At 45.5% G+C, this 57671-nt stretch carries 47 protein-coding genes, 3 rRNA genes, 1 pseudogene and 1 riboswitch (2 of these 52 only partly in view); of the genes and pseudogenes, 36 read left to right on the plus strand and 15 right to left on the minus strand.

Annotated elements, in window-relative coordinates:
• From JSY38_RS11600 to JSY38_RS11640, 9 genes are all read left to right on the plus strand, one after another.
• Window positions 1–2047, plus strand: partial view of a PAS-domain containing protein gene (locus JSY38_RS11600; RefSeq protein WP_205113353.1) — the 3' portion only. The gene continues 482 nt to the left of window position 1, outside the view; the window shows 2047 of its 2529 coding nt (coding positions 483–2529); the start codon falls outside the window, past its left edge; the stop codon is at window positions 2045–2047.
• A gap of 154 nt (window positions 2048–2201) precedes the next feature.
• On the plus strand, window positions 2202–3233 hold the full coding sequence (locus JSY38_RS11605; RefSeq protein ID WP_205113354.1) for a sugar ABC transporter substrate-binding protein: 1032 nt from the start codon (window positions 2202–2204) through the stop codon (window positions 3231–3233).
• Window positions 3234–3365: 132 nt separating this feature from the next.
• Window positions 3366–4448 carry an ABC transporter permease gene (locus JSY38_RS11610; protein ID WP_205113355.1) on the plus strand — a complete coding sequence of 361 codons (1083 nt, stop codon included), beginning with the start codon at window positions 3366–3368 and terminating at the stop codon, window positions 4446–4448.
• Entirely contained in the window at window positions 4448–5245 is a 798-nt protein-coding gene (locus JSY38_RS11615) for an ATP-binding cassette domain-containing protein (RefSeq protein WP_114412942.1), read from the plus strand. Before JSY38_RS11610 ends, JSY38_RS11615 begins: the two co-directional genes overlap by 1 nt.
• A gap of 67 nt (window positions 5246–5312) precedes the next feature.
• Window positions 5313–6305 carry a substrate-binding domain-containing protein gene (locus JSY38_RS11620; RefSeq protein ID WP_205113356.1) on the plus strand — a complete coding sequence of 331 codons (993 nt, stop codon included), beginning with the start codon at window positions 5313–5315 and terminating at the stop codon, window positions 6303–6305.
• Window positions 6306–6384: 79 nt separating this feature from the next.
• Window positions 6385–7272, plus strand: a complete 888-nt coding sequence (locus tag JSY38_RS11625; RefSeq protein WP_114412940.1) for an AEC family transporter — start codon at window positions 6385–6387, stop codon at window positions 7270–7272.
• Window positions 7273–7293: 21 nt separating this feature from the next.
• Window positions 7294–7860: a mechanosensitive ion channel family protein gene (locus tag JSY38_RS11630; protein ID WP_205113357.1), complete on the plus strand. Its 567-nt coding sequence runs from the start codon at window positions 7294–7296 to the stop codon at window positions 7858–7860.
• An 88-nt stretch (window positions 7861–7948) separates the two neighbouring features.
• On the plus strand, window positions 7949–8224 hold the full coding sequence (locus tag JSY38_RS11635) for a hypothetical protein (RefSeq protein ID WP_205113358.1): 276 nt from the start codon (window positions 7949–7951) through the stop codon (window positions 8222–8224).
• Window positions 8225–8341: 117 nt separating this feature from the next.
• Window positions 8342–9172 carry an ion transporter gene (locus JSY38_RS11640; RefSeq protein ID WP_205113359.1) on the plus strand — a complete coding sequence of 277 codons (831 nt, stop codon included), beginning with the start codon at window positions 8342–8344 and terminating at the stop codon, window positions 9170–9172.
• 24 nt (window positions 9173–9196) lie between these two features.
• On the opposite strand, the gene JSY38_RS11645 is transcribed toward JSY38_RS11640, so the two are convergent.
• The 4 genes from JSY38_RS11645 to JSY38_RS11660 form a co-directional block, all read right to left on the minus strand.
• The gene (locus JSY38_RS11645; protein ID WP_205113360.1) at window positions 9197–10093 is read right to left on the minus strand and encodes an EamA family transporter; all 897 of its coding nucleotides are present in this window, start codon (window positions 10091–10093) and stop codon (window positions 9197–9199) included.
• 173 nt (window positions 10094–10266) lie between these two features.
• Window positions 10267–10404: a hypothetical protein gene (locus JSY38_RS11650; protein WP_181858564.1), complete on the minus strand. Its 138-nt coding sequence runs from the start codon at window positions 10402–10404 to the stop codon at window positions 10267–10269.
• Window positions 10404–11417: a cytochrome d ubiquinol oxidase subunit II gene (cydB, locus tag JSY38_RS11655; protein WP_239543957.1), complete on the minus strand. Its 1014-nt coding sequence runs from the start codon at window positions 11415–11417 to the stop codon at window positions 10404–10406. Before cydB ends, JSY38_RS11650 begins: the two co-directional genes overlap by 1 nt.
• On the minus strand, window positions 11414–12853 hold the full coding sequence (locus JSY38_RS11660) for a cytochrome ubiquinol oxidase subunit I (RefSeq protein ID WP_114412929.1): 1440 nt from the start codon (window positions 12851–12853) through the stop codon (window positions 11414–11416). Before JSY38_RS11660 ends, cydB begins: the two co-directional genes overlap by 4 nt.
• Before the next feature lie 351 nt (window positions 12854–13204).
• Here JSY38_RS11660 and JSY38_RS11665 point away from each other — a divergent pair, with 351 nt between their 5' ends.
• The gene (locus tag JSY38_RS11665; protein WP_239543958.1) at window positions 13205–15121 is read left to right on the plus strand and encodes a sensor histidine kinase; all 1917 of its coding nucleotides are present in this window, start codon (window positions 13205–13207) and stop codon (window positions 15119–15121) included.
• Window positions 15108–16472, plus strand: coding sequence for a sigma-54-dependent transcriptional regulator (locus tag JSY38_RS11670; protein WP_205113361.1), 1365 nt, complete (start codon window positions 15108–15110; stop codon window positions 16470–16472). Before JSY38_RS11665 ends, JSY38_RS11670 begins: the two co-directional genes overlap by 14 nt.
• 24 nt (window positions 16473–16496) lie before the next feature.
• Here the strand turns inward: JSY38_RS11670 and JSY38_RS11675 are convergent, their stop codons facing one another.
• Window positions 16497–17396, minus strand: a complete 900-nt coding sequence (locus JSY38_RS11675; RefSeq protein WP_114412926.1) for a LysR family transcriptional regulator — start codon at window positions 17394–17396, stop codon at window positions 16497–16499.
• Between the two features lie 107 nt (window positions 17397–17503).
• Between JSY38_RS11675 and JSY38_RS11680 the strand changes: the two genes are divergently transcribed.
• Window positions 17504–18907, plus strand: a complete 1404-nt coding sequence (locus tag JSY38_RS11680) for a M20 family metallopeptidase (protein ID WP_205113362.1) — start codon at window positions 17504–17506, stop codon at window positions 18905–18907.
• Between the two features lie 121 nt (window positions 18908–19028).
• Here the strand turns inward: JSY38_RS11680 and JSY38_RS11685 are convergent, their stop codons facing one another.
• Both JSY38_RS11685 and xseA read right to left on the minus strand, forming a co-directional pair.
• Complete coding sequence (locus JSY38_RS11685) at window positions 19029–20324, minus strand: MFS transporter (RefSeq protein WP_114412924.1); 1296 nt, start codon at window positions 20322–20324, stop codon at window positions 19029–19031.
• 265 nt (window positions 20325–20589) lie between these two features.
• The gene (gene xseA, locus JSY38_RS11690) at window positions 20590–21930 is read right to left on the minus strand and encodes an exodeoxyribonuclease VII large subunit (RefSeq protein ID WP_205113363.1); all 1341 of its coding nucleotides are present in this window, start codon (window positions 21928–21930) and stop codon (window positions 20590–20592) included.
• Between the two features lie 93 nt (window positions 21931–22023).
• Here xseA and guaB point away from each other — a divergent pair, with 93 nt between their 5' ends.
• From guaB to thiE, 13 genes and pseudogenes are all read left to right on the plus strand, one after another.
• Window positions 22024–23490, plus strand: coding sequence for an IMP dehydrogenase (gene guaB, locus JSY38_RS11695; protein ID WP_114412922.1), 1467 nt, complete (start codon window positions 22024–22026; stop codon window positions 23488–23490).
• A 129-nt stretch (window positions 23491–23619) separates the two neighbouring features.
• A complete protein-coding gene (gene guaA / locus JSY38_RS11700) occupies window positions 23620–25197 on the plus strand; it encodes a glutamine-hydrolyzing GMP synthase (protein WP_205113364.1) in 1578 nt (525 codons plus the stop codon).
• Window positions 25198–25824: 627 nt separating this feature from the next.
• The gene (locus JSY38_RS18655) at window positions 25825–26379 is read left to right on the plus strand and encodes a class I SAM-dependent methyltransferase (protein ID WP_420844531.1); all 555 of its coding nucleotides are present in this window, start codon (window positions 25825–25827) and stop codon (window positions 26377–26379) included.
• Window positions 26380–26399: 20 nt separating this feature from the next.
• A complete protein-coding gene (locus JSY38_RS11710; protein WP_205113366.1) occupies window positions 26400–26750 on the plus strand; it encodes an MFS transporter in 351 nt (116 codons plus the stop codon).
• A 24-nt stretch (window positions 26751–26774) separates the two neighbouring features.
• A complete protein-coding gene (locus JSY38_RS11715; protein ID WP_205113367.1) occupies window positions 26775–27866 on the plus strand; it encodes an NADH:flavin oxidoreductase in 1092 nt (363 codons plus the stop codon).
• A gap of 43 nt (window positions 27867–27909) precedes the next feature.
• Window positions 27910–28227 (plus strand): annotated as a pseudogene (locus tag JSY38_RS11720) (GMP synthase (glutamine-hydrolyzing)); the annotation flags it as partial.
• 118 nt (window positions 28228–28345) lie between these two features.
• Window positions 28346–28444, plus strand: a riboswitch (TPP riboswitch).
• 97 nt (window positions 28445–28541) lie between these two features.
• Entirely contained in the window at window positions 28542–29414 is an 873-nt protein-coding gene (thiD, locus tag JSY38_RS11725; RefSeq protein WP_205113368.1) for a bifunctional hydroxymethylpyrimidine kinase/phosphomethylpyrimidine kinase, read from the plus strand.
• Entirely contained in the window at window positions 29368–30183 is an 816-nt protein-coding gene (locus JSY38_RS11730) for an ABC transporter ATP-binding protein (RefSeq protein WP_239543959.1), read from the plus strand. Before thiD ends, JSY38_RS11730 begins: the two co-directional genes overlap by 47 nt.
• Complete coding sequence (locus JSY38_RS11735; RefSeq protein ID WP_338041430.1) at window positions 30176–30976, plus strand: ABC transporter permease; 801 nt, start codon at window positions 30176–30178, stop codon at window positions 30974–30976. The genes JSY38_RS11730 and JSY38_RS11735 overlap by 8 nt, the downstream gene beginning before the upstream one ends.
• A gap of 21 nt (window positions 30977–30997) precedes the next feature.
• Window positions 30998–31948 carry an ABC transporter substrate-binding protein gene (locus tag JSY38_RS11740; RefSeq protein ID WP_205113369.1) on the plus strand — a complete coding sequence of 317 codons (951 nt, stop codon included), beginning with the start codon at window positions 30998–31000 and terminating at the stop codon, window positions 31946–31948.
• 34 nt (window positions 31949–31982) lie between these two features.
• Window positions 31983–32645, plus strand: coding sequence for a thiaminase II (gene tenA, locus JSY38_RS11745; protein ID WP_205113370.1), 663 nt, complete (start codon window positions 31983–31985; stop codon window positions 32643–32645).
• A gap of 19 nt (window positions 32646–32664) precedes the next feature.
• Complete coding sequence (thiM, locus tag JSY38_RS11750; protein ID WP_205113371.1) at window positions 32665–33462, plus strand: hydroxyethylthiazole kinase; 798 nt, start codon at window positions 32665–32667, stop codon at window positions 33460–33462.
• A 19-nt stretch (window positions 33463–33481) separates the two neighbouring features.
• Complete coding sequence (thiE, locus tag JSY38_RS11755) at window positions 33482–34096, plus strand: thiamine phosphate synthase (protein ID WP_205113372.1); 615 nt, start codon at window positions 33482–33484, stop codon at window positions 34094–34096.
• A 135-nt stretch (window positions 34097–34231) separates the two neighbouring features.
• On the opposite strand, the gene JSY38_RS11760 is transcribed toward thiE, so the two are convergent.
• Complete coding sequence (locus tag JSY38_RS11760) at window positions 34232–35137, minus strand: LysR family transcriptional regulator (RefSeq protein ID WP_114412913.1); 906 nt, start codon at window positions 35135–35137, stop codon at window positions 34232–34234.
• A 119-nt stretch (window positions 35138–35256) separates the two neighbouring features.
• Between JSY38_RS11760 and JSY38_RS11765 the strand changes: the two genes are divergently transcribed.
• The 7 genes from JSY38_RS11765 (at window position 35257) to rrf (ending at window position 43743) form a co-directional block, all read left to right on the plus strand.
• Window positions 35257–36309, plus strand: coding sequence for an aldo/keto reductase (locus JSY38_RS11765; protein WP_205113373.1), 1053 nt, complete (start codon window positions 35257–35259; stop codon window positions 36307–36309).
• Window positions 36310–36325: 16 nt separating this feature from the next.
• A complete protein-coding gene (locus JSY38_RS11770; protein ID WP_114413803.1) occupies window positions 36326–36682 on the plus strand; it encodes a DoxX family protein in 357 nt (118 codons plus the stop codon).
• A gap of 67 nt (window positions 36683–36749) precedes the next feature.
• A complete protein-coding gene (locus JSY38_RS11775; protein ID WP_114413804.1) occupies window positions 36750–37352 on the plus strand; it encodes a flavodoxin family protein in 603 nt (200 codons plus the stop codon).
• Window positions 37353–37479: 127 nt separating this feature from the next.
• Window positions 37480–38199 carry a DNA/RNA nuclease SfsA gene (gene sfsA, locus JSY38_RS11780; protein WP_205113374.1) on the plus strand — a complete coding sequence of 240 codons (720 nt, stop codon included), beginning with the start codon at window positions 37480–37482 and terminating at the stop codon, window positions 38197–38199.
• Window positions 38200–38653: 454 nt separating this feature from the next.
• Window positions 38654–40193 (plus strand): 16S ribosomal RNA (locus JSY38_RS11785).
• A gap of 318 nt (window positions 40194–40511) precedes the next feature.
• Window positions 40512–43401 (plus strand): 23S ribosomal RNA (locus JSY38_RS11790).
• Between the two features lie 227 nt (window positions 43402–43628).
• Window positions 43629–43743 (plus strand): 5S ribosomal RNA (gene rrf, locus JSY38_RS11795).
• Together the 16S, 23S and 5S rRNA genes form the textbook arrangement of a ribosomal RNA operon.
• A gap of 625 nt (window positions 43744–44368) precedes the next feature.
• Here the strand turns inward: rrf and JSY38_RS11800 are convergent.
• The 4 genes from JSY38_RS11800 to JSY38_RS11815 all read right to left on the minus strand — a co-directional run bounded on the left by JSY38_RS11800 (window position 44369) and on the right by JSY38_RS11815 (window position 50795).
• Window positions 44369–45106 (minus strand): substrate-binding periplasmic protein, encoded by a 738-nt coding sequence (locus tag JSY38_RS11800; protein ID WP_114413498.1) that lies wholly within the window; start codon window positions 45104–45106, stop codon window positions 44369–44371.
• A 255-nt stretch (window positions 45107–45361) separates the two neighbouring features.
• On the minus strand, window positions 45362–47581 hold the full coding sequence (gene ppk1 / locus JSY38_RS11805) for a polyphosphate kinase 1 (protein WP_114413497.1): 2220 nt from the start codon (window positions 47579–47581) through the stop codon (window positions 45362–45364).
• Between the two features lie 150 nt (window positions 47582–47731).
• The gene (gene hemB / locus JSY38_RS11810; RefSeq protein ID WP_114413496.1) at window positions 47732–48721 is read right to left on the minus strand and encodes a porphobilinogen synthase; all 990 of its coding nucleotides are present in this window, start codon (window positions 48719–48721) and stop codon (window positions 47732–47734) included.
• A 148-nt stretch (window positions 48722–48869) separates the two neighbouring features.
• Window positions 48870–50795 (minus strand): ABC-F family ATP-binding cassette domain-containing protein, encoded by a 1926-nt coding sequence (locus tag JSY38_RS11815; RefSeq protein WP_205113375.1) that lies wholly within the window; start codon window positions 50793–50795, stop codon window positions 48870–48872.
• A 246-nt stretch (window positions 50796–51041) separates the two neighbouring features.
• Here JSY38_RS11815 and hslO point away from each other — a divergent pair, with 246 nt between their 5' ends.
• Entirely contained in the window at window positions 51042–51917 is an 876-nt protein-coding gene (hslO, locus tag JSY38_RS11820) for an Hsp33 family molecular chaperone HslO (RefSeq protein WP_205113376.1), read from the plus strand.
• Here hslO and JSY38_RS11825 read toward each other — a convergent pair.
• Complete coding sequence (locus tag JSY38_RS11825; RefSeq protein WP_205113377.1) at window positions 51914–52321, minus strand: CBS domain-containing protein; 408 nt, start codon at window positions 52319–52321, stop codon at window positions 51914–51916. The genes hslO and JSY38_RS11825 overlap by 4 nt on opposite strands.
• Before the next feature lie 389 nt (window positions 52322–52710).
• Between JSY38_RS11825 and mqo the strand changes: the two genes are divergently transcribed.
• Window positions 52711–54213, plus strand: coding sequence for a malate dehydrogenase (quinone) (gene mqo / locus JSY38_RS11830; protein ID WP_275586980.1), 1503 nt, complete (start codon window positions 52711–52713; stop codon window positions 54211–54213).
• A 131-nt stretch (window positions 54214–54344) separates the two neighbouring features.
• Window positions 54345–54617: a YfcL family protein gene (locus tag JSY38_RS11835; RefSeq protein WP_114413499.1), complete on the plus strand. Its 273-nt coding sequence runs from the start codon at window positions 54345–54347 to the stop codon at window positions 54615–54617.
• A gap of 94 nt (window positions 54618–54711) precedes the next feature.
• On the opposite strand, the gene JSY38_RS11840 is transcribed toward JSY38_RS11835, so the two are convergent.
• Both JSY38_RS11840 and rho read right to left on the minus strand, forming a co-directional pair.
• Window positions 54712–55440 (minus strand): NAD(P)H-flavin reductase, encoded by a 729-nt coding sequence (locus JSY38_RS11840; RefSeq protein ID WP_205113379.1) that lies wholly within the window; start codon window positions 55438–55440, stop codon window positions 54712–54714.
• Window positions 55441–55589: 149 nt separating this feature from the next.
• Window positions 55590–56855, minus strand: a complete 1266-nt coding sequence (gene rho, locus JSY38_RS11845; RefSeq protein ID WP_114413491.1) for a transcription termination factor Rho — start codon at window positions 56853–56855, stop codon at window positions 55590–55592.
• 535 nt (window positions 56856–57390) lie between these two features.
• Here rho and JSY38_RS11850 point away from each other — a divergent pair.
• A protein-coding gene (locus tag JSY38_RS11850; protein WP_114413490.1) for a Ppx/GppA phosphatase family protein crosses the window boundary here: on the plus strand, window positions 57391–57671 show its beginning. It continues 1237 nt past the right edge of the window; only the first 281 of its 1518 coding nucleotides appear in the window; the start codon lies at window positions 57391–57393; its stop codon lies off the right edge, out of view.

A 57671-nucleotide genomic window follows, 5' to 3' on the forward strand; every position in this document is an offset into this window, starting at 1 on the left:
TTTGGTATGGCTACTGCAATTACTAGAATCGCCGAGTTTGGTGCCAGAAAGCATCTTGGAAAGCTTAAAACTTTCAGAACAAAACGAGCAAGTGGCGAGTATTGCTGATGATTTGCTAATGGCGCATCGACGTTTGAATCAAATACAAGAGCGCAAAAATTATTTGCTGATTGCAATTCGAGCTAAGTCGGAACAATTGAGTAAGCATGTCAGTGATTTCGTTGGTGGTTTGCAAAAGAAAGTGAGCCGTCAACGTCAGGAGGTATCGACCTTTGTAGCCCGTGGTCAGAACTGGATTATCGGTATATCGGTATTTCTTTTGTTGGGTTTGACGCGTCTGTATTGGTACAGCCAGCGGATGACCAAAGATTTAGGCGTTGTTACCAACGACATGGAGCAACTGTCTTTGGGGCGTGTAGATTCAAAGCATACAGGCATTCGTCGTAACGATGAAATTGGTACCTTGGCCGATACCTTTGAGGTATTTCGCCGTGATGCTTTAAGGCGTTTGGAAGTCACAGCCGAATTGTCGGAACAAAAACGCTTGCTCGAAACCATTTTCGATAATATGAACGATGGCCTGAGTGTGTTTTCCTCAAAAGGTACCTTGATTGCTTGGAACTCGGGTTATCAGAAATTGTTTGATTTATCGGACGATGACTTGAGTGTCGGCATGTCAATTGATGAAGTGCAAAGCTTGATTAATCAAGGGCAACATAAAAATCTTAATTTAGAAAACCAGCAAGTTCACATGGAAGAAGTGAACGTTTCTCGTCATTTACGTTTTCAAAGCTTCGAACGCCATTTTGACTCAGGAAAAATCATCGAATTTCGTTCTAAGCCAATGCCTGAAGGTGGTTTTGTTACCTTATATACGGATTTAACTGAGCGAAAAAGCGTTGAAAGTCAGTTACGTCAGGCACAAAAAATGGAGATGCTAGGGCAGCTTACAGGTGGCGTTGCCCATGATTTTAATAATCTCTTAGCGGCGATTATGGGCAATTTACAAATGCTGTCTGACTCTCGCCCACAAACCGAAGATCAAGCAAGATACATAGAACGTGCTTTGGTCGTTTCTGAGAAAAGCAGCAACTTGGTACAGCGCTTATTGGCCTTTAGTCGTCGTCAGCAGCTTTTCCCTGTGTCGATTGGGATTGATGATTTAATTGAAGGCATGCTCGATCTAGTTGAGTACAGTGTTGGTTCACATATTGTTGTTGAAAGCGACCTGCAATGTCCTGATGTGGTGAGTTTGATTGATCCCTCTCAGCTAGAAAATGCCTTGTTGAATTTGTCCTTAAATAGCGCCAGCGCTATGCCGGGTGGTGGGCGTTTGGCCTTTTCAACCAAGCTGTGCACTTTACCTGACAGCGACGTGCCAGCCATTCGTATTCGAGTAGAAGACTCGGGTGACGGTATTGATGATGAAGTAATTGGTCGAATATTTGAACCTTTCTTCACGACTAAGCCTGTCGGCAAAGGCAGTGGTTTGGGGTTGAGCATGATCTATGGCTTTGTTAAACAAAGTGGTGGTGAAATCAAAGTCACCTCCGAAAAAGGTAAATGGACCCGAGTTTGTCTTTTTTTGCCCCAACAAATTACATCGCCCGATTTGATCTTAGATAGTGGCAAAGCGTCTGAAGAAAAAGATATCAATCGAGACGTGATAGTCTTGCCCGAATTGAGTTTGGTGTGGCTGGTAGAAGACGACGAAGAAGTATGTCGAGTCATGCGTGAACAATTAGCAAAAATGGGCTTTATGGTGCAAACCTTTGAATGCGCCGAAGCGGTGGTGAATGCCTTGAATAAAGCCATTGTGCCAGATGCTATAGTGTCGGATGTTAACTTAGCTGGAACCATGAGCGGTGTTGAGCTTGCACACAGTCTGAATTCTGATTTGTCTGGTTTTACCGGGCCAATATTGCTGATGTCTGGCTTGCCAAAAGACGAATTAAAACAAAAATATCAATTAAAAGACGATGATTTATTTATTTCAAAACCTTTTACTATCAAAGAGTTGAGCCAAATATTTCAAATTGAGCGTTGAAATATTACAAATATTACAAAAAAAGATTAAATGATGAAATTATTCATTAGTTTTTTATCTTCATAGTGTTTTACCAAAGCAGAGTCGGGGCTGGATCTGTTTTTGAATGGCATCGCTGCCAATAATAAAAACAAAAATTGGAGTTATAAAAATAATGAAATTCATGCATCGTATTCCGTACAAGAAACTGGCTTGTCTAGTGGCTGCAGGCACACTGTCCACTGTTGCTATGGCAGAAACCCCAATCATAGGTTTGATAACCAAAACCAACACCAACCCATTCTTCGTGAAAATGAAAGAAGGCGCACAGCAAAAAGCCGAAGAGCTTGGTGTTGAATTGCGTACTTTTGCAGGTCGCTACGATGGCGATAATGAAACTCAAGTTCAAGCAGTAGAAAACCTAATCGCCGCTGGCGCGAAAGGCATTCTTATTACACCAAGCGACACCGCAGGTATTGTTCCGACGATTCAAAAAGCACGTGATGCAGGTTTGCTTGTTATCGCGTTAGATACGCCTTTAAGCCCTGCTAGTGCAGCAGACATGACCTTTGCAACGGATAACTTCAAAGCCGGTGAAATGATTGGTATGTGGGCAAAAGCGAAAATGGGTGATAAGGCCAAAGATGCAAAAATTGGTTTGCTAGATTTGAGCACCAGCCAAATTACCGTAGACGTTGCACGTGACCAAGGTTTCTTACAAGGTTTCGGTATCGACCTTAAAGACCCGAAACGCATGGGCGATGAAACAGATACTCGCATTGTTGGTAATGATGTGACTCAAGGTTCTGAAGAAGGCGGCCGTCGTGCGATGGAAAATCTACTTCAACAAGATCCAGAAATTAACTTGGTTTACACCATTAATGAACCCGCAGCTGCGGGTGCGTATGAAGCATTAAAATCATTCGGACTTGAAAAAGACGTGTTGATTGTTTCTGTTGATGGTGGTTGTCCAGGTGTTCGAAATATCAAAGATGGCGTGATCGGCGCTACCTCTATGCAATTCCCTCTTAAAATGGCCTCAGAAGGCGTCACTGCAATTGTTGAGTTTGCAAAATCTGGCTCACGTCCTTCGGCGTCAAATGGTCTGGATTTCTTTGATACAGGCGTTCAGTTAGTGACAGATGAACCTGTGAAAGGGGTTAATTCTATTAGCTCTAAAACAGGTTTGAGTATGTGCTGGGGCTAATCAATCTCTTGTGATAGATGGGTGTTAAGTTACCCTCATTTGCCGTTAGTCGATCTTCTGGCTAACGGCGTTTTTTCTATCTTAAGTGGTCTTTCTTTTCTGCCTAGTAATGTTTCCTGTCTGGAGTAGTCTATGAGTTCTACCAACACAAAACCGTCCACCGCGACACTTGATCATGATAAGGTCGCGGATCAGGCCAGTACCTATGTTGCTAAATTTGAGCGACATGAAACCCCTTTGCAGCGTTTCAAGAAGTTTCTTCATCATTATCCAATAGCTGCGCCTCTGATAGTGTTGCTGTTGGCTGTTATCAGTTTTAGTGTCATTGTCGGTGACCGTTTTTTGCACCCATTCAATTTGTCATTAGTGCTACAACAAGTGACTATAATTGGCGTCATCGGTGTTGCGCAGACATTGATAATCTTAACGGCAGGCATTGATCTGTCTGTTGGTGCCATCATGGTTCTGACCTCGGTTGTTATGGGGCGGATGGCGGTAAATCATGGTATTGATCCAAGTTTGTCTATTTTGATCGGTATCGGTGTTGGTGCCTTAGCGGGTTTTATTAATGGTTTATTGATAACGCGCCTAAAAATACCGCCTTTTATTGCGACTTTGGGCTCTTGGAATGTGTTCTTTGCACTGAACCTTTGGTATTCAAAAAGTGAAACCATTCGCTCGCAGGACATCAGTAATATTGCGCCATTGTTGCAATGGACAGGCCAAACAATTGATTTTTTTGGCGCAAGATTAACTTACGGCTCCCTGTTGATGTTGGGGATTTTCTTTCTCATTTGGTATGCCCTAAATTGGACTGCATGGGGCCGTCATGTTTACGCCACAGGCGATGATCCAGAAGCCGCGAAGTTAGCAGGCATTCGTACTACACGTATTTTGATGTCTGTCTATGTCTTGGCTGGCGTGGTATGTGCTATTGGTGCCTGGGTACTTATCGGTCGTATTGGTTCGGTCAGTCCACAAGCTGGCACTATGACAAACCTCGACAGTATTACTGCGGTGGTTATTGGTGGCTGTAGTCTATTTGGTGGACGAGGCTCTATATACGGGACGCTTATTGGCGCTCTGGTTGTTGGTGTCTTCCGAAATGGTTTAGCGCTTGCTGGTGTTGATGTGCTATGGCAAGAGTTTACTGTCGGTATTTTGATTATTTCGGCTGTGGGCATTGATCAGTGGATTCGAAGAGGGACAGCATAATGACTGCACAATACGATAAAACTCCAGTGTTACAAACAAAGAATTTGGTCAAACGCTATGGCAGTGTGACAGCCATTGATCATGCTGACTTTGAACTCTACCCAGGTGAAATATTAGCGGTGATTGGTGATAACGGTGCAGGTAAATCCTCATTGATTAAAGCCTTGTCTGGCGCTTTGATTCCAGACGAAGGCGAAATTTTATTAGATGGCAAGCCTGTGAATTTTTCTTCACCAATGGAAGCTCGCGCGTTAGGCATCGAAACCGTTTATCAAAATTTAGCGGTATCACCAGCATTAAACATTGCGGACAATTTATTCTTGGGAAGAGAGCTGCGTAAGCCAGGTATTTTGGGTTCGGTGTTCCGCATGCTTGATAAGAAAGAAATGGAGCGCCGCGCTAAGGATAAAATGACCGAGCTGGGCTTAATGACTATTCAAAATATCAGCCAAGCCGTTGAGTCGCTTTCTGGTGGTCAGCGCCAAGGTGTGGCGGTTGCTCGCTCTGCTTTGTTTGGCAGCAAGGTGGTGATCATGGATGAGCCAACAGCAGCACTTGGGGTCAAAGAGTCTCGCCGAGTATTGAACTTGATCAAAGAGGTTCGTGATCGCGGATTACCAATTATCTTGATTAGCCATAACATGCCGCATGTGTTTGAAGTCGCAGATCGTATTCACATCCATCGTTTGGGTAAGCGCGCAGCGATTGTGACACCTCAGTCTCATACTATGTCTGACGCTGTTGCCATTATGACAGGTGCAATGGAGGTTGGAGAGTCAGAGGAAGAAGCGGCTTAAGTCAAACCGCTATTTTTATCTGCCGTTAGGTAGGGCAAAATAGCGGCCTTTCATCAGGGGAAATATTATGGGCCTATTTAAACAGTCAATGTCGCGTTTCATAAAAGCTCGACAGCTTTGGAAAGGCTATCGCCTAATGCCAAGCCTATTGGCGGTTTCGATTGTCGCCGTTTTGCTTTCTCCATTGGCCTCTCAATCCTCAGAGCCACAATCTTCAGAGCTTCAATCCCTTAAATCGATTGGTATTAGCGTAGCTGATTTGGGGAACCCTTATTTCGTTCAGCTGGTGGAGACTGTATCAGCAAAAGCGGAAGAGTTAGCGGGTGAGCCTGTTAAGATGCTAATTCGTTCAGATGCTTACGATTGGCAGCGACAAATTGGTCAAATCAATGATTTTATCGAGCAGAAAGTCGATTTGATCGTCTTAACCGCCGCGGATGAATACAAGGTTGCCGCCGTTGTCGCTAAAGCACAACGAGCCGGTATTAAAGTGATTGCAGTAGACGTAAATGCTCAAGGCGCAGATGCCACTATTACCACTGACAATGTCCAAGCTGGTGTCATTGCCTGTGAAAAACTGGCGGAGAAAATAGGTTATCAAGGTAACTTTGTCATTATTAATGGCGTCTTGGTATCGTCCGTTATTGAGCGGGTTGCAGGCTGTAAATCAGCCTTAAATAAGTACCCAAATATAACGCTGTTGAGTGACAGAATGAATGGCACTGGCAGTGTCGAGGGCGGAATGGAGGCCATGACCTATCTAATGGAAGAGTATGATCATATCGATGCGGTATTTACCATTAACGATCCAACAGCATTTGGTGCTTTACGGGCATCGCAACAGGCCAAACGCAGTGAGTTTGTGTTAGCGTCGATTGACGGTGCGCCTTTTGCTACTGATATTATTAAACAACAGGATAACCCTTGGGTTGCGACCGCTGTTCAGCGCCCCATACCTATGGCGGAAAAAGCCATCGAGATCGGCATGGATTTGTTAAAAGGCAAAGACGTGGCTCAGCGTTTTATTTTGATCCCTTCTGTACTGGTTGAGAAACCTTGATCCTTATTGAGACTGAATTGCCACTTGGTCTTTTTTGGCAAGAGCGTTAAGCTAACGGCCTTCGTTATAGAGGCTATTAATGGACACTTCTACGCTATTTACTCAAATATTTAACACTGTTTTTCCCCTAGCAAGTATTGTACTCGTTGGTTTTTTTTATGCGCGAGTTCGTCCTACTGATATGACGGTGGCGAATCGTTTAAACATCAGCATTTTTTGCCCTGCTCTTATTTTTTCCGTGATGGCCTCAAAAGAGTTCCATATCGCTTTATACGTAGACTTAATTATTGCGGCTACAGTGGTTGTATTGGGCTCAGGCTTACTGGTTTGGCCGTTGTGCAAGTGGTTAAAAATTTCGCCTAAAACTTTAGTTCCTCCTATGATGTTTAATAATAGTGGAAATTTAGGTATTCCACTGATCGTATTGGCGTTTGGTGAGTCCGCGTTACCTATTGCTGTGGTGTTATTTCTTACTGAAAACTTGCTGCATTTTACGGTGGGTATGTATTTGTTAAACCCAAAGTCCAATCTTCTTAATGTAGTAAAAATGCCAATGATTATCGCCACAATACTGGGATTAATTTGGAGTTTACAAGGCTGGACTGTGATGCCAGCAGTGAAAGTGTCTGTGGATATGATGGGGCAAATTGCAATTCCACTGATGCTATTTGCGCTTGGTGTGCGTATGACCAATGTGGACTTTAGTGAGTGGAAACTGGGCGTGATAAGTGGTTTCTTATGTCCATTAAGTGGTCTGATTATTGCTGTTATTTGGTATTACGTCGTTGGTATGTCACCGGAGAATTTTGCTTATTTGTTGATCTTCGCCTGTTTACCGCCAGCCGTGTTGAATTACATGGTGGCAGAGCTATATCAACAAGAGCCTCATAAAGTGGCGTCGATTGTGTTAATCAGTAATTTGATGAGTGTTGGGATTGTCCCTTGTGTGTTGTTTTATGTTTTATAAATCAGTACTAGGAGAAAAGGCATGTTAGTACAAATAGGCTTAATCACTTTATTAGTGGTGGCGTATATCATTGTTTCTCGCATCTTGAAGTCCAGTGTGACGCTTCTTGGCCAGAAGAAATACGCCAATGAAGTCCGCATTACTTATGTATCGAAAATGCTTAATCTGGGCTTTACGGCTATTTTCGTTCTACTGGTTTGTATCGTGCTCGGCATTGGCTACGGTCAACTGGCTATATTTTTCTCCTCTGTGTTTGCTGTTGTGGGTGTGGCGTTATTTGCTCAGTGGTCTATTTTGAGTAACATCACCGCGAGTCTGATTATCTTTTTTGGCTTTCCTTATCGAGTAGGAGATTGGGTAAAGGTGGTCGATAAAGACGATGAGATTTTAGGGCAGATTCTAGAGATATCGACCTTTCATGTGATTATCCAGCGTTTATCCAATGATGTAGTGACTTATCCTAATAGTTTGATTCTACAAAAAGCGGTTGTGCGCTTTGAAAGTCGAGAAGTCGCACAGGCAATGAGCCAATTCAAAGAGTCAGGAGATTCAGAAAATAAAGAGGAGCATAAAAACACGACCCCTTAAAGTTGAGTGAAATTTAAACAATTTTTTTAAGATAGCAGTTCTTTGTGTCATACTAAGAGGCTTTGATCTTTAAGAAAGGAAATCTCTCGTGAAATCCGATCCTGAGTCTTTGTTAAAAAACAATGATGCGCTGATTCATTCCGATGGGCTGAAAGTGAAATCTCATGCTCAACGTCCCCAAGAGGATTGGGTTTTGCACACCTTGATGATCGAAGGATACGACGTACCTTTTCGTTTCAAACGCCAGGGTAAATATCGAACCCTGCGCGGTGCTCGCGTGAACCTCACTTATTATCCTACTCAAGAAATGGTCGCAGGTATTCCTGTTGAAATCATGAAAGTTGTGCGGGTAAAACGTACATAATTAACAAGTCTGGCCACTAAACCTGCTTCTGCTTTTCTTCTGCCTGATATGAACTTAATATGGCGTGGCCTGTCTTTGATTCGGGCTATTATGATTGCATATTAGGTGTAGGTAAAAATGGAAATAGGTCATTCTGGAAGTTTGTTTGCCATGATGAAGCGCATTGAACGCAGTGCGTGGTTTCAGGGTTTTATCATTAGTATTATTGTGGTTGCTGCGCTCACAGTTGGCGCTAAAACCTATGCTTTACCGTATGGTATTGAGAAAGGCATAAATTACTTAGATAATTTCATTACCGTCTTCTTCTTAGTCGAACTTAGTCTGCGCTTTATTGCTTGTGATGATAAACGTCATTTCTTTAAAGATCCTTGGAACATCTTCGACACTATTATTGTTGCTGGTAGTTTGATGCCAATTTCCGAGACCGAGATGATTCTTGTAGCACGCTTGTTACGAGTGTTTCGTGTTTTGCGTCTGGTATCAATCATTCCTGACCTTCGATTCTTGATTAACGCCTTGCTCAAAGCTATTCCCAAAATGGGTTATATCGCTTTGTTGATGTTTATTATTTTTTACATCTTTGCAGCGGTTGGTTCCATCTTTTTCCATCATGTAAACGAGGAGCTTTGGGGCGATATTGCGATTTCTATGCTGACGCTATTTCGTATTGCGACGTTCGAAGATTGGACGGATGTTATGTATGAAACAATGGACGTGTACCCGTTTAGTTGGATCTTCTACATCATCTTTATTTTCTTAACCGCATTTGTGTTTTTAAACATGATGGTGGGTGTTGTGTTAGATGTAATGACACGCGAAACGGCGGAAGAAGAGCACGAAAATCAAGAAAATCATCACCAAGCCTTAGTGACTCAAATCTCAGAGTTGCAAGCTCAAGTAGCGCACCTTGCGGATAAGATCGACGCGCAACAAGAGCGAAAAGATTAACCTACCTTCAATTTCAAAACGACCTCAAGCGGGGCGCTGGCTAACTTTCTTTAACCAGCGCCCACCGAAAGTATTAAGCAACAAGCCAATCAACACGACCAAAATCCCCACCCATTGCATAGCACTTACTGTTTCAGAAAGAAAAATTTCCGCAGAAGTTAGCCCCACAACAGGAACGCCCAAGGTCAACGGTGCTACGGTTGCTGCAGGGTAACGAGACAACAAATAGCTCCACAAACCATAGCCAGCCAAGGTAGCAAAGAGAGATAGGTAGGCAAGTGACGCTATAGATTTAAAGCTTAGTTCAATGATGTTGCTCCACATGACATCGCCGCCATCAATAAAGTAGGCACATATAAAGAAAGGAATTGGCGGAATCCAGCTCGACCAAACGATTAGGTTTAGGTTGGCATCGTAGCCTTTTCGACTAATGATTTTAGTGAAAATATTACCCATTGCCCAGCTAGATCCTGCGGCTAAAGTTAAGCCAAAACCAAGTGCTGTCATGGTGGAGTCTTCATTGTCCAATCCGATGACCGCCAAGCCTCCAATAGCGATACCAATGGCGAGTACTTGATAAGGTCGCACGGCTTCCTTTAGCAATAAGATAGCGAATAATAGAGTAAAAATTGCTTGGGATTGCAGTACCAAAGAAGCCAGACCTGCCGGCATTCCGAAAGATATAGCGCTGAATAAAAAAGCAAATTGGCCGAAGTTCAATGATAAGGCATAACCAATACACCAAAGCAGCGGCGTATTAGGTCGAGAGAAAAAAAAGCAACCAATCATACCTATAACGAGGAAGCGTAATCCGCCCAACATCATTGGAGTGAGCTCGTCTAACCCCCAACGCATGACAATAAAGTTAAAGCCCCAGGCGACAATAATAAAGAGTGCCAAAAACATATCTTTGCGAATCATGTCTAGTCCTTAACCGTATGATGATGAGGCGTAAAGCAGCAAGTTACTTTACGTGTTTTATCATGATTTGCACATGGACAGATAAAGGAAGAATAGAGGACACAGATGCAAAAAAAACTGGCCTGCTTGTTACTTAGCTAAGGCCAGTTCTTTTATTTACTGAGATTAAGACGTTACGGCAATCCCGTCATTAGCAGTTTAATACCATAAGATGCGGTTAATATGGCAATAAAGCCGATGCCGTACAGCAGCAAAAACCATTGCCACGATTTGAGTTTGGCGGCTTTTTCTTTCAGGCTTTTGAGTGACATTAGTAACCCTCCTGATAATCTTCCACCTTACCGGCAAAGACGCGATAACCCCATAAAGTGTAGGCACAAATCAAGGGCACGAAGATGCATATACCTGGCAGTAAGAAAAGCAAGCTGCTGTCTGGCGATGCTGCTTCCATAAAGGTTAACTGTCTTGGTATTAAGTAAGGGAATAAACCAACGACAAGCCCTGCAAAACCCAGTAAGAAGAGTGTTGCTGCATACCAAAAAGGTCGACCTTCGTGGTGAACGGTTCCTGTGGCGTGGCTGTTTAAATCTTTCCAAGCCAACACCGCGACCACCAAGGTGATGATAGGCAGTGGCGATAGCCACAAGAAATTCAAGCCAGAGAACCAGCGCTGTCGAATGCCCACTTGGCTAGCCACTGTCCACAAGCTCACAATGACCATAGCCAAAATAGTGATAATCAAGAGTTGTTTGCCCAATGTCGCTGCATGCTCTTGAATACGGCCACGGCTTTTCATAAACAGATAACAAGCGGCTAATAGTGCATAGCCAGCCATTACGGAAAAGCCAGTCAATATAGAAAACGGCGTTAACCAATGCAGGCTAGATAAACTGTCGACACCGACTGGCACGCCTTGAACGATTGAGCCTAGCAACATGCCTTGGCAAAATGCCGCAATAGCAGACCCTGCGCTGAAGGCAAAATCCCAATAAGGTCGAGAGGTATCGGACTTAAACCGGTATTCGAACGCCACACCGCGAAAGATCAAAGCAAACAGCATGAGCATGATGGGTAGATAAAATATTGAGGCAATGTCCGCATAAGCCGCTGGAAAGGCGGCAAACAAGACGACTCCACCAAAGACTAACCAAGTCTCGTTGCCATCCCAAACGTGTGAGATAGAACGCATTAAATGATCACGCTCGCCTTCTTGGTTAAACCAAGGGTAGAGAATGCCAATCCCTAGGTCGAAGCCATCGAGTAGCACGTACATAAAGATGGCAAAGCCTAAGACGAGGAAGTAGAAAAAAGCCAAATCCATCATTTATCTCCTTGTGCTTGTGAAGTTTGATCGTTTGCTTGCTGTTCTTTCGTTGTTAGCGACTTTACCCAAGCCAATGCATAGCCCGGCGCTTTCATACCAATCAATTGTTGTTCTAGCGCTTCCATGGAAGGCGGCCCTTTTTTAATCAACTTACGCATAAAGTAGAGATAAACACCGATCAGTAAGCTGTAAATGATGACAAACATGGTCAAGGTAAAGAGCACACGCTCCGGAGGAAGTGGCGATACGATCTCTGACGTTCTAACGAGGTTATAGACAATCCAAGGCTGACGGCCAATTTCCACCACATACCAACCTGCCAGCACCGCAATGACTCCCATCGGCGTAAAGAGTGTCACCAGAGATAAGAAGGCTTTGTTTTCATACAAGCGGCCTTTTCGACGTAACAAGAGCGCTAGCGCCGCGATGCCCATCATACCAAAGCCAATGCCAACCATGACGCGGAAAGACCAAAACACTAGTGGTACGTTCGGTCTATCTTCAGGTGGAACGGCTTTTAAGCCTTGTACTGCACCATCCCAAGAGTGAGTCAAAATCAAGCTACCAAGATTAGGAATACCAACCTGATAATCGTTTGATTCGGTTTCCATATTGGGCATAGCGAATAGCAGTAGAGGAACGTTTGCTTCTTCCGCAGGCCAAATACCTTCCATGGCCGCCAATTTAGTGGGCTGATGCTCTCTTACGTTCAAGCCATGCATATCACCTATCCATGCTTGCAGTGGCGTTAGCACCAAGGCAAACCACATGCACATGGACAGGCCTTTTTTTGCAAAAGGAATGTTTTTCTTTTTCAGCAAATAATAAGCACTGATACCTGCTACCACGAAAGTCGCAGTGATTAACGAAGCAACCACCATGTGAGTGAAGCGGTAAGGCATAGATGGATTGAAGATGACTTCCATCCAGCTCTCGACTTCGAATTTACCGTTGACGATTTTGTGCCCTGTTGGAGTTTGCATCCAAGAGTTCGCTACAATGATCCAAAACGCTGAAATCCAAGTACCTACCATTACGGTGAGAGTAGCGAAGTAATGCAGTTTTCGTCCAACGCGTTGCCAACCGAACAGCATAACGCCAAGAAAGCCAGCTTCCATGAAGAAAGCTGTGAGCACTTCATAGGCCATCAGTGGCCCAATCACAGCCCCAGTCATTTCGGAAAATTTGGAGAAATTAGTACCAAATTCATAGGACAAGACAATGCCAGACACCACGCCCATGCCGAATGTAATGGCAAAGGGTTTGATCCAGAACTTGGCGAGCTGCAAGTAGTAAGGGTTGTGTGTTTTGAGCCATAAGCCTTCCCAAATGGCAATTAGCGTCGCCAAACCAATGGTGATGCTGGGGAAAATAATGTGAAAGCTCACAGTAAAGGCGAACTGTATGCGAGATAAGATGGCGACGTCGAGGTCCATAATGGCTCCCTTGGGAATCAATAAGCGTTAAGAGATATATAGATAAGGTTAGGCGTTTCTCTTAACTCTTAGCGTACGCATTTGCTGCAAAGCCAGAGGTAATAGGGCTAAGCCAACAATGCTAAAAAGCGCGATGATTTCGGTCATTAAAAATCCAGTATTCATGATGCTTGTCCTGTTATTTGAAAATGATTTGATTTAAATCAAGGTTGCCTTACCTACAGCAAGGGACAGGCCAATTATTAGTTAAATTTATACTATTGATTTTAAAGGAAAAATTTTCGTCTTTGCATGAAGTGTAAAAAAGGTTTACGATTTTCTCACTTTTAGGTGTAAACGAGGTTTACGATTTTGACACTTTCCCTGATGTTTGAAGTGGCCATGTTGGTGACCAGTGTGTGCGGCGTATTGGTCGCGGTCTGGTTATTGTGGCGAGCCAGAAAACAAAGTGACCTACAAGCCTTGGCAGGTTTTGCCATTATGATGGCGATTTGGTGCTTTGGGCATGTGGTCTTGTTCCAAGGCTACGAGCAAATTGGCATTCATATCATTCTCGCCAACCCACTGATGCCGACCTTTTTTTTACACTTTGCCATTCGTTTTGTGAACTCTGTCCCCGTTAAAGAGCCGATGCTTGAGCATTTATATCGTGCGGTGCCTTGGTTTTATCTCACTAGTTTCGCAGTGGTGTTACAGAGTTGGTGGATAGGCGCGGGCGATGCAATTAGTACCTTGGATACACGTTCCTTTTTTATTTTTACCGAGGCCGGGGCGTGGAATCTCGCTTATACCGTGTTGATCGGCATCTTGGCTCATGGTGTTTTGCTGTTTGGTTGGTATCGTCATTCTGGCAACAAGAAACGATCGATTCTCGCCATGTTTGGCGTTGGTGCGTGGGGCTTGTTGTTGGCGACCAGCTTTGTGTTTCCTTCTTTCGGCATTAGCTGGTTCCCTTACCCCATGTTACTGCTGCCGACGTATCTACTACTGCTGGTTTATGCAGTGGTGCGTTATCAGATTTTATCGGTTAATGCGTTCGCTAATCGGGCCTTGCTTTGGGTCGCCATGATGTTGGTGATTCTCTGTGTGATCGCGGTAATTAGTGTGGTGTCTGGCCGTATCGGTTTGCAGGCGCTGGCCAATGTACCCAGTTGGCAACTCTGGTTGTATTCCTTGCTGATCTTGGTGGTAGCTGCGCTGATATATCAGCCCTTGAGTCGCTTAATTTCTCGGCTGATTTATCCCGGAGCCTCATTAAATGAAGCGGTATTAGATACTTGGTCAACGCAATTGAAAGAGGCTCAGTATTGGACAGAATTGACAAGTGTTGGTGAGCAGTTACTTTCGCGACAAATAAGACAAAATGTAGCGATTCAATTGCAACACGGCGATCACTCGGTAGATGAGCAGAATAATGCATTGGCCATACAAGTGTTTCGATCGGAGTCTGATTGGCACTTTGTATTAATCGGTTGGGAAGATGCCAGCCCAGGTATGCGTTTGACGGCGGAAGTGTTTGCGTCTTTATTCACGACCAGTTGTGGTTTGCTTGAACGCTCGTTGGCCCTGGCGGTAGCCGAACGAAAACGCATGGACGAACAGCATCTGGTCGAGCTGGGGAGTTTGTCTGCAGCGATGGCCCATGAGCTGCGCAATCCTCTGAATATTATCTCCATGGCGGCTTATGACGCACCAGCCGAAACGCGCCAGCATATTCAAACTCAGCTAAAACGTGCGGATCGTTTGGTGAGCGATATGTTGGTCTATTCCGGTGGTTTGTCATTGCAAATTGTTGCCACACCATTGCGATCATTAATTGCTAGCGTACTGGCGCAAGCCCAGCTAGAAGGTGTGGCGTTTGAGCTAGATATCGATGAATCGATTGAGCTGGATGCTGACCCCCAACGACTACAGCAGGTGTTTATTAATCTCATTGATAACGCCGTGTCTTTTTTACGCTCCACGCCCGATGGTAAGTTGTTTATTGAAGCCGAAGAAGAGGACCAACAGCTTGTGATTCGCGTCCACAACAACGGGCCAGCAATCGATGCAAGCTTACAAGGTGAAGCCTTGTTTCAACCCTTTGTGACTAAGCGAGCAGGCGGTAGCGGGCTAGGTTTAGCCATTGTACGCCGTATTGTTGATGCCCATGGCGGGAAGATTCAGCATCGTTCTGATTCGACATGGCCTGTGACCTTCGAGCTTATTTTACCTCGCCATTTTTCTGGCACTGCTATTTCAAATAGAGAAATCCATGACTCAAAATAAAATACTATTGGTTGATGACGAACCTGCTTTTCGTGAACTGGCGAGCCGCTGGTTGGCTAATCAAGATTATCACGTGAAAACGGCGGGCAGCCTAGATGAAGCGCGGAATGCTTTGGCGTCGTTTGATGCGGACCTGATTCTCTTGGATCTTTCCATGCCGCCGAGTTTTGATCCACAAGTCACCTTGGGTGCTATGGACGATTTTACTGGTCGCCCAGTGATTATTATTACTGGTCATGCGGATCGAGAATTGGCGCTTAAAGCTATTGAGTTCGGCGCTTGGGATTTTATTGCCAAGCCGATTGATCCAGATATGTTAGCGGTAGTAGTGCGTCGAGCGATTACCAAAACCACTTTAGAACGAGAGCTGACTCAGCTAAAAAAAATCAGTCATTCTTCCCAAGGGGCGTCGGCGTATATTGGTCATTCAATCAGTTCGCAAAAGGTCAGGGCGCTGGTGGAACGAATTGCGCCGACAGATGTGCGTGTCTTAGTGACTGGGCCATCTGGTACAGGCAAAGAAGTGATTTCCCGCACCTTGCATGACTTGAGTCATCGCGCGTCCAAGCCGTTTGTTTCTGTGCATTGCGGTGCTATCCCTGCTGATCTATTGGAAAGTGAGTTGTTTGGTTATGTGAAAGGCGCGTTTACTGGGGCAGAAAAAGACAAAGTTGGTTTGTTGAGTTTGGCCGATGGTGGCACTTTATTCTTGGATGAAATTGGTGAAATGCCGCTGGCTATGCAGGTCAAATTGCTGCGAGTGCTGCAAGAAGGCACTTTCTTTCCTGTGGGCGGTCGAGAGCAGAAATACATCGACATTCGGGTGATTTCCGCAACCAATGCAGATTTACTTGAAAAGGTTCGAGAAGGCAGTTTTCGAGAAGATCTGTATTACCGCATTAAAGGCGTCAATATTGAAACCCAAGCGTTGTCGGAGCGACTCGAAGATGTTCCAGTATTGCTGCAGTCATTTCTACAGCGTTTGCAAAGTCAGCAAATTAAACCGTTACAGCTCAGTCCTGAGGCGATGCAATGGTTTCGAGATCAGTCATGGCCAGGTAACGTCCGTGAATTGAAAAACGCCCTAGAAAGTGTTGCGTCTATTTGCCCACAAGGGCAAATTACCGTGGAAGACATTCAGCTGCTTTATCCTAGTGGCGAAGCCGTTTGTAAAACCACTGCGAACTCGCCGATAAGTGATGCCTCATTAGACGAACAAGTTCGAGACCTTGAAATTCGACTAATTACCCAAGCCTTAGAAAAAAACCAAGGCAACCGCACCCAAGCCGCCAAGCAACTGAGTATTTCCCGACAAGGGTTGATTAAGAAAATCGAGCGCTATGGGCTGTAGGCGAATATTGGTACCAATGAAGCATCAGCCTTGCTTTTTAAGCGACTCGGTAAGGTGACTTAAAAAATACCTTACGATAACGGGTAATTTTCTTCTCGACATGATTTGTACTTGAAGGCTGCGTTGAGCCAATGAAGGATCGCGGATCGGAAGAATAACCAGTCCATCATTCTGAGCACGTCTAGCAACCGTCAATTCACCACATAATGCAATGGCATTGTCACTCTCGCAAACAAAAGTATATATGGCTCCTACAGAGCTGCTAGACAACGCTGGGATGACTTGCACACCTTCAATATGACAAGCTATTTCGAACAAGTAACTCAGTGTTGTTCCTGGTTCAGATGTTGCGATGGGATACTCGGTTAAATCCCTTATGCTGATTTCTTGCTGACTAGCTAAAGGATGCTTTTTTGAGAGCAAAGCCACAACTGGAGAAGGGACTTGCAGAGAGACCTCAACACCTTGCTCAGGTTGTAAGTTAAAAGTAAATGCGGCATCTACACTGCCGTCTCTCACTAGTTGTGTAGCTCTACTTGAGTCGACGACCTGCAAAGAAAATCGAGCGCTAGGATACTCCAAACGAAATTGTGTAATGATATGGGGAAGAAAGTCCCAAGCCATACCTTCTGGGCAGGCCAGTGCGATAGATTGCTGCTGGATATTGCTTATGCCCTTCATTTCCGACATCACATTTTTAAATTCCAATGTATTGCGTAGTGCATAGGTATATAAAATATCGCCAGCTGGCGTGAGTGCCATCCCTCGTGCTTTACGCTCGAATAAAGTTAGCTGAAGCTTTTCTTCTAATTGGGCTATTTGTCGGCTGATTGCAGAGACGGCAACGTGCATTTCTTCTGAAGCAGCAGAGAGTGATCCTGTTTTAGCAACCGCATGAAAATATTTTAACGAGATGTCATTCATAAGCTTTCTATTTTATGGAAGGTTTTGTTATGTATTTGATAATTGTTGTAAAGCTTATTACAACTTAAGCTAAATACCATAGCAAATTCTTGTATTTTGGAGAGGTAATGTCTCAAGTAGTTAGTCAAGATAGTCGTGAAGTAGCCTTACAGCAAGCGGTTGCAACCATTATGAACGGCCAGTTTATCGAAACGTTGACGCGTCGAGTAGCGTTTGCATCAGAAAGTCAAAACCCAGGTGCCAGTGCTGAACTGATGAAATACTTAACAGACGAAATTCAGCCGACCTTAGCGAAACTAGGTTTTGAGTGCGAAATATTTCCAAACCCCATCGCGTCTTGTCCGCCACTACTAATCGCTAAACGTATCGAAGATGAGTCTCTACCTACACTGTTAACGTATGGTCATGGTGATGTTACTAATGGGCAGACAGAATTATGGCAGGCAGGTACTCATCCTTGGGAATTATCGCAGATCGGAGAAAAGATCTTTGGGCGTGGTACAGCGGATAACAAAGGTCAGCATACGATTAACCTGTTGGCGCTCGAATCGGTATTGGATGCTCGTCACGGTAAGTTGGGCTACAACGTTAAAATACTATTTGAGATGAGTGAAGAGGTTGGCTCTAAAGGTTTAGAGCTCTTTTGTCGTGAGCAAAAAGAATCGTTAAAAGCGGATCTGTTTTTAGCATCTGATGGTCCGAGATTGAACGCACAAACACCGACTATTTTTCTGGGATCTCGCGGTGTTTGTCAGTTCCGATTGCGTTGTGAAACCGGTAATGGGGCACGTCATTCGGGTAATTGGGGCGGTGTTATTACCAATCCTGTGACACGTTTGCAGCACGCACTTGCTAGCTTGACGACAGCGAGTGGACGAATCACTGCTGAGTGTTTACGAGCACCGTTACCAAGTGGTTTGACTGCTGAGATGATGCAAGCGCTAACCGTTGGTGGTTATGCTGGCGACCCAACATTGAATGATCAATGGGGGGAAAAAGAGCTTACCGCGGGCGAACGATTATTCGGTTGCAATACACTAGAAGTCATCGCTATTGGCGCTGGCGATATCAACAAACCTATTGGCGCGATTCCTGATGTTGCCGAAGCGGTGTGCCATTTGCGTATAGTACCGGGCACGGATTGGCAAAACCTTGTCTCTAATCTGGCCTCTGTTTTAGAAGAGCAAGGTTTAGGAGATGTGAAAGTTGTTTACGAAGGTGGCTATAACGCAACTCGCTTAGATCCGACTCACCCTTGGGTTGGTTTTGTTAAGAGCTCGATGGAGGCATCGCTGGAACAGAACGTAACGGTTTTACCTAATTTAGGCGGTACGATTCCAAACCATTGTTTTGCTGATGTATTAGAGCTACCGACTGTGTGGATGCCACATTCTTATCCATCTTGTAAGCAGCATGCACCTGATGAGCATTTACTGGAAAGTGTTGTTAAGCAAGGGTTAGCAGCCGCGGCAGGTTTATTCTGGGATCTGGGTGAGCAGTGGCCTAAGTAAACGTCTTTGTGTATTTAAAACGGTGGTCCAATGAGGCCACCGTTTTTTTTTTGTGGCAAAGCTTATGGCAAAAAAAACGCCACATTAAAGTGGCGTTAGCAAAGTAAAAGGGGGCGTTTTTCTAATTGATTTTGAAATGTCTACGTATGCCAAATAAAGCGAGTAGGCTAACGAAGCTCGTGAATAATAAGTAATAGCTTGGTGCAAGCTGGTCACCTGATGCACTGATAGACCAGACAAGTAAGAAGGGCGTGAAGCTACCAAAAAGTGTCGTGCTGATGTTGTAGCTCAACGCCATGCCTGTAGCTCTGACTCGTGTTGGAAACATTTCCGACATCAAAGCTGGTAGGCCACCAAAATACATAGACTTCAGCACACTCAACCAAAATAGAACGCTAGCAAGCATGATCAAGGTTGGTTGAGTCGACAATATGAAAAAAGCTGGCCAAACGGTTAGGAAGAAAAGAACACCTGCACCAATCATAAGACGAGTACGCCCAATACGGTCGGACAGAATGCCAACGAAAGGTGTGAGGAACATGAGCACGGTGTAGCTGATCAGTGTGCCACCGTAACCAATAGAATTACTTAAACCAAGGTATTTTGTGGCATAGGTCGGCATGAAAATGATCGAGTAAGTTACTGATGTAGACAGTATCATGGCGCCTATATTGAATAGAATGCCCAGCTTGTTATTGGCGAACAATTCTATCAGCGGGATTTTTTCTTCTTTTGACTCTGTAAACTCCGTTGTTTCTTCAATATGTCTGCGAATGTATAAACCGACGGGTCCAATTAATAGGCCGAAGAAGAAAGGAATACGCCAGCCCCAGCTTTCAAGTTGGCCTGTAGTTAAAGTTGTTGTTAGCAACAAGCCAAACCCTGCACCTAATAAGCCGCTAAGCCCTTGGCTTGCGAACATAAAGCTAGAAATAAAGCCTTTACGTTCTGGGTAATGCTCAACCAGCATTGCTGTTGCGCTACCAAACTCCCCGCCTGCAGAGAAACCTTGTAGAAGTCGAGCAAGCAAAATACCGAGAGGAGCTAATAATCCAATTGTTTCATAGGTAGGCATAACTGCAATGAGAAAGGTCCCTGCCATCATTAACCAAATTGTTAGCAACATGGCTGCTTTACGTCCCACTTTGTCCGCATAGCCGCCGATAACAATGGCGCCAATTGGGCGAATAAGATACGACATAGCGAAAGCAAAGAGCGCTAGCATCAAGGATAGCGTTTCGTTATCTGTTGGGAAAAAGAGCTTCGAGATGGTACTTGCAAAAAATGCGTAGACAATTAGATCAAACCATTCCAACGCATTACCGATAGACGACGCGACAATGAGTTTTAGTAACTTTTTATCTGCGGGTTTCTTAGTGGAGGCTTCAACGCTCCCCACATTGTAGGTGTCTGACATTAATATGGCTCCATAGCTTTTATATTGTTTATAAGTCTTTAATCGATACTAGGGAATGATAAGGTTTTGCACAATTATTCATTTATTAAAACTTCTTTGCTTATATTCGAAAGTATAAAGAGCCATTTTGGGGCGTAACTGCGCGTAATATGATTTTTAAGGCTGCTTTTGTGTGTTGATGCTCAATATTCATTAGAAGGATAGGAGGGAGTGTTGATGAAAGGATCGGGCTCATGTTTAAAGAATGAGCCCGGTAAGTAGAAGGTTAGAGGTCTGTTACGTCACACGAAATGACCCCATCTTGAACTCGGACGGAAATTGCATCGCCTTTTTCAACGTCATGAATAGAGCGAATAACTTGCTTGTCTTTTGAAGCAATGGCGTAGCCTCTAGCCAAAGTATTAAGCGGGCTGACTAGGTTGAGTTTGTCTATAAGACGAGCAAAGGCGGTTTGCTTGTTGGCTAGTGTGTTGCTTAATGCGCGAGCAAGGCGGGCATCTATGTCTTTGAGCTTTTGTCTGTCCTGATCGATACGGCGAGTCGGGCTGTTTCTTTCCAGTCGATAAGCGAGGTTGGCGGTTTGGTTTTGTTGCTCCAGCACCTTGCGTTGCATGCTTTGTTGTAAGCGATGCTTAAGCTGGTCTAGCTGAGTTTGCTGTTGCTCGATTCGCTCCTTTGGATGGCGAATACGCTTGATCATGAAGTCGAGCTGTTGTTGGCTTTGTTCGAGAATGCGTGACATGCGTCGAACCAGTTGCTTTTCTTGCTGCTCGATTTGTCTAATCAATTGATTGCGGTCAGGGCTTAAAAGCTCCGCAGCTGCGGTTGGGGTAGCGGCTCGAACATCGGCCACAAAATCCGCAATGGTGAAGTCAGTTTCATGACCAACAGCCGATACAATAGGAGTTTGGGCAGCAAAAATGGCGCGTGCTAAGGTTTCGTCGTTAAAACTCCATAAGTCTTCCAGTGAACCACCACCACGGCCGAGAATAATGGCGTCAAAGTGCCCACTGCTATCGGCGCGTTGCAATTGCCGCAAGATGTTTTTAGAAGCGTCTTGGCCTTGCACTAAGGAAGGCAGAATGGTGAGTTCTGTCAACGGAAAGCGTCGACGAAAGGCAATGATCATATCGCGAACCGCTGCGCCGACTGGCGAGGTGATGATGGCAACACGTTCTGGTTGGGTCGGCAGTGGTTTTTTATGCTCTGGTGCGAAAAGGCCTTCGGTTTGTAAGTTGTTTTTTAAGCGTTCAAACGCCTGTTGTAATGCACCTTCACCTGCCGACTCCATGCTTTCGACACTGAGTTGGCAGTCGCCTCTTGGACCATAGAAAGTGACGCGAGCACGCAAGCGAACCATGTCACCATCTTTAGGTTTGAATCGTACTGCTGCGTTTTTACCTTTGAACATGGCGCAGCGGATTTGTGCACGGTCATCTTTGAGTGAAAAGTACCAATGTCCAGAGCCTGGCTTGGCGAGGTTGGATATCTCACCTTCGACTAAAATCCACGGCAAACTGGCTTCAAGTAGTTGTTGTATCTGTCTATTTAGCTGCGATACGGTAAAAGCCGTTTCTTGTGACGCAGAAGTTGTAAAATTTTTCATCAATCTCTCGTGGTTTTGATTTACCGAATGCAACTAAAGGAGTAGAATTACTTGCCATCTTAACACCCTTGTTGGCATTGGAAACTCCCCATTATGTTACGAATCGTGCAAGAAGCTTTAACGTTTGACGACGTACTGCTTATCCCCGGCTATTCCGAAGTTCTTCCTAAGGATGTTAGCCTCAAAACGAAAATCACTAAAGACATTGAGCTAAATATTCCGCTTACGTCTTCAGCGATGGATACCGTTACTGAACATCGCATGGCGATTGCTCTGGCTCAAGAAGGTGGCATTGGCATTGTGCACAAAAACTTGACCATTGAAGAGCAAGCTCGCGAAGTTCGCCGAGTGAAAAAGTTCGAAAGTGGTATCGTTCGTGATCTTGTTACTATCAACCCAGAAGCCAGCGTTCAAGAGCTAATGGATTTGACGGCTGCGAACAGCATCTCAAGTGTTCCAGTTGTTCAGGGTTCCGACCTAGTTGGTATCGTGACAAGCCGTGATGTGCGCTTTGTTAAAGACTTTGATAAAAGAGTCTCTGACATCATGACACCAAAAGATCGCCTAGTGACGGCGCTTGAAGGTGCTTCATCTGGTTCTATCCGCAAGTTACTTCATGAAAACCGCATTGAGAAAGTGTTGATCGTGAATGAGCAATTTGAATTACGCGGCATGGTTACAGTAACCGACTTTAATAAAGCCACGACTTTCCCGCATGCTTGTAAAGACGAACAAGGTCGTTTGCGTGTTGGTGCTGCTGTTGGTACTGGCGCAGATACTGGTGAACGAGTGAAAGCTTTGTCTGATGCAGGCGTTGATATCATTGTTGTTGATACGGCGCATGGCCATTCTAAAGGCGTTATTGATCGCGTTCGTTGGGTAAAAGAAAACTTCCCACATATTCAAGTGATTGGTGGAAACATTGCGACAGCAGAAGCCGCAATTGCTCTAGCTGATGCAGGTGCTGATGGTGTGAAAGTGGGCATTGGCCCAGGTTCTATTTGTACTACTCGTATCGTTGCTGGTGTGGGTGTTCCTCAAATCAGTGCCGTAGCGAATGTGGCTGAAGCTATGAATCCTCGTGGTATTCCGGTTATCGCTGACGGCGGCGTACGTTTTTCTGGTGATATCAGTAAAGCAATTGCGGCAGGCGCTAGCGTTATCATGGTTGGTGGACTATTGGCGGGTACTGATGAAGCGCCAGGTGAAGTGGTTCTGTTCCAAGGGCGTTCATACAAAGCGTACCGTGGTATGGGCTCGTTAGGTGCGATGTCTCAGTCTCAAGGCTCAAGTGATCGCTACTTCCAAGATTCCAGCAGTGTTGAGAAGTTAGTACCGGAAGGTATTGAAGGTCGTGTAGCATCAAAAGGCCCAATGGCAGCGGTTATTCATCAGTTGATGGGCGGTGTGCGTTCTTCTATGGGCTACACTGGATCGGCTGATATTGAAACAATGCGTACCAAGACTCAGTTCTCTAAAATTACGGGTGCTGGTATGCGTGAGAGTCATGTTCATGATGTGACGATTACAAAAGAAGCACCAAATTATCACGTGGGCTAATTGCTCTATAATTTGGTGATGAGATGGGGCGTTTAAAACGCCCCATCTTTATTTATTGCTCTTACTATTTATTGATTACTTCTACGAAAAGACTGAATTCTTTGAGTAGAGTGAAAGGAATGGCTAATAATGTCGCAAGATATCCACGCTCATAAAATTCTTATTCTTGATTTCGGTTCTCAGTACACGCAACTGATTGCACGTCGTGTTCGTGAAATCGGTGTTTACTGTGAAGTTCGCGCTTTTGATATGGAAGATCAAGAAGTCATCGACTTTGATCCAAAAGGTATCATCCTTGCTGGTGGTCCTGAATCCGTTCCAGAGCCTGGTTCTCCTCGCGCTCCAGAAGCAGTATTTACATTGGGTGTGCCGGTATTTGGTATTTGTTACGGCATGCAAACCATGGCAGAGCAATTGGGCGGTAAAGTTCAAGGTTCTGAAATTCGTGAGTTTGGTTACGCGCAAATTCGTAAGCACGAAGGTCCTGCACTGTTTGATGAAATTCAAGATCACATTGCAAACAACGGTGTTGCCTTGCTTGATGTTTGGATGAGCCATGGCGATAAAGTGATTGAAATGCCTGAAGACTTCACTTTGATGGCATCCACGGATAGCTGCCCAATCGCAGCGATGGCGAACGAAGCTAAGAAATTCTACGGTGTACAGTTCCACCCAGAAGTAACGCATACGTTACAAGGTGGTCGCATTCTATCTCGTTTCATCGTAGATATTTGTGGTTGCGACACGTTATGGACGCCTGCCAACATCGCACAAGATGCAATTGAACGCATGCAAGAGCAAGTGGGTGACAGCAAAGTATTGTTGGCCTTGTCTGGTGGTGTGGATTCTTCAGTGGTAGCGGCATTGCTGCATAAAGCGATTGGCGACCAATTGACGTGTGTCTTTGTCGACAATGGCTTGCTTCGTCTAAATGAAGGCGATCAAGTAATGAAAATGTTTGCTGACAACATGGGCGTTAAAGTCATCCGTGTTGATGCGGAAGACTTGTTCCTTGGCAAGCTTGCTGGTGAAGCGGATCCTGAGAAAAAACGTAAGATCATTGGTAATACCTTTATCGAGATCTTCGACGAAGAATCATCTAAATTGGATGGCATCGACTTCCTGGCGCAAGGCACGATTTACCCTGACGTAATCGAATCCGCAGCGGGTAAAACTGGTGGCGCGCATGTGATTAAGTCCCACCACAACGTAGGTGGCTTGCCAGAAGATATGAAAATGGCCTTGGTTGAACCACTTCGTGAGTTGTTCAAAGATGAAGTGCGTAAACTGGGTCTTGAACTAGGCCTGCCATACGACATGGTTTACCGTCATCCTTTCCCAGGACCAGGTCTTGGTGTGCGTATCCTAGGTGAAGTTAAAAAAGAGTACGCCGACATCCTTCGTCGTGCTGATGCTATCTTCATCGAAGAGCTGCGTAACGCGGGCTGGTACGAAAAAACAAGCCAAGCCTTCACTGTCTTCCTTCCAGTTAAATCTGTAGGTGTGGTTGGTGATGGTCGTCGCTACGAATACGTTGTAGCGCTACGTGCCGTTGAAACCATCGACTTCATGACGGCTCGTTGGGCGCACCTTCCATACGAGTTACTGGAAAAAGTGTCTGGTCGAATCATCAATGAGATCGAACATATCTCCCGCGTGACTTATGACGTATCGTCTAAGCCACCTGCTACTATCGAGTGGGAATAATTCAGCTAGGTACGCCTTAACTGAATAAAAATAGAAACACTCTAAAGCCCGCAAGCCCGCTTTCCAGCGGGCTTTTTATTATCTAATGTAATGGCCACATCATTTGGTACTGTCTAGCGGCTTCAAATATGCTGTTTTGCGGCGTCACATGTATCGCGAACGTCTTGCCGTTTTTTCGCCAGCTGACTCTCGAAGCCTTGCGCCAGGTCTTCTATCTTTACCTTAGAGAACAGCGCCAGAAAGCAAGCATACGCAGGCTGCGAGGCATGGAGTGAGATCCTTCATATTAGCTACGAGCACCCTATCACCGCTTAAGTAACATACCAATTTATTTTTGAAACATTTAAAGTTACATGTATTGAAGTGTATCACTCTTTCAAGTAACATTTGATATTACATTATGACTTTTAAGGGACCATTTGTTGTGAACTACGATGCCATCATTATTGGGACGAGCTTTGTAGGTCTTTCGGCTTCCAGCCTCTCGTAGTCGGTATGCAATGTCTTCGCATCGGTCACTGATTTTTGATCCCAAATTTATCGAAACTATCTGAAGGAGAGAGCAGAATGCAGGCTGAATCTATTTGGAACGACCTTTATGCTAAGGGCTCGCAGACCTCGTCAGGCATGCCCGGTCTGGCACTGTCTCAGTTCACGGGACCGCTTCGTCCCGGCAGGGCGCTGGAGCTTGGATGCGCCAGGGGCGACGATGCTATCTGGCTGGCTCGGAAGGGTTGGCACGTGACGGCGGTCGATGTCTCGTCGGTCGCGCTTGGAATCGCCTCCCGCAACGCCGAAGCGGCTGGCCTCATGGAGCACATTCGGTTCGAGGAGCATAATCTCGCCCTATCTTTTCCGGAGGGGAGCTTCGATCTGGTCACCGCCAGCTTCCTACATTCGCCTCAGGAATGGCCGCGAGGCGATGTTTTGGGGCGAGCTGCTAGGGCCGTGGCTCCCGGGGGGCATATTCTGATAGTAGAGCACGCTTCGCGTGCGCCTTGGTCTTGGTCCCCCGAGAATACCCGTTTTCCCTCGGCACACGAAACGTTCACGACGATGCAGCTCGCCCCCGAGGAATGGGCGTACCATTGCCTCTGTTCCATTGCCCGAACTGCTACAGGGCCGGAAGGACAAACCGCAACTGTTACTGACAACGTTCTCTTCCTGCAACGACTGAGCTAAGCAAACCGGAGATCCTTGAAATGACAGATACATCGACCTCGGATCGGAACCGCGCCACGGCCTTATGTATCATGATCTTTGGCCTCGGCGTCTACTTCGTGCCCGCATCCAGCTCGGCACTGAACGGTGTGAGAGAAGAATCCGGTGTGGTATCGGCTTTCGTCAACGTAACACAGCAGGTTGGCGGCTCTATAGGACCGGCGCTGCTCAACTCAGTCTTCCTAATGGCCACGACAGCAACCGCAGATACTAGCCTGAAATCTATAGAAGGCTATCGCGCTGCGTTCGGGGTCTCGGCAGGCCTCTTTCTCATCGCTCTCGCCATCACTCTGGTTCTGCCGCGGCGCGCTTCCAAGCGAACAGCTGACTAACATACTAAATAGAAGGACACTTTCATGACCATTGATACCAAATCACACTCTAACCTGTTCGCCCCGCTCAGCTTGCCGCGCGGCCCGAAGATAAAGAACCGTTTTGTTCTCGCCCCGTTGACCAATACCCAAAGCCGCGAGGACGGAACGCTGTCCGACGATGAATACCGCTGGCTCACGATGCGCGCAGAGGGTGGTTTCGGCCTAGTGACAACCTGTGCCAGCCACGTTTCGTCCGCGGGCAAGGCTTTCTTGGGTCAGCTGGGCTGTTTCGATGACCGCCATCTGCCCGGCCTTGAACGCCTTGCTGCGGGGTTGCGAGCACAGGGTGCGGTTTCGTCTTTGCAGCTCCAGCACGGAGGCATCCGCTCACTTTCAGACGGAAGTGAGCTAGCTGGCCCCTCTGCCCATTCCGAAACCGGTGCAAGGGCGCTGAGCGAGGCCGAAATTGAAAACATTATCGCAGAGTTCGTCGCCGCCGCTCGACGCGCCGAGCGGGCCGGGTTTGATGGCGTACAAATCCACGGCGGGCACGGTTACCTCATTGCTCAGTTCCTGTCGCCCGAGTTGAACCGACGTAGCGACCGTTGGGGCGGCTCCCCCGAGAACCGAGCCCGCTTCCTCTTCGAGATTCTGCATCGCATTCGCGCTGCCTGCCGACCAGATTTCCAGATAGGCATCCGCATATCGACCGAGCGCTTCGGGCTGGTCCTATCTGAAATGGTCGACCTCGCGTCTCGGCTCTTCGCGGACGGAGGTATGGACTACCTCGACCTGTCTTTGTGGGATATCACTAAGGAGCCTGAAGAAAAAGCATATAAGGGCAGAACCCTTATGTCGCTGTTTGCTGATCTGCCTAGAGGTGACTGTGCGCTCGGGGTTGCCGGTGGAATCATGACTGCAGCGCGCGGAGAATGGGCTCTTTCCGAGGGTGCAGATTACGTGGCAATTGGCAAGGCGGGTATACTTGTCCATGACCTTCCCGAATGCATAAGGAAAGAGGCTCGCTATACCTCACCCGCATTGCCGGTTTCGCCAGAGTACTTACGACAGGAAGGGCTCAGTACAGCATTCATCGACTACCTACGTGGGCAGCGGAGTTTCGTCGAGGACTGAATGCAGCCGTAATCGCAGCTGTCTTTTGGTCATAAGTTTGCGTGCCGACATCCTTCGTCGTGCGGGCGTTATCTTCATCGAAGAGCTGCGTAACGCGGGCTGGTACGAGAAAACAAGCCAAGCCTTCGCGGTATTTCTTCCAGTTAAATCTGTTGGCGTAGTAGGCGACGGCCGCCGTTACGAATACGTGGTAGCACTTCGTGCTGTTGAAACCATCGACTTCATGACAGCTCGTTGGGCGCACCTACCATACGAACTGCTAGAGAAAGTGTCTGGTCGTATCATCAACGAAATCGAACACATCTCCCGCGTGACTTACGACGTATTGTCTAAGCCACCTGCTACGATAGAGTGGGAATGATCCTTACTCATCAATAGTCTAATCAAACGGCTCTCTTTATTACCAAGAGGGCCGTTTTTGTATGTGTTGGCTGTTTAAAAAAGAATACCTTTCACCTGAATGTCCTGTTATCCTTTCTGTGAAATAGTCGGGGGGCCAATGCATTGGCTGAGATCGAAAGAGACCCGCAGAACCTGATTCAGTTAGCACTGGCGTAGGGAACTATTTGCACTTTGCCTTTAGCCGAGCAATTACGGCTATTTTATACGAGTCCGATCTTTGATCCCTCCAGAATGGCCAAAGTCAGTTCCTATACGTCTTTAATAGGAACGATAATGGCACCCTCTACACAGCAACACCTTAAACAGCAAAAAACGAATCAAACCACGTCAAAAAATATTCCTATTGTGCTTACCATTGCAGGGTCAGACAGTGGTGGCGGTGCGGGTATTCAAGCGGATATTAAGGCTATGTCTGCTACGGGTAGCTTTGCCTGTTCGGTTATTACCGCCATAACCTCGCAAAATACACTAGGTGTTTCCGCCATTTTTCCTATCCCGCTGGATCATGTCGCGAGTCAATTAGATGCTGTTTTTACTGATCTCAATGTTGCCGCCGTGAAAATAGGCATGCTGGCTGATGTCAGTATCATCAAGGTCGTGGCCGCTAAGCTGCGCCAATATCAGCCGCAACATGTCGTGATTGATCCGGTGATGGTGGCGACTAGCGGTGATTTATTGCTTAAGCATTCGGCGATCTCCGCGTTAAAAGAGACGTTGCTTCCCCTTGCTGACATTGTTACACCGAACTTGCCAGAAGCCGCAGCGTTAACCAATCGCGCCGTACCTCAATCCGAAGTCGAAATGAATGACATGATGGCGGACTTGCGTGCATTGGGGGCAAAAGCAGTCTTGCTGAAAGGAGGTCATTTAGAAACGGACGAAAACAGTAACGACCTTTTGATCACACAAGATGGCTTTGAATTATTAAGTGCTAAGCGCCTGTTCACAAAAAATACCCATGGAACAGGTTGCACGCTTTCTTCTGCGATTGCTTCTTACCTTGCTCAGGGCAATAGCCTGCAGCAATCCGTACAGTTAGGTAAACAGTATATTACCGGCGCGATTGCCCACGCGGATGAGTTAGATATTGGTCAAGGCCATGGCCCAGTTCATCACTTCTTTGCAGGCCATCAAGATGTGCGCTAAAGCCATCATCGGCATAAAGATTCGTCATGGGGGCCTGCAATACAGAGGTAGCTCGGCATCGACTTTAGCCGGTGTGAACATGACTATTCCTGCGAAGCAGTGGACGGTGCTGCTGGGGCGAAGTGGCAGCGGTAAAACGACGCTGTTGCGTTATCTTGCTGGGTTGCTAGACGATCAAGTGGAATGGCAAGGTGAGATTGAGGTTAGTGGCAATGATGTATCTGCTGAGAACATAGTATTACATGACCATATTGCGTATATGGCACAGCAAGATTTGCTCCTTCCTTGGTTAAATGTGCTGGATAACGTGTGTTTAAGCTCACGCTTTGCCAATGTCGCTCCTAACAAAGAGCAGGATAAGCAGCGTGCGCTGAGTTTGCTTGAGCAAGTCGGCCTTGCAGATAATGCCTATATGACTCCCGCCCAGCTGTCTGGAGGAATGCGTCAACGCGTGGCGCTTGCTCGTACTTTAATGCAAGACAAACCACTGGTGTTGATGGACGAGCCTTTCTCAGCCCTTGATGCGGTTACTCGGCACAAGTTACAGACCTTGTCCGTCTCCTTGTTAAAAGACAAAACGGTTGTGTTGATCACTCATGATCCGCAAGAGGCTGTGCGTTTGGCTGATCAATTGTATGTTCTGCAAGGTGCGCCCGCCCAAGCCCAGCAGTTGGATGTTCCTGAGTCGTCGCCCCCTCGAAAACTCGATGCTGAATGCGCTGCTTTGCAACAAGCTATTCTGGATCAGTTGGAGAAAGATTATGAGTGATATGGCTCAGTACCATTCAGTGTCGACACGCCTTAGTAAGAAAGAGCGTATTACTTATTCAGTGCTGCGGTTAATGATTAGCGCGGCGGTGATCCTTGGTCTTTGGCAGCTTGTGGTGGTGGCTTTTCAAATGCCAAGTTTTATTTTGCCATCGCCTATGGCGGTGCTAGATCGTTTAGGAACCCGCTACGATGTGCTGCTCAAACATACTTGGGTCACCGCGCAAGAGATTTTGCTCGGTCTCGGTTTAGGGTTAACCATGGGGTTAATGTTTGCCTTGATGATGTTGATGTTTCAGCCGCTTAAGCGTTGGCTACTTCCCATATTGATTGCCAGTCAAGCCATTCCTGTATTTGCCATCGCGCCAGTGATGATGCTCTGGTTAGGCTATGGCATCGCCTCAAAAGTGGTCATAGCGGCCATTATTATCTTCTTTCCGGTGACTACCTGTTGTTATGACGGCTTGCGTAACACACCTATCGGCTATTTAGATCTTGCGAAAACCATGGGTGCCTCGAAATGGCAATTGTTGCGACACATTCAATTTCCTGCAGCCTTGCCTACGCTGGCCTCAGGCATTCGTGTTGCCGTTGTTATTGCGCCGATCGGCGCGGTGGTTGGCGAATGGGTAGGGTCAAGTGAAGGATTGGGCTATCTGATGCTGCAAGCGAATGCGCGGATGATTATTGATGAGATGTTTGCCGCTTTATTTATTCTCGCGGTGCTCTCGATCACTCTGTACTTCACCACCGACATAGTATTGAAAAAAGCCATCCCTTGGGAAAATAAATAGAATCATTAAAGGAAAAAATCGATGAATAAAAATACATTGCTGAGTGCTATCGCTCTGTTCGCGGTGCTAGTTTCGAACAACGTTATGGCAGCAGAAAAGAACCTAACATTAATGCTCGATTGGTTTGTTAATCCAGGACATGGTCCGATCATTATCGCTAAAGAGCGCGGCTACTTTGAGCAGGCTGGTCTGCAGGTGAAAATCGAAGAGCCTGCTGACCCAAGTACGCCAGCTAAATTAGTTGCTGCTGGTAAAGTGGATTTGGCCGTGTCATACCAACCAAATTTAACAATGGATGTGTCTGCTGGTTTACCTTTGATCCGTGCTTCAACATTGGTCGCGACACCGTTGAATACTTTGTTGGTGCTTGATAATGGTAAGAACGACTCCCTTGCTGATCTAAAAGGTAAGAAAATCGGCATCTCTATTTCGGGTAACGAAGAAGCCACCCTTAGCACCATGCTTGGGCAAGAAGGCGTTAAATTTTCTGATGTAAACATTATTAATGTGGGTTGGGCGCTCTCGTCCTCACTTGCCTCAGGCAAAGTGGATGCGATTTGGGGTGGTTTTCGTAACTTTGAAATCAATCAGCTCGCGCTAGAAGGTTACAAAGCCAAAGCCTTTTACCCAGAAGAGCACGGTGTGCCTTCTTATGACGAGTTGATCTTTGTCGCCAACGCCAACACCTACAATAAAGAAGACATAGAAGCCTTTAATAAGGCCATTCAACAAGCAACAACCTACATCGTCAACCATCCAAGTGAGGCGTGGGAGCAGTTTGTTGCTTACGCCCCAGATACGCTTAATAACGAGTTAAATAAGCGCGCTTGGAATGATTCCTTGAGCCGCTTTGCGCTACGCCCAGCCGCGGTAGATTTTAAACGCTATGACGATTACGCCCATTTCTTGTATGACCATCAAATCATTAATACGTTGCCGAAAGCGAAAAATTACGTACCGACTTTTGACTAATACCTAAAGCACCTTACTTTAAGAGATTTGTAATATGAAATACCAAGATTTGATCGCCGCTTGTCAGGAAGATTGGACGGCCTACACAGAACACGCTTTTGTGCAGCAGTTAGCAAAAGGCACTCTTGAGCAATCGTGCTTTTTGCATTATCTAAAGCAAGATTTCCTGTTTCTCAAGCAATATGCCCGTGCGTATGCCTTGGCAATATACAAAGCGCGTACGTTAGAAGATATGCGCCGTGCCTTGCCGACTGTGTATAACCTGTTAGATTCAGAAACCGCTCATCATGTGGAATATTGCGCACAATGGGGATTAACAGAAGCGGATCTTGAAAACGAAGCGGAAGATTTTGGTACGGTGGCCTACACCCGTTATGTATTGGATGCGGGTATGACTGGCGATTTAGTCGATCTTTATGCAGCGTTAGCGCCATGTTCTGTTGGTTATGGCGTGATTGGTAAGAAGTTGCTTGAAGATGAAAGTACCGTCATTGAGGGTAACCCTTATGCGAGCTGGATTGAGCTTTATAGTGGTGACGACTACCAATCGAGTGTTATGACAGGGATGGAGCACTTTAATAAGCTATTGGCCGAGATTGATATAAACAGTCAGCGTGGACAGAATTTAGTTGATGTATTTAAGACGGCTACCCGTATGGAAATCGCCTTTTGGCAACAAGGCTTAAACGCTAAGTAAGATTGATAGGAGTATGAAGATGTTAGTTGAACAAATCACTCAAGCACTTACTGCCGTAAGAGAGCAAAAGCCTTTAGTAGTAAGCATTACCAACTATGTGGTGATGAACAATACGGCTAATGCACTGTTGGCCATTGGCGCGTCTCCCATTATGGCGCATTCTAAGCAAGAAATGGCAGAGATGATGGCGTTTGCTGGGGCATTGGTGATCAATATCGGTACGCTAGATAGCGCTTGGATTCCACGTATGACGTTTGCTGTCGAACAAGCTAATGCGAATGGCAAAGTGGTCGTACTTGACCCCGTCGGTTGCGGAGCCAGTATATTGCGGACTGACACCTCTCGCGAAATAGCGCGCTTGGCCGATCAACTGATTATCCGAGGTAACGCATCGGAAATCATCGCACTGGCCAACGAACAAGCAAAAAGCAAAGGCGTGGATGCACTAGATAGCAGCGATATCGCACTGAGCGCGGCGTATTTCTTGGTGAAGGAGTATGGCGCCTGTGTCGTTATTTCCGGAGAGACCGATTACATAGTGACAAGTGAGCAAACGGTTAAGCTCAACAATGGCCATGCCATGATGCCTTGTGTGACCGGAATGGGTTGTACATTGAGCGCTCTGACGGCGGCCTTTGCGGCGGTGGGCGAAGAAACCGGTGTGGCGGCTGCAGCTGTGCTTGGTGTTGTCGGAGAAATCGCGGCCGAACAGTCGCGGGGGCCGGGCAGTCTGCAACTAACCATTCTCGATGAATTATACCTGTTAGATGAAGCGACACTAGCCAAGCGCCTGAAGTTGCAAGTTATTAATTCATAAGAGGCTCAAGAGGAGGACGATGAACGCCTATCGCTTATATTTGGTCACTGATGATCAACAAGACCTCGCCACCTTGACGGAAGTCGTTTCTAAGGCGGTAGCTGGTGGTGTGACCATGGTTCAAGTTCGCGAAAAGCATGGCGATGTGCGTGCTTTTATTGAACGAGCTTTGGCCGTTAAAAAGGTTCTTCAAGGAACAGGCATTCCTTTAATTATTAATGACCGAGTCGATGTCTCACTTGCAGTGGATGCCGATGGCGTTCATCTCGGTCAATCGGACATGCCAGCTAAGATCGCTCGTCAGTTAATTGGCCCTGATAAAATATTAGGTCTATCAATCGAAACACAAGAGCAACTTGCTGCAGCCGATGCTTTGCCGATTGATTACATTGGTTTAAGTGCCATCTTCGCCACACCAACAAAAACCAACACCAAGCATCATTGGGGAATAGATGGATTGAAGTCGGCACTCAAGGTAACGTCTTTACCTATTGTTGCAATTGGAGGAATCCATGAAGGGAATATCCCTGAACTTTGTTCCACTGGTGTTCATGGTTTAGCGCTGGTCTCTGCAATTTGCAGCGCTGATGATCCTAAAGCCGCCGCAGCCCATTTGCTTGAGTTGATGGGATAAGGTTTTACTTCTCGATTGTGGCAGGGGAGGATGTTCCTATACTATATCGTTATCAAAACAGCTCTCTTTATAGTAAAGAGGGCTGTTTTTGTTTGTGTTTACTGTCTAAAAAATCTGGGCGCTGTTGAAGTCAAACTAATCAAGATAAGGCGTTAATACTTCCTCAATCCAAGATATAAAAATGCGTACTCGACGAGACAAGTTTTGTCTGTGTGCTACGACAATAGAAACAGGTAAGGGTTCTGATTGTAGGCTTGGTAGTACTTCAACAAGAGATCCGTCGCTTAAAAATGGTTTCAGGCTGGATAGGCCGGCTTGTATCAATCCAAGTCCAGCTATGCCCGCGCCATGGTAAGTCTGAACGTTGTTGACACGCAGTGAGCCGGGGAGGTCTAGGGATTGATAGCTTTGACCATCATAATATTCCCATCCGAATGGACGATTACCTAATGTTGGTGTGTAGTGAACAATGCGATGGCCTTGGCTTATTAAGTCCTCTAGTGTGTGCGGGACTCCGTATTGTTTAAGATACTCAGGGCTTGCTGCATTCACCATTTTTAGATCGCCAAGGTGCCTAGCAACCAGTGTATCGTCGAGAACACCTCCGACCCTAAGTACACAATCCATACCTTCTTTTATTAAATCCACCCTGCGGTCTGTACTGGAAATTTCGAGTTCAATACCAGGGTACTTTTCCATGAATTTAGGTAATTCAGGAATAATGTTCGCGCGCGCGAATTCTGTTGGTAAATCTGCACGTATTCGACCTTCAAGCAGAGCATCATCCTTTGCAAACATAAGATTGAGTTCTTCTGCATCAGCGAGTAAAGCGCAAGCTCGTAGATAAAAATTTCGCCCGTTTTCTGTGAGTTGAACTTTTCTAGTTGAGCGGTGTAGAAGACGCGTTCCAACCTGAGCTTCTAATTGGCGTACGACATTAGAGGCTCGACCTTTTTGGATGCCAAGGCTTTCTGCGGCGCCTGTGAAACTGCCCATTTCTGAGATACGAATAAATATAGCTAGATTATCAAGGTTTTGCATTGTTTCTCTTTTTGATAACAATGGGTTTTTATTAGGGTGCTTTATCGTAAAAATATCACAAGGTAAAGTGGAATTCTAGAGAGTCAGGCGAGCTGGTTCCACTTATTTGGGAGAATGACATGCGCTATAACCAACTGGGTAATACTGGGTTATTTGTGTCGGAAATATGCCTTGGAACTATGACATTTGGTCCGGTTGGTCAGCAAGGTCTATATCACGATATTGCTGGAATGGATCAGGCGACAGCAGACAGTATTGTGGATTGTTGCTTTTCCGCTGGTGTTAATTTTTTTGATACGGCGGATGTGTACACAAATGGCCACTCCGAGAAAATGTTAGGCCAAGCTTTAAAAAATCTGAACGTGCCTCGTAAAGATGTGGTCATTGCAACTAAGGTCTTTAATCCTTCGGGCAATGGTCCGAATGATAGAGGCGCTTCTCGAGGCCATATTTTGGATTCGGTGGAGGCAAGTTTGGAACGTTTGCAGACGGATTACATCGATCTATATCAAATTCACGCTAACGATCCTGTTACGCCCATTGAAGAAACACTTCGTACACTTGATGACCTTATTTCGCGAGGAGTGATTCGTTATATCGGTTTGTCTAATTGGGCGGCTTGGCGGATCGCGAAAGCACAGGGCATTGCTGAGCGAGAAGGCTTTGCGCGATTTGAAACGGTGCAAGGCTATTTTTCTTTGGCTGGGAGAGATTTAGAGCGTGAGATGGCTCCCATGTTAATGGAAGAAAAGATGGGATTACTGGCCTGGTCTCCTTTGGCTGGCGGACTGCTATCAGGAAAGTTTTCACCAGACTCAAAAGGTGAAGGTCGTCGTGCCAATTTTGACTTCCCTCCTGTGGATAGGGACAAAGTTTGGGCATGTGTTGATGCTATGCGCCCGATTGCTGCAAAACATGGTGCTTCTATTGCTGCAGTGGCGCTTGCTTATGTATTGAGTAAGCCTTTTGTAACATCTGTGATCACGGGGGCAAAACGCTTTGATCAAATAGAGCAGAACCTTGCGGCGGTAGAGGTCAAGCTGGACCAGGAAGATCTAAATACATTGGATGCAGTAAGTTGTCTCGCGCCAGAATACCCTGGCTGGATGCTTGAGCGTACAGCACCTACTCGCATGCCGTCTGGTAAGCAAACTACGCCAACATTGCGATAGTCAGGAGAGTACTCAAATGAAACTGTTTTCTTATCAAAATTTTATGACTTGGTTATTGGTCGCTTTTTTTGTCTTTGCTGGGTTGTTGAATGTGTTTCCGCCAGTGCCCTTGCTTGAAGACTACCATCGTTGGGGTTACCCCGATGGTTTCCATTACATCACCGCGGCACTTGAGCTTTTAAGTGCTTATTGGCAAGCCAAGTCGTCACTTAAATGGCGACGTGCTGGCCTTGCTTTAGGTGGTTTGGTTTTAGTTGGGGCGCTTATTACGCTCGTACTAAATCAGCAGTGGCTGCATGTAATTCTTCCATCGTTGGTGTTGGCAGTTTTGTTATTTCAATTTAAGCAAAAGTCTTTGCGTTGCGCTCTGTGATGAAAAGCTGAGCGTCTTTTGTCTTGTCTTTAAGACAAACTTTATTAATCAAATTAAGAGGTGTGTTATGAGTTTTTCTTCAGAGTTGAAAGGGGTAGTTATTTATCATTCTGGTTACGGTCATACTCAGCGTGTGGCAGAAGCCGTGGCGGATGGGGCAAACGCCAAACTGCTACCGATTGATGCAAATGGTGAGTTAAGCGAAACAGCGTGGTCTGATATTAGCAAAGCGCACTTTGTGATTCTAGGATCTCCAACCTATATGGGTGGACCTAGCTGGCAGTTTAAGAAATTTGCAGATGCGTCATCAAAGCAGTGGTTTGAGGACAAATGGAAAAACAAGGTGTTTGGTGGTTTTACCAATAGCTCTAGTATTAATGGCGACAAGCTATCGACATTGCAATACTTTACTTTATTTGCGGCTCAGCATCGAGGCATCTGGGTGGGGATGGGAATGAAGTCATCTAACACAAAAGCGTCACAGCGTGATGATATTAACCGAATGGGTTCATTTCTTGGGCCAATGGCACAAGTGGCTGCCGATGCAGGACCAGAAGAAATGTCACAAGGAGACCTCGATACAGCACGCCTTTATGGGGTACGTGTTGCTGGTCTAACTGCAAAATTTTATTCGTTTGAGACGGAGCTTAGTTTGCGAGAAATTTCATAGCGTTATGTGGTTGTTGTAATTCCTTATTACTGCATAATGGCTTTATATTTCAATCGGCTCTCTTTTTAATTACAAAGAGAGCCTTTTTGTTTGTATTGAGTATTGTGAAAAGTTTTGGAGTCGTAGGTTGAAATTTCCAACCCCCTTAATAGAAGGAAAATTGATTAAACGCTATAAGCGCTTTTTGTCCGATATTGAATTGCCAAATGGTGAGGTTGTGGTGGCCCATTGCCCCAATACTGGATCAATGAAACGTTGTCAGCAAGATAGCGCTCGTGTATGGCTATCTAAAAGTGATAACCCAAAGCGTAAGCTGGCTTATACATGGGAGCTGGTGGAGGTCGATGAGCAGTATTTGGCTTGCATTAATACAGGTTACCCAAATAAATTGGTAGGCGAAGCCATTGCTGATGGTGTTGTGACTGAGCTTGCTGGGTATACAGAACAGAAAGCAGAAGTGAAGTATGGCGAGAAAAGTCGTATTGATTGGTTATTGACAGGTGATGATGGTCGCAAGTGTTATGTAGAAGTTAAAAACGTCACCTTATTAGAAGAAGACGGATTGGGGTATTTCCCTGATGCGGTGACGGATCGTGGTCGCAAGCACTTATATGAACTGGCGAAGGTGGTCGAAGAAGGTCATCGTGCCGTCATGTTTTTTTGTGTGAGTCATATGGGAATTGATTCTGTTACACCCGCTGCTCACATAGATAAAAAGTATGCAGAAGCATTTATTGAAGTGGTTGGGAAGGGAGTTGAGGTGATTGCTTACCAAGTGGCTATCGGTACTCAGGAAATGAAAGTAGTGCGTTCTGTATCAGTAGAAATGCCTGAATTGATAGATTGATAATACGTAAATTCTCTTTATTTGGTTGCTTTATAACCAAAGAGAGTGGTTTTTGACTGTTTTATGAACGAATACGCTTTCATTTAAAATAAATTGAAAGAAAATGCCGAAAAGGGTTGCACAAAATCTGTAGATCCTTAATATACGCCCTCGCTGACACGGACAAGGCTTCAGAGCAACGAAGACCAAGTTCAACTAACTAAATATGATTTGGTTAGTCATTCAAGTTAGCACGCTCTTTAAAATAGATAATCAGATAATTTGTGTGGGCGCTCGCTAGAGGCTTCAGAAGATTGTCCGGATTGGTTTTTAACTGATTCGAGATGATCAAAAAAATTGAAGTCTTGCGAAACGTCTAACACGTCAATTCGCTTTATGTTGGCTTATTGTTCTTAGGGATGATGAGTCGATTAAGTTATTGTTAGTGTAATAGATTTTGAGTAAGCAAACTTTTTAACTGAAGAGTTTGATCATGGCTCAGATTGAACGCTGGCGGCAGGCTTAACACATGCAAGTCGAGCGGTAACAGGGGAGCTTGCTCCTGCTGACGAGCGGCGGACGGGTGAGTAACGCGTAGGAATCTGCCTAGTAGAGGGGGACAACATGTGGAAACGCATGCTAATACCGCATACGCCCTAAGGGGGAAAGGAGGGGACTCTTCGGAGCCTTCCGCTATTAGATGAGCCTGCGTAAGATTAGCTAGTTGGTAGGGTAAAGGCCTACCAAGGCGACGATCTTTAACTGGTCTGAGAGGATGACCAGTCACACTGGGACTGAGACACGGCCCAGACTCCTACGGGAGGCAGCAGTGGGGAATATTGGACAATGGGCGAAAGCCTGATCCAGCCATGCCGCGTGTGTGAAGAAGGCCTTAGGGTTGTAAAGCACTTTCAGGGGTGAGGAAGGGTAGCTAGTTAATACCTAGTTATTTTGACGTTAGCCCCAGAAGAAGCACCGGCTAACTCTGTGCCAGCAGCCGCGGTAATACAGAGGGTGCAAGCGTTAATCGGAATTACTGGGCGTAAAGCGCGCGTAGGTGGTTTGTTAAGTCGGATGTGAAATCCCAGGGCTCAACCTTGGAATGGCACCCGATACTGGCAGGCTAGAGTACGGTAGAGGGGTGTGGAATTTCCTGTGTAGCGGTGAAATGCGTAGATATAGGAAGGAACATCAGTGGCGAAGGCGACACCCTGGACTGATACTGACACTGAGGTGCGAAAGCGTGGGGAGCAAACAGGATTAGATACCCTGGTAGTCCACGCCGTAAACGATGTCTACTAGCCGTTGGGTTGTAATGACTTAGTGGCGCAGCTAACGCAATAAGTAGACCGCCTGGGGAGTACGGCCGCAAGGTTAAAACTCAAATGAATTGACGGGGGCCCGCACAAGCGGTGGAGCATGTGGTTTAATTCGAAGCAACGCGAAGAACCTTACCTACTCTTGACATCCAGTGAACTTAGCAGAGATGCTTTGGTGCCTTCGGGAACACTGAGACAGGTGCTGCATGGCTGTCGTCAGCTCGTGTTGTGAAATGTTGGGTTAAGTCCCGTAACGAGCGCAACCCTTATCCTTATTTGCCAGCACTTCGGGTGGGAACTTTAAGGAGACTGCCGGTGACAAACCGGAGGAAGGTGGGGACGACGTCAAGTCATCATGGCCCTTACGAGTAGGGCTACACACGTGCTACAATGGCGTATACAGAGGGCTGCGAACTAGCGATAGTAAGCGAATCCCAGAAAGTACGTCGTAGTCCGGATTGGAGTCTGCAACTCGACTCCATGAAGTCGGAATCGCTAGTAATCGTGAATCAGAATGTCACGGTGAATACGTTCCCGGGCCTTGTACACACCGCCCGTCACACCATGGGAGTTGATTGCTCCAGAAGTAGCTAGCTTAACCCTTCGGGGATGGCGGTTACCACGGAGTGGTCAATGACTGGGGTGAAGTCGTAACAAGGTAGCCCTAGGGGAACCTGGGGCTGGATCACCTCCTTAAACGATAGAAACCTCTGGTGAGCGTTCACACAAATTATCTGATACCTATCTTAAAAGCATTAGCACAGAGTTCTAAGCAAGAGGTTTGAATGGTTTATCCATCAAGCATCTGACTTAGTGCTTTGCACTAAACTTGCTCTTTAACAATTCGAATTTTGAAATAACGATGAATCAAGCGTTAAACCGGTGGAAGTTCACTTTAACCTAGTGACTTCTATTATCGTAAATCCAAAGAGACACAAAAGCTCTTTGGTATGTGGTCTGATTTATGTTTCTACTTTTCCTTTTGGAATCGTAAAAAACTATTTTGGGTTATATGGTCAAGTGACCAAGCGTGCACGGTGGATGCCTTGGCAGTCAGAGGCGATGAAGGACGTGGTAATCTGCGAAAAGGTTCGGGGAGTCGATAAACAGACTTTGATCCGAACATGTCCGAATGGGGAAACCCACTCTACTTGTAGAGTATCCCACAGTGAATACATAGCTGTGTGGAGGCGAACCCGGGGAACTGAAACATCTAAGTACCCGGAGGAAAAGAAATCAACCGAGATTCCCTAAGTAGCGGCGAGCGAAAGGGGATTAGCCCTTAAGTGGTTTTGGTGTTAGTAGAAGGCTCTGGAAAGTGCCGCGATAGAGGGTGATAGCCCCGTATACGAAAACACCTTAATCATGAAAACGAGTAGGACGGGACACGTGTTATCCTGTCTGAATATGGGGGGACCATCCTCCAAGGCTAAATACTCCTGACTGACCGATAGTGAACCAGTACCGTGAGGGAAAGGCGAAAAGAACCCCTGTGAGGGGAGTGAAATAGATCCTGAAACCGTGTACGTACAAGCAGTGGGAGCGGACTTGTTCCGTGACTGCGTACCTTTTGTATAATGGGTCAACGACTTATTTTCAGTAGCAAGGTTAAGCACATAGTGGAGCCGTAGGGAAACCGAGTCTTAATAGGGCGTTTAGTTGCTGGGAATAGACCCGAAACCGGGCGATCTATCCATGAGCAGGTTGAAGGTTGAGTAACATCAACTGGAGGACCGAACCCACATCCGTTGAAAAGGCTGGGGATGACTTGTGGATAGGAGTGAAAGGCTAATCAAGCTCGGAGATAGCTGGTTCTCCTCGAAAGCTATTTAGGTAGCGCCTCGTATCTCACCATTGGGGGTAGAGCACTGTTTGGGCTAGGGGGTCATCCCGACTTACCAACCCCATGCAAACTCCGAATACCAATGAGTGCAATTACGGGAGACACACGGCGGGTGCTAACGTCCGTCGTGGAAAGGGAAACAACCCAGACCGTCAGCTAAGGTCCCAAAGTTACAGTTAAGTGGGAAACGATGTGGGAAGGCTTAGACAGCTAGGAGGTTGGCTTAGAAGCAGCCATCCTTTAAAGAAAGCGTAATAGCTCACTAGTCGAGTCGGCCTGCGCGGAAGATATAACGGGGCTCAAACTGTACACCGAAGCTACGGATGCTTAGTTTACTAGGCATGGTAGAGGAGCGTTCTGTAAGCCGTTGAAGGTCAAGCTGTAAGGCAGGCTGGAGGTATCAGAAGTGCGAATGTTGACATGAGTAACGATAAGGGGAGTGAAAAACTCCCCCGCCGGAAGACCAAGGTTTCCTGTCCCATGTTAATCAGGGCAGGGTGAGTCGGCCCCTAAGGCGAGGCAGAAATGCGTAGTCGATGGGAAACAGGTTAATATTCCTGTACTCGTACATATTGCGATGGAGAGACGGAGAAGGCTAGGCCAGCACAGCGATGGTTGTCTGTGTTTAAGGCGGTAGGTTTGGGACTTAGGCAAATCCGGGTCCCTTTAAGACCGAGAACTGACGACGAGCCCTCTTTTGGGCGAAGTGGTTGATGCCATGCTTCCAGGAAAAACTTCTAAGCTTCAGATATGATCGAACCGTACCCCAAACCGACACAGGTGGTCAGGTAGAGAATACCAAGGCGCTTGAGAGAACTCGGGTGAAGGAACTAGGCAAAATGGTACCGTAACTTCGGGAGAAGGTACGCCGGCCGGTGTGAAGGACTTGCTCCGTAAGCACTAGTCGGTCGAAGATACCAGGTGGCTGCGACTGTTTATTAAAAACACAGCACTCTGCAAACACGAAAGTGGACGTATAGGGTGTGACGCCTGCCCGGTGCTTGAAGGTTAATTGATGGGGTTAGCGCAAGCGAAGCTCTTGATCGAAGCCCAAGTAAACGGCGGCCGTAACTATAACGGTCCTAAGGTAGCGAAATTCCTTGTCGGGTAAGTTCCGACCTGCACGAATGGCGTAACGATGGCCACACTGTCTCCACCCGAGACTCAGTGAAATTGAAATCGCAGTGAAGATGCTGTGTATCCGCGGCTAGACGGAAAGACCCCGTGAACCTTTACTATAGCTTCACAGTGAACTTTGAACCTACTTGTGTAGGATAGGTGGGAGGCTTTGAAGTGCAGACGCCAGTTTGCATGGAGCCACTCTTGAAATACCACCCTGGTATGTTTGAGGTTCTAACTCAGGTCCCTTATCGGGATCGAGGACACTGTGTGGTGGGTAGTTTGACTGGGGCGGTCTCCTCCCAAAGAGTAACGGAGGAGCACGAAGGTGTGCTCAGCATGGTCGGAAATCATGCATAGAGTGTAAAGGCAAAAGCACGCTTAACTGCGAGACAGACACGTCGAGCAGGTACGAAAGTAGGTCTTAGTGATCCGGTGGTTCTGTATGGAAGGGCCATCGCTCAACGGATAAAAGGTACTCCGGGGATAACAGGCTGATACCGCCCAAGAGTTCACATCGACGGCGGTGTTTGGCACCTCGATGTCGGCTCATCACATCCTGGGGCTGAAGCCGGTCCCAAGGGTATGGCTGTTCGCCATTTAAAGTGGTACGCGAGCTGGGTTTAGAACGTCGTGAGACAGTTCGGTCCCTATCTGCCGTGGACGTTTGAGATTTGAGAGGAGCTGCTCCTAGTACGAGAGGACCGGAGTGGACGAACCTCTGGTGTTCCGGTTGTCACGCCAGTGGCATTGCCGGGTAGCTATGTTCGGACGGGATAACCGCTGAAAGCATCTAAGCGGGAAGCCTCCCTTAAGATAAGATCTCACTGGGACATAAGTCCCCTAAAGAGCCGTTCGAGACTAGGACGTTGATAGGTTGGGTGTGTAAGTGCTGTGAGGCATTGAGCTAACCAATACTAATTGCTCGTGAGGCTTGACCATATAACACCAAAGTGGTTTTGGATGAGAAAAGTGAAAGCTCAATCTCATCAAAATGACAAAGACACAGATACGATAAAGCATCAGCAATGATGAGCATCGGTTTAATACTTGATCCACGTTATTTCAAAATGAATTGTTAAAGATCCAAGCACGTATTCGCGTGTTTTGAGACAAGTCGAAAGACAATGCAATCAACGCATAGCTCAAAACAAACGCAAAACGAATTGCTTGACGATCATAGAGGCGTTGAACCACCTGATCCCATCCCGAACTCAGAAGTGAAAAGCGCCATCGCCGATGGTAGTGTGGGAGATCCCATGTGAGAGTAGGTCGTCGTCAAGCTTTATATTAAGAGAAACCCCGTCCTGCTCAGCAGGTCGGGGTTTTTTCGTTTAAGAACATCAAAACATTCTCTCCCACTAGTGGGGCTTTTTATCAAAGATACGCATGTTATAAGGTTATTTTCAAGCTTTATATTAAGAAGGCCCTGATAGCTACGCTGTCAGGGCTTTTTTCGTCTTAAAGAAATGCAAAGTCATCTGGGTTAGCAATAAGCCTCGCTGCACTCGCTTAGCCTTTTGCTCCGCTTGCGCCAGTCTCATTCTTCGACGTGTCTGCGCGGGTCATCAAAAGAGCGCGTCATGTGTTATCTATCTGAACTCACGCCACGTAGTAATGGTTTATCCTCTGTATCCAGCTGGCGTTTGTCACATCCTTTAATGTGTTACCGCGTGACATCAAAAGAAGACGCCTTATCGTGCCTTATGTGGTCTATTAGAGCGTGACATTAAAAGAGATTGCCTATGTCGTCTATCTGGATAGATCCTCCCCACATCACTTTACGACATGGTAATAGGCGGCTGTCTATTCGGGGGGGAGATCAAAACAAATGAAAAAGCCCTGGAAGTTGCTTTGCTCTATGGAAGCAACGCTTACTTTCAGGGCTTAGTATGGAGTTTAGGTATGATTACTGTTGATTGAATTCAACTAATATCTCGCTGTAACGTCCAGAAGCTTGGAGTGATATTAGTCCTTTGTTAAAAGCATCGCGGATTTCTTCTGCGTTAGGGGCGGTTTTTGAAATCAAAAGGTATAGGTCATTTTCTTCTAGAGGTGGAAGAAGGATCTGTAGTTGAGAGCCATCAATACCTGCCGCTTTAGCGGCTTCTTTTGCAACAGCTAAGCTATCTGCATATAGTTGGACTTCACCAGAATCTAATGCTTTAACAGCATCAGAAACTTCTGCGTATTCCTTAATGTTTGAGAACGGAAAGTTATCAAATGATTCACCGATTACAGTGCCTTTCAATTTAGCAATAGAGTATTGATTGAGCTCTTCAAATGAAGAGTAATTGTTCATAGGGAAATCTGGTTTTTTGATTAGACCTGCTAGAACGGTGTAAATGGGAATGGAGAAATAGTACTCTTTTGCTCTTTCCTCTGAATAGTAACCGCCTACAATAGCGTCTTTGTCACCCTTCTTCGCGTTGTCCAAAGCATTTTGCCAGCCTGTGAATTCGATAGTAGAGTCATAACCTGATTCAGTAAGCGCTTCTTCTACAATGGCTGTAATGAAGCCGCCTTTTTCTAGGCTTTCTGCATAAAATGGTGGCCAGTTCATTGTGGTTAGTTCAACAGTTTGAGCTTTTACGGTAAGAGGAAGAGTAATAATCAAAGCGGAAAAGAACGTTGTAACTATTTTCATAAGAGTGCCTTTTTATATGATTTTGCTCATTCTATGCACATTTTTGTTTATTCTATATACAGGTGTCGTGAATGGATAGAGGGTGGTCGTATTTCCTGTCGGCCCAAGAAAAATGATGATTGGCTTATATCTTTAAGTAAATATATGTGATGACATAATAATTTATGTGTTCAAAAAGACTTGGGGATAAGCCTTATTTTTATGCACAAAAAAGCCCAGTCTGATGCTGGGCTTTATGTAGATAAGAGTACGGGATTATCGAGTATTGTCTGCTAATTCACTAAGCAGTGCTCGTTGTGCACTGCGGTATTCGCCTTTCCTTGGTTTGGATAACTGATACGAGCCATCGCTCTGAAGAATCCAGCTTTGCGTATTGTCTGTTAGGTAATACTCCAGTTCCTTTTTCACTCGGCGAGTCTGTTTATAATCCTGAAGAGGGAAGGCGACTTCAATACGATTGTTTAAGTTTCTATCCATGCCATCTGCGCTGGATAAATAAACCTTAGGGTTACGATTGTTGTAGAAGTAATACACTCTAGTGTGTTCAAGGAATCGTCCTATAACGCTTCGTACACGAATATTGGATGATATGCCTTTGATACCAGGACGCAATGTGCAGATGCCACGAACAATTAAGTCTATTTTTACCCCTGCCTGAGACGCTTTATAGAGAGATTGAACCAGTCTCTGTTCTGTTAACGAGTTTACTTTAATAATAATACGAGAAGGCTCACCATTGAGTGCATTTTCTGCTTCTCTGTTTATCATTTCTAACAAGCGGTCTCGAAGAGTGAACGGTGCGTGTAATAGTTTTTTGACTTTTAGTTCTTTACTCATTCCTGTGAGCTGCTGGAAAACGCGATGAACATCATCACCAATTTCCTTGTCACAGGTCATAAAGCTATAGTCGGTGTAGAGACGTGCATTACCTGCGTGGTAGTTACCTGTTCCTAGGTGAACGTAACGGGTCAGGTCTGCGCCTTCTCTACGAACGATTAGGATCATTTTCGCATGGGTTTTATGACGAACAACACCATAAACCACAATAGCACCTGCGTCTTGTAAGCGGCTTGCCAAGGCTAAGTTTTCTGCTTCATCAAAGCGAGCACGTAATTCGATGACAACTGTAACTTCTTTGCCATTCCGAGCGGCTTCAACCAATGCATTAGCAATCGGCGAGCGAGAGCCTGTTCTATATAGCGTCTGACGAATGGCGACCACACTTGGGTCTTTCGCGGCTTCACTTAATAAGTCGATAACAGGCGAGAAGCTCTCAAATGGGTGCATGAGTAAGTAGTCGCGTTGACGAATAGCCTCGAACAATCCACCAGAGCTGGCAAGCTTTCTAGGCAGGCCCGGAGAAAAAGGAGGGTACATTAGATCTGGGCGATCCACTAACTCGAGCACAGCCATAAGACGGCTAAGGTTTACAGGGCCATCGATGCGATAAAGGTCTTGCTGCTCTAGATCAAATTGCTTCAGCAAAGAGTCGACGATATGAAGAGGGCAGTTTTCGGCGATTTCCAATCGCACCGAACTACCGTAATGACGACTTTGTAATTCTGTGCGTAATGCACCTGCTAAATCGACGCCGATGTCGTCGGAATCTACTTCTAAATCCGCGTTACGAGTCAGGCGGAATTGGAAACAGCCTTTGACTGTCATACCTGGAAATAATTGATCTGCATGAGCGTGAATAATAGATGAAAGGAAAACCAGATTGTCTCCGCCTTCACACACTTCATCTGGTAATTTAACAAGTCGAGGCAGTGAACTTGGTGCAGGAACAATGGCAAGACCATTTTCACGACCAAAGGCATCTCGGCCTTCTAGTTCAACAACGAAGTTGAAGGTCTTGTTTGCTAATCTAGGGAACGGGTGTGCTGGATCGAGTCCAATAGGACTGATGATCGGCAGCACATTGTCACGAAAATAGCGCTTTACCCAAGCGGCTTGTTTTTCATTCCATACAGTACGACGAATGAACTTAACATTTTCAGTCGCTAGCTTAGGTAAAATAATATCGTTGAGAATACGGTATTGACGGCGGACTAGCTTGTGAGCGTGTTCGCTGATCAGACCAAGCACTTTTTTCGGGTGCATGCCGTCAGGGCCATTTTTTTCACGGCTGTATTCTAATTGGCTTTTTAAACCCGCAACACGGATCTCAAAAAACTCATCCATGTTCGAACTAAAGATACACAGAAACATCAATCGATTTAGGATTGGGTGGTTCTCATCCATGGCTTGTTCAAGCACGCGCGCGTTAAACTGAAGGTGACTCAGCTCACGGTTGAAATAGAGCTCTGGGTCAGCCAGGTCAATTTCCTCTGGTAGACGCTCTTCAATAGCTATCTTATTCGGATCCTGTGGTTGCTCAGGAATAGGTTCCAGTACCAACTCTGAATCCAGCTCCAGCGGAGGGCTGGGGATAGTTTCTTTTTTATCTATTTCGTTCACCGACTGCTCAGACATGCGCTTTAATTCTCTCTAAATACCGTTTTATTGTGTTGTTGGCATTATTGTTCCTCTTGCCTACAAGTGTAGGCATATCCTAACAAATTACACCAACGCAGCCTGCTGGTCACCGATTCAATGTACTTATTTACTAAAAAATTTGAATTTCTAGCGTTTTAGCAAGCGTGCTGCATCTTTTGCAAAATAGGTAAGGATTCCATCAGCCCCTGCGCGTTTGAAAGCGAGAAGTGATTCCATCATAACCGTATCTTTATCTAGCCAGCCATTTTGAAAAGCGGCCATGTGCATTGCGTACTCACCGCTTACTTGATAAGCAAACGTTGGTACCTCAAGTTCTGTTTTTACTCTGCGCACAATGTCCAAATAAGGCATGCCAGGTTTTACCATGACCATATCCGCGCCTTCTTCTATGTCGAGCATCACCTCGCGGATAGCTTCATTTGAGTTGGCTGGGTCTATTTGGTAAGTAAATTTATTGCCTTTGCCTAGATTGCCGCTTGAGCCAATAGCATCACGGAATGGGCCGTAATAAGCAGACGCATATTTTGCGGCATACGCCATAATTAATGTGTTAATAAAGCCTTCAGCTTCAAGTTCGTCACGGATTTCACCAATTCGACCGTCCATCATGTCGGATGGTGCAACTACGTCGGCACCGGCTTTGGCATGGGAAAGCGCTTGTTTGACGAGTGTGTCTACTGTGATGTCATTCAGAACGTAGCCTGAATCATCAATAATGCCGTCTTGGCCATGAGTAGTGTAAGGATCGAGGGCAACATCAGTGAGAACGCCTAGTTCTGGGAATGTGTCTTTTAACGCACGAACGGCGCGTTGGACCAAACCGTTTGGGTTATAAGCTTCTTCAGCATGCAAAGACTTCTTGTCGTTTTCTATAACCGGAAATAGTGCGATCGTAGGGATGCCCAGTTCGACAAGTTCTTTAGCTTCTTCTAGAAGTAAGTCAATAGAAAGGCGTTCAATGTTTGGCATAGAAGGAATGGCTTCGCGCACATTATCGCCTTCAAGAATAAACATTGGGTAGATTAAATCGTCTGATGAAAGATGATGCTCGCGCATCAGGCGGCGAGAAAAATCATTTTTACGCATGCGACGCATACGAGTGTATGGAAATGTCATCCAATATCTCTCCTTTTCGCTGTGTGGGAATGTACTTTAGTATTGTTACAATATTATGTCAGCACTAGAGTAAAAGCTTTGTGTTAAGGCAAAACTTTACGGATTTCTAGCACTTAGTCTTTGTTTATACGTTCTTTTCTGTATTCGCCTAAGCGAGCAAGGTCTCGGCTTCTTCAAGCTCTTCTTGAGCCTCGAACCACGCTTCTTCACTTTCTGCTTGGGTCTTCTTCCACTTAGCTTCGTCACTCAACAAATGTTGAAGCTCGTCTTTTTTATCTGCTTCATAAAGGCTGGAATCTGCCATCGCCTCAGCAATACGGTCAAGTTGCTCTTGTGCTGCTTGAACAGCTTTTTCATATTTTTCTATTTTCTTATGGAGCGGTCGCAACTTTTCACGCATTTCAGCGGCTTTGCGACGTTCTTCTTTACGGTCCACTTTATCGAGTTTGTCACCTGCTAGCTCACCTTTTTCCAGCTGTGCTGCGTTGGCTTGTCTTGCTTGTAACCATGCATGATAAGTTGGTAAGTCGCCATCGAAAGCTTGAATCTGATGGTCCGCAACGAGGTAAAATTCATCAACCGTGCTATTAAGAAGGTGCCGGTCGTGAGATACCAGCAAAATAGAGCCTGGGAACTCTTGCAAGGCTTCTGTTAATGCTTGGCGCATTTCGATATCCAAATGGTTAGTTGGTTCATCAAGTACTAATAGGTTTGGTTTGGCCCACGAAATGAGAGATAAGGCCAAACGCGCTTTTTCGCCACCTGAAAAGCCTTTGACCGCACGTAGTGCGTCGTCACCAATAAAACCAAAGCCTCCTAAGTAACGACGAATGTCACTTTCCAGTACTTTTGGTGTTAAGCGCTGAATGTGCAACAGGGGCGAAGCTTCTAGGTCAAGAGCACTGAGTTGGTGTTGTGAGAAGTAACCGATTTTTAGGTTTTCACCTGTGATGCGATCCCCTGCCAAAATACTAATTTCGCCAACAATGGACTTTATGAGGGTTGACTTGCCCGCGCCATTCGGACCAAGTAAACCAATACGCTGACCGTCTCGAAGAGCAAAGTTAGTGTTGCCCAGTTGAACGGTTTTTGCGCCTGATTCAGCGGTATAGCCCAAGTCAGCTTGTGATAAATTGATCAACAGTTGCGAGGTTTTCTCGGCGACAGGAATGGAAAACTCAAATTGTGAGTCTATATGCGCAGGACCAATAATTTCCATCTTCTCGAGCATTTTTAAGCGGCTCTGAGCTTGTTTCGCCTTATCAGCTTTATAACGAAAGCGATCGACATATTGCTGCAGATGCGCACGTTTCTCTTGTTGTTTCTCATAGTTGGCTTGTTGTTGCGCTAGATGCTCGGCTCGTTGGCGCTCGTAGTCTGAATAATTGCCTTTATAAAGCACCAGTTGCTTTTGATAGAGGTGAACAATATGGCTACAAATGCCATCTAAGAAATCCCTATCATGGGAGATTAATAACAAGGTGCCAGGGTATTGTCGCAGCCAGTTTTCCAGCCACATAACAGCATCCAAATCCAAGTGGTTGGTTGGTTCGTCGAGCAAGAGAACGTCGGAAGGGCACATTAAAGCTTTGGCAAGGTTAAGCCGAATTCGCCACCCCCCTGAGAAGTCCGACACAGGTCTTTGCATGTCTGACATCTTGAAACCTAGACCTTGCAGTAATGTTTCGCCACGGGATTGTGCAGTGTAGCCATGAGCATTTTCGTATTCGCCTAGCCAGCTTGCGTGAGCATGATCGTCTCCACTCGATTGGGCTTTAGCAATATTGCTCTCGATTTCTCTGAGTTTGTCGTCGCCATCAAGGCAATAATCCAACGCACTGCGCTGCGTTTCTTCTACTTCTTGAGCCATAAAAGCGATACGTCGTTGGCCGGGTAAAACCACTTCGCCAGTGTCTGCGTGTAGCTCGCCTTTGATCATGGCGAATAAAGAGGATTTACCAGCGCCATTGGCCCCAATTAGGCCAACTTTTTGACCTTCGAAAATGGTGAGGTCGGCTTCTTCAAGGAGGAACTGAGTACCGCGCTGTAGACTAACTTCAGTAAATTGGATCATAAAAACTAGACATCTCTTATCTCAATTAATGAGAAGTGATATTGGCCGTTTCAATCGGCTTTTCAATAAAAAGTATAATGTCTAACATTTTAGAGTGCTGCCAGACTAAACGAAATAGCAAGCGTGCATATTCCCAGTTTATACACGGTTTAAAGTGGATGATTGATCGCCTCAAGGGTAAAATAACGACAATATTAATTTGAACTTTTAAAAGTCGGGCTTTTTAGTCTAATCAAGGTGTGTCTAGTGAACAATGTAATCATCAATGAAATACAGCGGTTTTCCTTTGATAATAGCAACGTCCGTGGTGAGCGAGTGCTGCTGAATGATGCTTATCAAGAAATTATTAAACGCAAAGAGTACCCACTATCGCTAGAAAAACTCTTAGGTGAGTTTGTCGCAGCAATCGCATTGTTAAGAGATATCATCAAAATAGATGGTGTTTTATCTATTCAGGCAAAAGGTCATGGTTTTTTGTCGACCTTGATGATGGAATGTGATGAAAACCAAAATCTGCGTGGCATTGCGCAGTGGGATGATAGCGAAGTAGTGCCAGAAGAGATCTCTTTAAAAGAGGTGCTCGAGGGCGGTTATTTAGCGATTACTATTCAGCCGCGTAATGGCCAGCGCTATCAAGGCATTGTCGAAATCAGCGGCGATACTTTGGCAGAATGTCTTGAACAGTACTTTTCGCAATCTGAACAGCTGCCAAGCCGAGTTTGGTTGGCGGCGAATGGCACACAATGTGGTGGTCTGTTCTTACAGCGTTTGCCAGCAGAGCAAGCGAAAGAAGGGGATGAAGATGCTTGGGAGCGTTTGATTCATCTTACGTCTACTGTAAAGGAAGATGAGTTACTTGGCCTTGAAACGGGCGAATTATTGCATCGCTTATACCACGAAGAAGAAGTTCGTCTATACGACACCAAGGTAATGCAGTTTGGTTGTTCGTGTTCTCGTCAGCGTACTTTTGATGCGGTTATGTCGTTGGGGGCAGAAGAAGTCCGCGAGCTTCTCATCGAACAAGGTAGCGTAAAAGTTGACTGTCAATTCTGTGCAGAAATCTATGAATTCACAGAGGAAGACTTAATTGATTCTTTAGGTGATCAAGCCCAAACGCATTAATCTTTAAACGTGGCGTGATTGACAAGGTCACGCCACGAAATAATCCCTACGATGTTATCTTCATTGTCTGTAACGGGTAGACAAGATATGTCTACCCGTTTTAACCAGGCAACAATATCATCCACTGGTGTTTCTGCTTTTACAGTAATGGGTTGGCGAGTCATTACTTGGTGGGCGGCTCGGTTAAGGGTATCAATGTCTCTTGGCTGTTCAGAAGCGCTGTCTATAAAAGGACTTATAAGGCGCAATAAATCTCGGTCAGAGATAATGCCAACCAGTTTTCCTTTATCAGTAACAGGAAGATGATGGAACCCATTTGTTTCCATTATGTGTCTTACTTGAGGTAAGCGCTCATCCATGTCAACACAGATGACATCCGTTACCATAATATCTTTTGCTTTCATCTTCATACTCATCAAGCTAGAAAATAAGAGGATTTAGTATACTTATGTTGAATATTGATAATTCAATATAGCAGCATAATCAAAGCATGTTTTTTCTTAATGTCGTTAACATCGATCTTCTTGCTGCTAAAGTCAACAAAATGTCGCTAATCTTGTATTTTGAAATGTGAATATAAATACATTCTTATACTAAGGTCTCAAGACATTGTTTCCAAAATCCGTATAATCAACCTACACCTGCTCAGAATCCCTTATACGTTGTTTATTTTTTAATGTTCAGCGAACGAGCAAAGGCGTTCTGAAGAGAGTGTGGAGAGAGCAAAGTATATCATCTACTGTGCTTACTGCTGGCCAAAAGCCTCCTTTCTGCATCACTCTCAAATTCACAATTGGCTATGACACGGCGAAATCATATGACCTCAAATTCTGTAGACGTTTTACTAGTCGGGGGCGGTGCGATGAGCACCACCTTAGGAGTATTATTAAAGCAATTAGACCCTAGCATGACCATGTTAATGGCCGAGCGCTTAGGTAGTGTTGCGAAAGAAAGTACAGATGGCTGGAACAATGCTGGAACAGGCCATGCTGCATACTGCGAGCTTAATTATACGTCTGAAAATGCGGATGGCTCGGTGAATATTGATAAAGCAGTTAATATTAATGCTGCTTTTGAAATCAGCCTTCAGTTCTGGTCATACCTTGTAGAGCAAGGGTTGATGCCAGCACCACAAGAGTTTATCCATCGTGTGCCTCATCAAAGCTTTGTTTGGGGTGAGCGTAACGTCAAAATGCTAAAAGCGCGTCATGCAGCTATGAGCGCACATCCTGCTTTCAAAGAAATGCAATACACGGAAGATCGTGAAAAGATGAAGGAGTGGATGCCTCTTATCATGAATAATCGTGATGAGAGTGAGCCACTTGCTGCAACACGTATTGAGCATGGAACTGACGTTAACTTCGGTGCGATTGCTCGCAATATGAGTAAGCATTTAGAAACCTTAGATGGCTTTGATTTGCAGCTGAATTGCGAAGTAAGTGCTCTGAAGAAACGATCTGATGGGCGATGGGACGTCACGATTGAGCAAAATGGTTCTCGTAAGACTATCGATGCGAAATTTGTTTTCCTAGGTGCTGGTGGTGGCGCTTTGCCTTTGCTACAAAAAGCAGAGGTAAAAGAAGGCAAAGGCTTTGGCGGTTTCCCAGTAAGTGGCCAGTGGCTGGTATGTGAAAAGCCTGAATTGGTAGAGCAGCATTTTGCTAAAGTTTATGGTGCTGCGCCGATTGGCGCGCCGCCAATGTCTGTTCCACATTTGGATACGCGAATCATAGATGGTAAAAAGGCTATTTTGTTTGGCCCATTTGCTGGTTTTACGACAAAATTCTTGAAAACAGGTTCATTCTTCGATTTACCTAAAAGTGTTCGGTTTGACAATATTAAGCCGATGTTAAGTGTTGGTAAAAATAATATGGACCTCACTCGTTACTTAATTAGCGAAGTGATGCAATCCCACAAGGATCGCTGCAATTCATTGCGTCAGTTTTTTCCTGATGCTAAAGACGAAGATTGGGAGCTTGCTTACGCAGGGCAGCGAGTTCAAATTATTAAGAAAGATGAAGCAGGTGGCGGTAAGCTTGAGTTTGGCACAGAAGCTATTACCACTGAAGACGGGACTCTTGCTGCATTGCTAGGCGCTTCTCCAGGCGCATCAACAACGGTTAATACTATGATTGGTATTCTAGAGCGTTGTTTTGATGATCGTGTTAAGTCTGCTGATTGGCAAGCGAAAATGAAAGAAATGGTGCCTTCTTATGGCCAATCATTGGTCGACAATACGGACCTTCTTCTTTCCATTCGTGCTAACACGCTAGAAACCCTGAACTTAAAGCCTTAATAAAACTAGGTATAATGTATCTTTTAAAAGCTGGGGCTCGCCCAGCTTTTTTGTATTTTATAATTGAGATCATTGCATGCTTGTTGTGCAGAGGTTTTAAAACAGATATCAAAAATAATGTGAGATCAAATATGACAATGACCTTTGCTGAACGCGCAGACCAATTGTGTGACAGATTACGAGATATGGAGCACCATGCAGAGGAAGGCGATCAGCTGTTTTACTGTGCTTATCTTCTCGGGCTTTTGGGGTTACACAGTAGTGTTGAAGGGGAAGGACAGGAAGAGTTTGATCGTGCTTTTACAGAAATACTGCAAGAAACACTTGAAGCGGAAGGTGTGACTGACGAGGACCAAGACAATATCAAAGCATTGTGGGTACAAGTTTATTCCACCGTTGTTTAACTTAGGAATTTAGTGAGTTAAGGCTGAGCGTATAAAAAAGAGGTAATGATGAAGCGTTACCTCTTTTTTTGGTCTATTTTATCGGCTCTATTTCTTAAAGTTTTGGCTTGTCAGGATGCGGCGCATAAGCAAATACATCTGAGAAGCAGGCATCTTTGTTGATGCCTTTTAGCTCTAGTTGATCAAGGGTTCCGTATACCATACCCACTGAGCCACTGATAAAGGCTGTACTTTTGCTTAAGTCCGGATGATCTTCCAAAATGGCTTCGTATAACCAGCCTGCGCGGCCATGCCACTGATTGTCTGCTTCATTGACGATGACATCTAATGAAAACGGCGAGTATTTGTGAGCTTCTTCTAACCACTCTTTTGCGAATACATCTTGCGATGTTCTTAGGCCCCAGTAGAAAGAAACGTTACCAGTGAAATTCTTTTCGACTAAGTCACTGTATAAGCTCTTAATTTGAGCAAAGCCTGTGCCGCCAGCGATCAACAGAATGTGTTCTGGATTGGAATCTAAAATGCCATTAGCAATGTGGCAATCTCCACCGGGAGCTTTGATGGCTGCACTGCTGCTTGACTGAAAATATTCAACTACCTTCTGAGCAAGCGAGCCAGCATCTGAAACCAAAATGTACAATGTTAAATAAGGGAGCTCATGAGGGGCACTACCGATAGAGTAAGGAACTTGCTCACCTGTTGGTAACACGACCATCAGGTATTGACCCGCTTCAAAAGTAAAGTTTTCTACCTTCAAAGTAATCTGGTAAACATTCTGGTTGATTAATTCGACAGCGTTCACCGTCGCGGTAATCTCTTTCATTTAAACTACTCCAATATAGGTTGCACTTACCTTAAATACGGAAAGCAAGCAGACATTGATAATGCATCATGTTTGTTGTGTAAGTAAAAAAAAACCACTTCGTGAAGTGGTTTTTTATGGCAGACTTTTTTGCTGCTAAAAAAGTCTGCCTATTTGTTTTTGCCTTTCATTGATTCAAAGAACTCATCGTTTGTTTGAGTCACTTTTAGACGGTCGATAAGGAATTCTGTCGCGGCAACATCTTCCATAGGATTCAATAGCTTGCGAAGAATCCACATACGTTGCAGTTCGTCCTCTGATGTCAGTAAATCTTCACGACGAGTACCTGAACGACGAATATTGATCGCTGGGAAAGTGCGTTTTTCTGCGATTTTACGATCTAAGTGCAATTCGGAGTTACCAGTACCTTTGAATTCCTCAAAGATAACTTCATCCATTTTAGAGCCTGTATCAACAAGCGCTGTTGCGATGATGGTTAAACTACCGCCTTCTTCGATATTACGTGCTGCACCAAAGAAACGTTTTGGACGTTCTAGAGCGTTTGCATCCACACCACCGGTTAGTACTTTACCAGATGAAGGGATTACAGTGTTGTAGGCGCGTGCCAGACGAGTGATGGAATCCAATAGGATAACCACGTCACGTTTATGCTCGACAAGTCGTTTTGCTTTTTCGATTACCATTTCTGCAACTTGCACGTGGCGAGCTGGTGGCTCATCAAATGTAGAGGCAACAACTTCACCACGAACGGTACGAGACATCTCTGTCACTTCCTCAGGGCGTTCATCGATCAATAGGACGATCATATGGCATTCAGGGTTGTTACGAGTGATGGAGTTAGCAATGTTTTGCAACATGAAGGTTTTACCCGCTTTTGGCGGTGAAACAACCAAGGCGCGCTGACCTTTCCCCATTGGGGCAACAAGGTCGATAATACGCGATGTCACATCTTCCGTAGAGCCGTTGCCAGCTTCCATAAGAAGTCGTTCATCAGGGAATAGGGGAGTTAAGTTTTCGAAAAGAATTTTATTGCGAACGCTTTCAGGCTTATCAAAGTTGATTTCATTGACTTTTAATAGAGCAAAATAGCGCTCACCATCCTTCGGAGGACGAATTTTACCGGCAATAGTGTCGCCAGTACGAAGGTTGAATCGTCTAATTTGGCTTGGTGACACATATATATCGTCAGGACCCGCTAGGTATGAGCTGTCAGGTGAACGTAGGAAGCCAAAGCCATCTTGAAGAATCTCTAAGATACCGTCGCCGTAAATGTCTTCCCCACCTTTCGCATGACGCTTTAAGATTGAGAAAATAACATCTTGCTTACGGGAGCGAGCCATGTTGTCTAGGCCCATTTCTGCTGCGATGTCTAAAAGTTCGTGTACTGATTTCTGTTTTAAGTCGGTAAGGTTCATAAACGGGTTTTGTATTAGCTCATTTGAGGAAAAATGACGGAATTAGAGTTAATCAAAATAGATAACCATAATTTGTGTCTAAGAAGTATTTAACAATGTATCAGCTATTCGGCATCAATAAACACAAAACAGGATGGTTATATAGTCGTTTTGGTTTACATGAGCCCGGATAGGGCAAAGCCAATACAGCGCGAAACAATTTGATTGGGATCTGAATAGCATTTTGCTTAGAGCAAGGTTGCAATCAAGAACATCCATACTATAGATCGACTTAAACGCGAGGTCTATAGTCAAACTCAGGAAAAAAACACTTTCTGGTAATTTTTTGATCAAGTTTAGGTGTTTTGGTGCTGATGGGCGGTTTTTTTTACCTATTAAGCAGCGTTTCTTTCTTGATTTTCGAAAAAAGAGGCGATTTTTTATAAAAAATTCATTTAATCTCGTGTTGTTTTTGCCATCTTCTTGGCGATGACACCGTATAGTAACTGATATACTCTTATTCTTATTGAGACTTCTCTGACGTAAGGCTTTCTGAATGCAATCACTCTTTTTGCAACAATCTCATGACTTTCCTTTTGAAAAAATCGCAGCGATAGACTTGGGCTCGAACAGCTTTCATATGGTTGTTGCCCAAGTTACGCATGGACAGTTACGTATAACGGGAGAATTTGGTGACAAGGTTCAGCTCGCCGCTGGCTTAGTAAACGGCCATTTGGATGATGAGTCTCAGCAACGCGGCCTAGATTGTCTGGCGCAATTTGCTCAAGTGATTGAAGACATGCCTCCAGGTTCTGTCCGAGTGGTGGGGACGAACGC

It is taken from the genome of Marinomonas foliarum (assembly GCF_016906065.1).
GTDB classification, from domain to species: domain Bacteria; phylum Pseudomonadota; class Gammaproteobacteria; order Pseudomonadales; family Marinomonadaceae; genus Marinomonas; species Marinomonas foliarum.

Excerpts from the sequence above, each read along its gene's own strand:
- JSY38_RS11605 (WP_205113354.1), top strand. The coding sequence starts at position 2,202 with ATGAAATTCATGCATCGTATTCCGTACAAGAAACTGGCTTGTCTAGTG.
- JSY38_RS11610 (WP_205113355.1), top strand. The coding sequence starts at position 3,366 with ATGAGTTCTACCAACACAAAACCGTCCACCGCGACACTTGATCATGAT.
- JSY38_RS11615 (WP_114412942.1), top strand. The coding sequence starts at position 4,448 with ATGACTGCACAATACGATAAAACTCCAGTGTTACAAACAAAGAATTTG.
- JSY38_RS11620 (WP_205113356.1), top strand. The coding sequence starts at position 5,313 with ATGGGCCTATTTAAACAGTCAATGTCGCGTTTCATAAAAGCTCGACAG.
- JSY38_RS11625 (WP_114412940.1), top strand. The coding sequence starts at position 6,385 with ATGGACACTTCTACGCTATTTACTCAAATATTTAACACTGTTTTTCCC.
- JSY38_RS11630 (WP_205113357.1), top strand. The coding sequence starts at position 7,294 with ATGTTAGTACAAATAGGCTTAATCACTTTATTAGTGGTGGCGTATATC.
- JSY38_RS11640 (WP_205113359.1), top strand. The coding sequence starts at position 8,342 with ATGGAAATAGGTCATTCTGGAAGTTTGTTTGCCATGATGAAGCGCATT.
- JSY38_RS11645 (WP_205113360.1), bottom strand. The coding sequence starts at position 10,093 with ATGATTCGCAAAGATATGTTTTTGGCACTCTTTATTATTGTCGCCTGG.
- JSY38_RS11650 (WP_181858564.1), bottom strand. The coding sequence starts at position 10,404 with ATGTCACTCAAAAGCCTGAAAGAAAAAGCCGCCAAACTCAAATCGTGG.
- cydB (WP_239543957.1), bottom strand. The coding sequence starts at position 11,417 with ATGATGGATTTGGCTTTTTTCTACTTCCTCGTCTTAGGCTTTGCCATC.
- JSY38_RS11660 (WP_114412929.1), bottom strand. The coding sequence starts at position 12,853 with ATGGACCTCGACGTCGCCATCTTATCTCGCATACAGTTCGCCTTTACT.
- JSY38_RS11670 (WP_205113361.1), top strand. The coding sequence starts at position 15,108 with ATGACTCAAAATAAAATACTATTGGTTGATGACGAACCTGCTTTTCGT.
- JSY38_RS11675 (WP_114412926.1), bottom strand. The coding sequence starts at position 17,396 with ATGAATGACATCTCGTTAAAATATTTTCATGCGGTTGCTAAAACAGGA.
- JSY38_RS11680 (WP_205113362.1), top strand. The coding sequence starts at position 17,504 with ATGTCTCAAGTAGTTAGTCAAGATAGTCGTGAAGTAGCCTTACAGCAA.
- JSY38_RS11685 (WP_114412924.1), bottom strand. The coding sequence starts at position 20,324 with ATGTCAGACACCTACAATGTGGGGAGCGTTGAAGCCTCCACTAAGAAA.
- xseA (WP_205113363.1), bottom strand. The coding sequence starts at position 21,930 with ATGAAAAATTTTACAACTTCTGCGTCACAAGAAACGGCTTTTACCGTA.
- guaB (WP_114412922.1), top strand. The coding sequence starts at position 22,024 with ATGTTACGAATCGTGCAAGAAGCTTTAACGTTTGACGACGTACTGCTT.
- guaA (WP_205113364.1), top strand. The coding sequence starts at position 23,620 with ATGTCGCAAGATATCCACGCTCATAAAATTCTTATTCTTGATTTCGGT.
- JSY38_RS18655 (WP_420844531.1), top strand. The coding sequence starts at position 25,825 with ATGCCCGGTCTGGCACTGTCTCAGTTCACGGGACCGCTTCGTCCCGGC.
- JSY38_RS11710 (WP_205113366.1), top strand. The coding sequence starts at position 26,400 with ATGACAGATACATCGACCTCGGATCGGAACCGCGCCACGGCCTTATGT.
- JSY38_RS11715 (WP_205113367.1), top strand. The coding sequence starts at position 26,775 with ATGACCATTGATACCAAATCACACTCTAACCTGTTCGCCCCGCTCAGC.
- thiD (WP_205113368.1), top strand. The coding sequence starts at position 28,542 with ATGGCACCCTCTACACAGCAACACCTTAAACAGCAAAAAACGAATCAA.
- JSY38_RS11730 (WP_239543959.1), top strand. The coding sequence starts at position 29,368 with ATGGCCCAGTTCATCACTTCTTTGCAGGCCATCAAGATGTGCGCTAAA.
- JSY38_RS11735 (WP_338041430.1), top strand. The coding sequence starts at position 30,176 with ATGAGTGATATGGCTCAGTACCATTCAGTGTCGACACGCCTTAGTAAG.
- JSY38_RS11740 (WP_205113369.1), top strand. The coding sequence starts at position 30,998 with ATGAATAAAAATACATTGCTGAGTGCTATCGCTCTGTTCGCGGTGCTA.
- tenA (WP_205113370.1), top strand. The coding sequence starts at position 31,983 with ATGAAATACCAAGATTTGATCGCCGCTTGTCAGGAAGATTGGACGGCC.
- thiM (WP_205113371.1), top strand. The coding sequence starts at position 32,665 with ATGTTAGTTGAACAAATCACTCAAGCACTTACTGCCGTAAGAGAGCAA.
- thiE (WP_205113372.1), top strand. The coding sequence starts at position 33,482 with ATGAACGCCTATCGCTTATATTTGGTCACTGATGATCAACAAGACCTC.
- JSY38_RS11760 (WP_114412913.1), bottom strand. The coding sequence starts at position 35,137 with ATGCAAAACCTTGATAATCTAGCTATATTTATTCGTATCTCAGAAATG.
- JSY38_RS11765 (WP_205113373.1), top strand. The coding sequence starts at position 35,257 with ATGCGCTATAACCAACTGGGTAATACTGGGTTATTTGTGTCGGAAATA.
- JSY38_RS11770 (WP_114413803.1), top strand. The coding sequence starts at position 36,326 with ATGAAACTGTTTTCTTATCAAAATTTTATGACTTGGTTATTGGTCGCT.
- JSY38_RS11775 (WP_114413804.1), top strand. The coding sequence starts at position 36,750 with ATGAGTTTTTCTTCAGAGTTGAAAGGGGTAGTTATTTATCATTCTGGT.
- JSY38_RS11800 (WP_114413498.1), bottom strand. The coding sequence starts at position 45,106 with ATGAAAATAGTTACAACGTTCTTTTCCGCTTTGATTATTACTCTTCCT.
- ppk1 (WP_114413497.1), bottom strand. The coding sequence starts at position 47,581 with ATGTCTGAGCAGTCGGTGAACGAAATAGATAAAAAAGAAACTATCCCC.
- hemB (WP_114413496.1), bottom strand. The coding sequence starts at position 48,721 with ATGACATTTCCATACACTCGTATGCGTCGCATGCGTAAAAATGATTTT.
- JSY38_RS11815 (WP_205113375.1), bottom strand. The coding sequence starts at position 50,795 with ATGATCCAATTTACTGAAGTTAGTCTACAGCGCGGTACTCAGTTCCTC.
- JSY38_RS11825 (WP_205113377.1), bottom strand. The coding sequence starts at position 52,321 with ATGAAAGCAAAAGATATTATGGTAACGGATGTCATCTGTGTTGACATG.
- JSY38_RS11835 (WP_114413499.1), top strand. The coding sequence starts at position 54,345 with ATGACAATGACCTTTGCTGAACGCGCAGACCAATTGTGTGACAGATTA.
- JSY38_RS11840 (WP_205113379.1), bottom strand. The coding sequence starts at position 55,440 with ATGAAAGAGATTACCGCGACGGTGAACGCTGTCGAATTAATCAACCAG.
- rho (WP_114413491.1), bottom strand. The coding sequence starts at position 56,855 with ATGAACCTTACCGACTTAAAACAGAAATCAGTACACGAACTTTTAGAC.